This is a genomic window from Trichococcus sp. TS_SC_9 (assembly GCF_056156325.1).
On the sequence record NZ_CM149591.1, the window covers coordinates 2,118,510 to 2,176,180 of the forward strand.

Below are 57,671 nucleotides of genomic sequence, written 5' to 3' on the forward strand. Positions count from 1 at the left end.
AAGCATTTCCATATCAAAATGTTCGAAATGACTCCTGAGGGACCGGAATACTCGATGGATTACAAAGGCTTATTGGAATATCTCCATGAGCATCAGTACGATGGCTATGTAGCGACTGAATACGAAGGAAACCGCTTCATCTTACCTGGTGAGCCGATGCAGGAAATCCAGCAAGTCATCGCCAACCAGCAATATCTGCAAGCTTGTTTGAAAGAAATCCAAGGGTAGGGGGAAGAAGAGATGTTTGATAATAATGTATTCAAAAAAGATACCTGCAAAAATATCGTAGAAAACGGCACGACGATCGGTTACGGACTGCAGACACTGATCACTTACTACCGTGGAATTCCTTTGTCGATGGTAGAATTCGTAAAAGTCGCTGTCGATGGCGTAGAGGAAGAACCAACCGCAATCCAGATTTCGATTGATGAGGAAGATTGGTTCACTCTGAAGGAAGCTGCGACAGTCTCTTACTACAAATGGGAATACGGCGAACCCCTGCATATCCGCGTGATGAAAGAGGGCGGATTGGCGAAAGGTAACCATGATGTTGCTTTGACGATCGCCACAAGAACGGCCTATATCCCGGTGCCGTTGGTCGGAATGAAAGAGCGCACAGTCACGATATAAGCAAAATACAGGATCGTTGAAGATCATGAAAGATAGGGGCAATACATATGTTGAAATTTGGCATCATCGGTTTCGGGTTCATGGGTCAAACCCATGCCGAAACCATCAATAAATTGGATTTCGCGGAATTGGTCGCGGTCTGCGACATCAACAAGGATCAACTCGGACACGCAGCGGAAGGTGTCGAAACGCACCTGATGGCGGATGAGCTGTTGGCGAATGACGAAGTCAACACAGTCATCATCGCGGTACCGAACCATCTGCACCTGGAAATGGTCAAAAAAGCTGCGCAAGCAGGAAAAGACATCATCGTGGAGAAACCGGCCGCGATGAATGCGGAAGAATTCAAGGAAATGATGACCGTAACGGAAGCCGCCAAAGTCCGCTTCACGGTCCATCACCAGCGCCGTTGGGACAAAGACTATCGCCTGATCAAGAAAGTGGTCGACAGCGGTACGCTCGGAGATGTCTATACGATCAAGAATGCTTTGTACGGCTTCAACGGCAATATGCACGATTGGCATATTTATCCGGAGTTCGGTGGCGGCATGCTCTATGATTGGGGCGTGCATCTGCTGGATCAGATGCTCTGGATGATTCCCGGGAAGTTGACGACTGTATATGCAGATGTCCGCAATGTGATCAACAAAGAAGTTGATGATTACTTCAATATCCAGCTGCATTTTGACAGCGGCATCAGCGGGCAAGTCGAGCTGGGCACTTATTTCCTGACCGATAAGGACACTTGGTTCGAACGCCATTGGTTTGTCGGAGGCAACAAAGGCAGCGCCTATGTTGATGGATTCCATCCAGAAGGGAAAATCGTCCGGACATCAGAGTTGCTGAAGAACGTTCCCGGAAAAATCACGATGACCGCTGCCGGCCCGACCCGCTCATTCGGTCCTGCCCCGGAAGGACGCCTGGCTTCGGAGCCGCTTCCGGAAGTCACTGTCAATCATGACATGTTTTTCGAGCACTACAACAAACATGTGAACGGTGAAGAAGCCTTGGTTGTGCAACCGGCGCAAATTCTGCGCTTGATGAGCCTGCTTGATGCTATCCGCGTATCCGCGAAAGAGCACAGATCCGTATCATTCGAATAAACATTGATAAATCGTCGAAAGAAGGAAAAAGCATGAAACTAGGACTGGTTACCTCGATCCTTGATCAAAGTGATTTCAAGGAAATGATCGATATTGTTGCTGAAAACGGGCTGGATTGCGTGGAAGTCGCTTGCTGGCCCGCAGGCAAAGCGGAGCGCCGCTATGCTGGGGTATCCCATATCGATACCGAAAACCTTACGCAAGAAAAAGCCGATGAATTGAACGCTTATGCTTCCAGCAAAGGTGTGGAGATTTCAGCCTTGGCCTATTATCCGAATCCGTTGGACGAAGATCCCGAAAAACGCCGAATTGCCATCGATCATCTCTATTCGGTCATCGACGCGGCTGCGTTGATGGATGTAAACTTGGTCACGACCTTCATCGGGCGCATGCCTTCGAAGACCGTCAGCGAAAATCTGTCGGAAGTCGCAAAAGTCTGGACACCGATCGTGAAGTATGCGGAGCAAAAGAACGTCAAAATCGCGATCGAGAATTGCCCGATGCTGTTCACGGAAGACGAGTGGCCGGGCGGACAGAATCTCATGACAACTCCAGCATTGTTCCGGAAAGTATTCGAGCTGCTTGACAGCGATCATATCGGCTTGAACTTCGATCCTTCCCACTTTGTCTGGCAGCAGATGGATTACATCAAACCGCTCTACGAATTCAAGGATAAATTATTCCATGTCCACTACAAAGACATCAAGGTTTATCCGGAAAAATTGGCGGATGTCGGCATCATGGCAACGCCTTTGCAGTACATGAGCCCGAAACTGCCAGGCTTAGGCGACGTTGATTGGGGGAAATACGTTTCTGCCTTAACGGATATCGGCTATGAAGGGCATACCTGCATCGAGGTGGAGGACAAGGCATATGAAAAAGATTATGCTGCAGTGAAGACATCCGTACGGCAAAGTACTCTTTATTTGAGGAATTTTGTCCAGTAAGCAAGTTTGCTTGATTTGAATCCCAAAAACAGACAACAACTAAACATAAAGATGTGATGTGGAATACTCGGCTTCAGGGATATTTCGCATCCTTTTTTTAAAAGGAGAGCATAAAATGGCTAAAAAAATGATCGGGATCGATATAGGCGGGACGGAAATCAAGTTCGCCTTGATCGATGTGTACGGAAACATCTCAAAAAAATGGAAAATCAAAACGGATGCGGCTGACAACGGCAACCATATCCCGAATGCCATCATCCGTGCAATCAACGAAGAGATTTTGAACGGAATGAACGGCTCGGAAGACATCATCGGTATCGGCATCGGCGTTCCGGGTCCTATTTCCCAGAATGGGGAATTGGTAGTGAAGGCCGTCAATCTGGGATGGTCGGACATGCCACTGAAATTGGTGATCGAAAAGGAATTGCAGCTGCCGGTCATACTGCTCAATGATGCCAATGCGGCAGCTTTGGGTGAAATGTGGAAGGGAGCGGCCAGAGGGAAAGCCAATCTGGTGTTTGTGACTTTGGGCACCGGTGTCGGAGGCGGCATCATCCTGAATGGGGAAGTCCTGAACGGAACCCACTCATCCGGTGGGGAAATCGGGCATATCCCTGTCCAATCGGAAGAACAGCGGGTTTGCGGATGCGGCAACATCAACTGCCTGGAGACCTATTCATCCGCAACCGGACTGCTGAAGACGATGAGCCTGCTCGATGATAAGAAGCAGCTGACGAAGAACGGCTTCACAACCATCGATGTTTTCGACTGGCTCAATGAAGGCAATGCATTGGCTGAACAGGCTGTCCAAAAAACAGTCATGCATCTGGGCTTTGCCTTGGCGGGGATCATGAACACCATCGATGTGGAAGAGATTGTGGTAGGCGGAGGGCTTTCCGAAGCTGGCGACTTGTTGCTGGAGCCATTGAAAACAGTCATCGATCGGCATGTGTTTCCGGAAATCAGAGGCAATTACTCCGTGAAAAAAGCGGAACTCGGCAATGATGCCGGCATTTATGGCGCTGTCTACGCCTACTTAACGGCACAACAGCATCCAAACGAGCGTTAAGAAGGATCAGGTGAACAACATGATAAAATTGATCGCATTGGACCTGGATGGCACTCCATTTAAATACGCAGATAAGAAGGGAGGTCGAAGGAAGCCCGCGACTTGAGACGTGGGTGGTTCACAAAGTGGTCGACGTGAAGGGAATCGGTTGATTCAAATCATGGCGCGAATCGACGCCTATGTTCTTTCAGAGTCCTTCCTCTTGCAAAAGTTCCGGATTAGGCATACAATGATAGCGATTACACCATAAACGAAAGGGCGGATTGTATGAGTCAAACAGTGTATACCAACTATTGGCAGAATCGCATCGGCAACATTCGGAAGGAACACGGCAGCTATAAAACTGAGGAAGAGGCGATTGCGGGGATCAAAGCCTGGTGGGAACTGCATAAGGAAAATCACAAGCATGTGCAGTATAATCGCACCAATAGCGGAGCACTCGAAATCGTTTACGACGACAACAGCTATGTCTATCGGATAGAGAAACGTACACTCGAAGGTGCCTTACCCAAACGAACGTACCGACTGAAGAAAGCCGGAGAAGTGGAATCGCTGCGTGGGAAATACAATCTCAACAAAGAATCGTTCCTGTTCGATGAATTGCCCGAACCGCTGCGCGACAGACTCATTCTTGCGATGGCTGACATCAATAAAGCCAGAGCCCATGTCTATGACAAAGAGGGCCGCCTGATCCGCGGACTTGAAGACAAAATCGTGGTTGGCAGTAGCGTTTCGTTCAAAAACAAAATCTTAATTTGAATATCTAAAAATAAACCAGCATAAACGCCTAAAAACGTTTGTGCTGGTTTTTAATCATTTGAAATACTTAAATAAGCTTGATAATACTTACAAACGCTTATATAATTAAATCAAAGGTGGTGGGGTGATGTACCAAGAAGAGCGTATTCAGCAGATGCAACAGCTGTTGGAGGAGCGAAAAAGACTTTCCAAAAAAGAAATAATGGAAGCATTCGATATTTCGTCTGATACTGCTCGCCGTGATATCCTGGAATTTTTGAAAACCGGAAATGCTGTCCGTACGCATGGAGGCATTATGTTATCTGAAGACAGCTCCAAGATATTCAATTTTGGGGAGCGGGCAAGTATATTAAAACCCGAGAAGGAAAAGATGGCTGATAGAGTTTTAGAAGAAATAGCAGTAGACAGCACGTTATTTTTGGATGTATCGACCACATTATTATTTGCAGCGCAGAAATTAAACAAAAAGTGTACGGTTTATACCCATTCTTTGGACAATGCATTTGCATTGGGAATGAATCCAAAAATAAAGGTTCATCTTTTGGGTGGAGAGTTCAACTATGAAGACAGGTTCTTCTTTTCGGTCCGGAGTCTGGAAGAAATGGATTCGATAAAATTTGATATTTGTTTTATTGGAGCGGCAAGTTTGGAGAAAGAGGGCATCTTTTTCAAAGAACCAAACAATGCCTTGATCAAGCAGAAAGTAGTTAATCAAAGCCGGCAAGTGATCTTGGTTGCTGAAAATCAGAAATTCAGCAAAGAAGCGCAGTTTAAAGGCGCAAATTACCAGGACATTGATTGCTTCATTACAGATAAAGTTCTGACATCAAAACAGCAGGCTTATTTCGGAGATCAAACCGAAATCATCTTTGAGGAGGAAACGATATGACAAAGATTGAGTTGGTATTCAGCGATATAGATGGTACGTTGTTAAATTCGAAGCATGAAGTTACAGCCGAAGCAAGCCAAATCATTCAGGACTTGGTGAAGCAAGGTACGAAAATCATTCTGGCATCCGCCAGACCGCCGGGAGCAATGATTTCAATCGCCGATGAAGTCCGGTTGTCTTCACCACTGGTTTGCTTCAACGGAGCACTGATCACACAATATACAGAAGGGTCATTTGATGATCTGTATAGTCTGACTTTAGAGCGACTGGACGCATTACGACTCTATCAAGCAGTATCCACAAAGTTTCCGGAAATAAGCTTCAATATCTATTCCGGCGAGCGGTGGTACGTTGAACAAGAAGATGAGTGGGTCAAGCAGGAAGCGGCAATCACCAAAATGGATCCAGAATCCATCTCAATGAAAGATTTCCTGAACGAGCATTTTCCTGTCCACAAGATATTGTGTATGGGAAGTCCGGATGATATCCAAAAACTGGAGGATGAGTTGGAAGGGTCAAAACTATCAAATGTTTCCTACTATCGATCAAAAGACACCTATCTGGAAATCGTGAATAATCAAGTATCAAAATTAGGAGCACTCGATTTTTTATGCGAAAAATATGGTGTTGAATTAGCAAATACTTTAGCAATCGGTGACAATTTCAATGATATGCCTATGATCATACACGCTGGTAAAGGAATTGCGATGGGCAATGCTCCTGATGAAGTAAAACAAGCAGCTGATTATGTAACGGGTACGAATGATGAGAATGGTTTTTATAAGGCATTGGCAAAGAGTTTCGGATAAATGAACCGGATTCAACTATGCCCGGAAAAAGTTGGTTTCAGTGTATCTTAAAACAATCCTCGCAAATGTTTATCATGTACGATCATATCTTACTCGTCGCTGATGAAAATAGTTCAATTAAGAAAACGGGAGAGGCGATTGCGGGAATCAAGGCATAGTAGGAATTGCGTAAGGAAAATCACAAGCATGGGCAACATAACCGCACCAACAGCGGAGCTCTCGAAATCGTTTACGATGACAAAAAATATGTCTATCGGATAGAGAAACGCACAATAGAAGGCGCTTTGCCCAAGCGAGCGTACAGGTTTAAAAAGCCAGAGTATTTTGAATATCTAAAAATTTTTACCAGCACAAACGCCTAAAAACTTTTGTGCTGGTTTTTCGTTCTTCAACGAACCTTGACATTAAACCCCTTCAGAATCTCCAAAGCTTCGTCCATTTGTTTTCTTCCTGCTGTCAAGTCGGATTGGTCCAGGATACGGCTTCCGGGAAAGCGCTCTGTAACTTCAGTGTGTTGGTCAGCACGTAGAAACTTATTTCCACTCAGATGACTTCGATGTGCTTGCGAGCATTCGCGTATTTTTCCAAATCACCCTAGATCTCCATCAGAGCTTCAGGTGCAAGCTTGAAATAATACTTCTTAAGACATGCTCGTCCTCGATCGGCTTCTGCGCATCAATGATTTATAGACCGTATTGTTCTTCGCCCTGGGTGTCCTTGTATGCGATCGGTTTTCCCGGGTGTAGAGGATTTCTTCCCTTGCTTGGCGCGCTTTTCCAATCAGCACAACTATTCTCGAAAACAATGCTTCGATGCCGGGGATGTGAAATTCATTGGCAGGATCCAGAATATGTTTCTGCATATCGATGATCACTAATATTCCCATACCTCCAAACCTAACATCATTGAATTGCGCATCAAATTTATCTATAATTAAAATTATATTAAATATTTTGCGTAAATACGAAATATATACACTGAACCATTTTCCGAAGCTACAAAATTCTTCTGAAGTATCTGGAATATGGAATATGCATACAATGAGTGCGGATAATTTTTGTGAAAAAAATATCAACGGCGTTAAAAAAAATGGATGATTCCAAATTTTTTCGAGGAACCATGGGACCAAAGAAATAATTAGGAGGGATAATGAAATGGAGACAAAAAGTACATACGAATTATTACCTGATGCAAAGATGTTATTGGCATCTTTGCGTTCTGTTGGATACGTAGAAGAAACCGCTATTGCTGATATAGTTGATAATAGTATTTCGAGTGGGGCAACAAAGATCCAGTTGTATTTTGATTGGGAAGAAAAAAGGATATTACTAGCAGATAATGGTAAAGGTATGGATAATACAGACTTGCTTGAGTCGATGAAAATAGGTTCTGCCGATCCTGCAGAGATTCGCAACCAAAATGATTTAGGTAGGTTTGGTATGGGCATGAAAACTGCTTCCTTCTCAATTGGGAAAAAGTTATTGGTAGTAAGTAAAAAAAATGGGAATATTGTAAATGCAGAGTGGAATTTGGAGCATGTTGAGAACTCAGATAAATGGGAAATACTAATTAATTCCGATGATGAAATAGTAAATTTTTTGGATTCTGCCAAGACACTGATTGATTTTGAAAAATGGGAACATGGAACAGTTATCTCCTTATCTACTCTAGATAGACTTATCGATGAAAATAATATTCAGAAGTCCAAAAAGAAATTCTACAAAACAATAAACAATATTCGTTTACATTTATCAATGATTTTCCATAGATTTATCGAAGAAGATGACTTGAAATTATTTATTAATGGAAATTTGCTATGTGCTTGGAATCCATTTGTAAGACAAAATCCTGCTACCATGGAGTTATCACTCGAAGAATTGAATGATGGCAAAGCAGATGTATTTATAGAGCCATTTATACTTCCTCATAAAAATAAATTTGAAAATGAAGATGAGTACAAAAAGGCAGGTGGTCGCAAGGATTGGTTAGGTCAGCAGGGCTTTTATGTATATAGAAATCGCAGGTTAATTGTGTATGGAACATGGTTTGGGAAATTCAAGAAGGAACCTGCTTATAACTTGGCAAGAATTCAGTTAGACATGAATTCTGAGAGCGATTTTGAATGGGGGATAGATATAAAAAAATCAAAGGCTACGTTGCCAGTAGCTATTGAGGAAAGTATTACGCAAATTGCTTATTTAGCAATTGAGAAGTCTGTTGCAGTATACAACTCCAGAGGTGTTTATAATCGCAGAAATACTGCAAACAATACGAGTTTGAAATATGCATGGGAGCAACGAAAAAGTGCAACTGGAAATTATATGTTTTATTTAAATAAAAAGCACCCAATGCTTATGAAATTAATGCAGAATTTAGATGACGAAAACAAGAAGGTATTGAAGACATATCTTTCATTGATCGAGAATTATTCCCCTTCGATGTTAAGTGGAGTCATTGCGAATAGTGGAAATACAGATGTGGCTGAAGACATGAAGGCTCGAGATATATTGAATCTTAAGGAAAAAATATCGATATTAAAAGAGTTGCAGTACGAAAATGAAGAGATATATGAAGTATATTCCGAATCGCCGGAATACGCGTATTTACATGAAGAACTAAAAACGATCATTGAGGAGGATTAATGGAATGGGACTTCAAGAGGAACGTGTATTATATGAAATTGCATATATGTATTGCGATGAAATAATCAATAAATCGAAGGGACAAGATTTGAATAGTGTTATTGATTTTGCTATTCAAGATACAGTTTCAATGTTTTCAGCGAGAGTAAGTGAACCAGAAGATTTAAAGACGTATTTATATAGTCGTGTTAGTAGAGAACGAGAAGAAGATGAACCATCGGTTTTACTGGGAGAAGAAGTAGAAAATGAGTCATGGTGGCTGGAGTATAGAAGAGATAATGATGCAAATTTGAATTTTTGGAATAGATATTATAAATATTTGTATGAAGAAAAAAAATGGGAAAGAAGTGCAATAAAAAAAAGTATTGATAACACAACAGACACATTACTAAATTCTATTGCTGATCCAAAAAGCAATATTGCCCAGGAAAAAAGAGCAATGGTTGTTGGTTATGTACAATCAGGTAAAACAGCCAACTATATTGGGTTAATAAATAAAGCACTGGATGCGGGATACAAATATATTATTGTACTTGCAGGTATTCATAACAATTTAAGAAGTCAAACGCAGTCTAGAATTGATGAAGAGGTGTTAGGGTACGAGACAGACTCAGCAGCAAAACAAAAACAAAGAGAACGAGCCGAGAAGAATAAAATAGGAGTAGGTAAGTTGTATAATGCAGGGTTTGTGCAGACGCTAACTTTCCGTGATGAGAAAGGTGATTTCACAAAGAAACGTTCAGGAATCTTAACATCTCCTGATAATGCAACAATTATTGTAACAAAGAAAATAAAATCAACATTAGAAAATCTCATAGACAATATTCAGAGCAATAGCGAAGCTGCAATTGATAGTGAAGGAAACTTTTTCATGAAAGCTAAGTATCCACTTCTACTTATTGATGATGAAGCTGATCAAGCTTCAGTTAATACGGGATATGATTATGATGATGACGGAAATATAGTTGATGAATATGATGTTAAAACAATTAATAAATTGATCCGTTCATTGTTTAATCACTTTGAAAGTAGATCATATGTTGGATATACTGCAACACCTTATGCGAATATATTTATACCAAATAGTATAAGTGTTGCAAGTGAAGATTTAGGAAATGATTTATTTCCAGCTGATTGTATTATCAGTCTTCCAAAACCATATAAATATATTGGTGCGAATGAGTTTTTTGGATATGGTACCGAGAATGAAGAGATTGAGCCTATGCAACTTGTAAGGAAGATCAAAGAAACAAATTTCGTTGACGTAAAGAAAAAAACAGTTGGAGAATTACCGGATAGCCTAAAAATTGCGATAAAGTGTTTTTTAATATCTATTGCTGTTCGTAATTGTAGAGGTGGAAAAAATAAAGCCAACACCATGCTGATTCATGTTGCACGAATAAAAAATATGCAAGAAATTCTTGCAAGAAAAGTTAATGAATATTTTTTTGATGAATTACAAGCAATGATAATTGATGGGGATGTTGAAACTAAAAAAGAATTTTACAAATTAATGGATGAAGACTATCTACCAACTACTAACCACATGCTGAACAAATTTAGCAAATATATGGAAGGTGCTGATGTTTTTGAGCCTGATGATATATTTTCAGAAATTGTTCGTTTAATGAATGATGAAAAGATTAAAATTAATGTTATTAACGGAAGTAGTAAAGACTCATTAGCTTACAAGGAGCATGAGAATGAAGAATATAATGTAATTGCTATTGGTGGTGACAAGTTTTCGCGGGGATTAACATTAGAAGGCTTATCGATAAGCTACTTTACAAGAGAATCCAAGCATTATGATACATTAATGCAGATGGGGCGTTGGTTCGGTTTTAGACCTCAATATGCTGACTTATGCAGGGTTTTTATTACAGAAGAAATTTATCGGTGGTTTGCAAGAATTGCTTTTGCCACGGACAATTTAAGAGATCAGATTGCATATATGTGTCAAGAAAAAGCGAAGCCAAAGGATTTTGGATTAAGAGTTGCCACTCATCCTGAATTAAAAATTTCGAGTCCTCAAAAAGTAAAATCAGGATCAGTCCGGAAGTTGGATTTTAGCAATACTTTAACAGTTATGAGAGATATAGATAAAGATGCACATCAATATAATAATAATTTCGATGTTGTGGAGAGGTTACTCAAGATGGCCCCAAAAATATATACATCACAGGAGCATTTTGAAAATTTAGATCGTGAAACGAGGAATGATCATTATTTCATTGAACATGTTGCTGGAGTGCATATGGTGGAATTTTTTGGAAAATTTCAAACATCAAAGTACGCTAGCAAGGTGAATGGTCATAATATAGCTACATATATTAAGGAACAGAATAAAGACGGATATTTAGTTGATTGGACAGTCTGCTTGATAAATGTGGGAGATAGGGACCCAGGCATAAATATTTGTGGAATAAATATTGGAAATGGGATTACAAGATCAGGAGAGAATAGCGTAGTGTTATCACCTGATGATAAGGTCTGCTCAGTGCAAATGCTTAAATCAAAGGGGCATGAATATTTTGCTTTGAATCAAAATGAATATGATACAGCAATTAGTATGGAAAGAAATTCGGATAAAGGTAATGAAAAAACTGTTGCTGCAAGTATAAGGGCACAGATGGATAAGAAAAAGGGGCTACTGTTATTGTATCCAATCGATTATCATTGCTCTGAAACTAGTAAACTCAAGATAGACGGTACAGAACATAAAACCCCATTTGGATTTGCTGTTGTATTTCCCAAAGGAAATGGAAAGTCAATCTCTTATCAAGTGAATCCAATTGCGATGAAGGGCGAAGATTATGATATTTTTGACTGATGTTTATAAAGAAATGGTAGATGATTTTAAAAAAAGCAAGTACGTTGAATCAAGTGCGCTATTCAGAATTTTTAGACTTAATGGGAAAAGTACAGTACTTATTAGTGTCGAAAAAAGCAATATGGCTTGTGAAGTGAGTATTTCGATACCGGATTATACTACCGCTGACTCTTTAAAAAATCTTCCTAAATGGAAGGGAATGGAAGGAAAGTTAATTACAAATTGTAACGCCAACACGAGAAAATGGTATTTATCATTTAAGCAAATGGATGGTTATGAAGAAAAAATATTCTTCCTAGTACTGCAAGATGTCATTGAATCGGTTAATGAATTACCAGAAACAGAAGTGATATCAGCAACAAAAGAGATTTTGACAAAGTGGAACACATTTTTTCAATTCGATAAAAATTATGTTTTATCTGATAATGTTCAGCAGGGACTTTATGGAGAATTATATTTACTTGAAAAGGTTGTTACTATAAAGGGCGAAAACGTCATAAATTGTTGGACGGGATGTAATTCAGAAACACATGATTTTTATTTTGGAAAAGATGCTTTAGAGGTAAAAACATCAAGTGCTAAAGGACCCGACAAAGTAAACATCAGCAATGAATACCAATTGGATGATACGGGATTACTAGGAAGACTTTATTTAATATATTTAAAAGTGAAAAAGAGCGAGATTGATGGCGAAAAACTTTCAGATATTGTTGGTAGAATTGCTGATATGTTAAGCGCGAACATTAGACTTAGTTTTTATGATAAATTGCTTAAGGTTGGATATGTGTACCAGATGCCAGAATTATATATGTTATGTTTTAGGACACGTGAGGAAAGTTGCTATGCTGTGAATGATGGATTTCCAAGAATTACAACAAAGACTATTAGTAAAGGTATTGGATCTGTAGATTATGTTGTCAGCCTAAATGCATGTAATTCATTTCAGATTTCAATAGAATCATATTATGAAGGAGTTGAATTATAATTATTACAGATCAGATGAGACAGTTCAATGAAGAGCTGATTGAAGAAGTACGGGAATATAAAGAAAATGATAAATGTAGTACAGAAGATGCATTTACAAATGTATTCTCTGCTTATGTAATTGATGCTGGGGAGTCTTTCATAAATAATTGTAACGTTCTTTGTTACAAAAAAGAATTTGAGAATGCGAAAATAAATGGCTATGTTTTTGATGAGTATTTTCAGACATTAACACTTATCGTGAGTGTTTTTGAAAATAGATCAGAAATAGCAAAAATGAGAAAGACTGATATTGTCAAAAATTCAAAACAGGCTACAAAATTTTATCGTATGTGTAAATCAAGCTATTTCGATAATGTTGAGGAAACAGATCCGGGCTACGTTGTTTCAGAATATATTAATAATTATAAAAATGTGATAGAAAATATTCGTGTGATTCTATTAACAAATCTAGAAACCACACCTGATATCCCAGCGAGTATCAAAATCGATAATGTTGTGGTAAAATTTGATGTTTGGGACCTGGAGAGAGTATGCCAATCAGTATTTCAAAAGAAGTCACATGAAGATTTAACTGTAAGATTTCAAAACAAATACAAAAGCCCTCTAAAAATGATAAAAGTAAATCAGAAAAATAATATCTATGATTGCTACATTGGCGTAATATCTGGGCAGTGCCTAGCGGAAGTTTATAGAGATGAAGGACAGCGCTTAATTGAAAAAAATGTTAGATCATTTTTGCAAGCTACAGGAAAAATTAATCAGAGAATTAAAACAACTTTACAGAATGAACCAGACATGTTTTTAACTTATAATAATGGTATATCTACAACAGCAAAAGGAATCACTATTAATGAAGAAAATAGTAATGCTTCTTTTGTGGTGATAGAGGAAGTCAAAGATTGGCAGATTGTGAATGGTGGTCAAACCACCGCATCTATTTATAATGCATTCCAGTCTGGCATTGACATTTCAGCAGTAAACGTCCAGATGAAACTTACTGTTATTCGGGATCTCAATAAAATCGAAGAAATGGTTGGATATATTTCTAAATATGCTAACAGTCAGAACAAAATAAACATGTCTGATTTTAGTGCGAATGATTCTTATCATATTGAGATGGAGAGATTGTCCAGAAAAATTTATGTTCCAGTTGATAATGGAAAATCTATATTTCGTTGGTACTACGAGCGAGCTCGTGGTCAATATATGGTGGATGTCAATAGGCAGCCAACACCAGCAACAAAGAAGAAATTTAAAGAACTAAATCCAAAATCAATGTGTATTTCAAAAACTGTAGCAGCTAAATGTATGATGGCATGGATGAAATACCCATATGTAGTTAGTAAAGGATTAGAAACAAATTTCATTGAATATTCTATAATGGTAAGAAATGGGGATTTATTAGCACCATCCGATGATACATATATAAGTATGATTGCTAAGGTAATACTATTCAAAGAATGTGACAAGTTGGTTGCTAAACAAAATTTTGGTGGATTTAAAGCACAAATAAATTATTACACAATAGCGTTGCTTTCGGAGTTTCATCCAGATCAGGTATCTGATATGCTCATATGGAAGCGACAGACAATTTCACCTGAATTGTCAGTTTTTATTGAGGATTTGATTTTGCGTGTATGGAACCATTTAATGACTCCAGATGTTCAAGGAATCAACATCACCCAATGGTGTAAGAAGGAAGATTGCTGGAAATTGCTTAAGGAAAGATATAAAAATAAATTGATTTAGAGGTAACTTATGTATAAAATGTTGGATTTATTTGCGGGAGCGGGCGGTCTCAGTTTAGGGTTTGAAATGACAGGTCAATTTGAGACTGTAGCAATCGTTGAAAATAATAAAAATGCAGCTAAGACATATATAAAAAATCATCCAGGTTTAAAAAACTACGAAGATATTTTAAATGTAGATTATGAAAATATAATAGCTGAGAATGGCAATATTGATGTGGTTATTGGTGGACCACCATGTCAAGGATTTTCTAATGCTAATCGGCAACGAAGACAGTTGATCAATGGAAGTAATGAACTTGTTAAAAGATATGTTAAGGCAATAGAAGAAATAAATCCAAAGGCATTTGTGATGGAAAACGTTAAGACTATTGCTTCGGATAAACATTCATTCGCTTTGACCCATGATGATTATGACTATATTACAAATACATTACAATTACAGATCCATGATAGAGATGTCATTTTGTATGAAGGAAATTTTGTAAATGATATAAATGAATTATGCGATAATTTTGTTGCAAATGAACTGGCCCTGCTTAGTGAAGAGGAACTTTATATAATCTATAACCTTTACAAAAAGAGAAATCAATTACAAAAGTATTTCAAAAAGATAGCTAATGTAAAGAAAGTAGAAAATATCATAGAACATATGAAAATAAGACTAGACATGCCTAATTGGTATAATAATTCGACAATGAAAGCTAGAAATGTTCTTCAGAGTATGGTTGATACATTGGGAAACATAGATAATAATGGTATTGACTCAGTAAAGAGCTTTTGGGATATTCAGAGATTTTTTCAAGGAATATTTGAACTGGATAGTAAAGATGCAATTTTTGAAAGAATTGTTTCAAATAGATCAATTACAGTAAGAATGCAAACATATATAATTATTGATTTCTTGAGAAGTGCTTTTAAGCATTTAGGATATGAAATTAATGGGAAAGTATTAAATGCATCGTCGTTTGGAGTACCACAATCTCGAGAACGGTTTATTTTAATTGGAGTAAGAAAAGAAGATGTTAGCGGAGAAGTAAATCTTCCGGAGAATTTGATCGATAATCCCGAAGACTATGTTACTGTTGGGCACGCTATTGGAGATTTGGTTACATATACGCCTACTACTGAAAGCATGGATGAAATACAGAAAAAAGTCAGCGTACCAGTGATTAATTCATATTATAGACAACTTGTAATAGACAGCTCGAGTAAAGAAATTTTTAATCATGTATGTACAGAAACTAGAGAAACTGCTCTTAAAAGGTTTGAAATTATTCAACAGGGGGAAAACTTTCACTCATTGCCGGATGAATTAAAAAGTACCTATGAGAATCCAGAAAGAACACAGAACACGATTTATAAGCGATTGACGTATGACCAGCCATCAGATACTGTCGTAAATGTAAGAAAATCTATGTGGATTCACCCGGAACTAAATAGAGCAGTAAGCGCAAGAGAAGCTGCAAGACTTCAAAGCTTTCCGGATAGTTATATATTTTTTGGAACAAAGGATTCTGTCTATCAGCAGATTGGAAATGCGGTACCACCGTTATTAGGACGTGCAGTTGCTGAAAGAGTATTGGAACTAATTGGATGTGGACAGAAATTCGAAACCCTTAAGAGTATTTATGATCAGTATAAAAATGAAGAAGAAAAGAGCAAATATGGCAAAAATATACTACCATAATTCGATTAAAAAGTTTATTTGTAAATCGAATGAGTCAATATTAGGTAAGTTGTTAACAAATGATATTTTTAATACTACAGATTTACAGAAAAATGCGTGGGAAGAAGAAATTATCATTTTAAAAGAGCAACTAGCTGTATTTGTTTCTGGAGATATTATTCTTGAATACACGATACCTCGTTTAGGAAGTCGTATCGATGCAGTTTTGCTTATTAATGGGGTTCTTTTTTTATTAGAATTCAAAGTTGGTGCAAGAGAATATTCAAAGGCGGCAATAGATCAGGTAATGGACTATGCACTCGACTTGAAATATTTTCATGAAGAGAGTCTAAACAGGATTCTGGTTCCAATTCTTATTGCAACCGAAGCAAATAGTATATTAAACTCAACCGCAATAATGAGTGATAAAATATATAATGTCATTAATTGTAATAAAAAAAATATCAACGATTTCATTTCTGAAATTTTAGAAAAGACAGCAGAAGACGAAATACAAGCACAAAAATGGTTGAATTCACGATATGTACCTACACCGACGATTATTGAAGCTGCACAAGCACTTTATCGAAATCATTCAGTTGAAGGTATTTCGAGAAATGACGCAGGAGCGAGTAATTTAAATAAGACATCCATTGCGATAGGTAAGGTAATTGATCAGTGTAAACAAAGAGGAGAAAAAGCAATTTGTTTTGTTACAGGTGTGCCAGGGGCTGGGAAAACACTAGCTGGGTTAAACATTGCAAATGAAAGACACCAATTTGAAGAGAATGAGCATGCAGTTTTTCTATCAGGAAATGGACCACTTGTTGATGTTTTACAAACTGCTTTGGCTAGAGATAAAGCAAAACAGAAGGGTGTCACTATAAAAGAGGCAGAGCGAGAAACAAAATCTTTTATACAAATAATTCATAAATTTAGAGACGAAGCTTTGAGTAGTCCTAGAGCACCAATAGAAAAAGTTGCAATATTTGATGAGGCACAAAGAGCATGGCACAAAGATGCGTTATCAGATTTTATGAAAAGAAAAAAAGGGATTCCAAACTTCAATAAATCTGAACCGGATTTTCTGATTGGTATTATGGATAGACATAACGACTGGTCTACTATTGTTTGTTTGATAGGTGGTGGGCAGGAAATATATAAAGGTGAGGCTGGAATAGCTGACTGGTTCGAGGCTCTTAAATCAGGATATCCGAGTTGGAAAATATATTTATCTGATAAAATGACTGATTCGGAGTATATAGGAAATGAAACTCTTGAAAATATGCTCGGTGATAGAACGTATAATGTCATTAGTGAGTTGCATCTTGGAGTGTCTCTTCGTTCTTTTAGAAGTGAAAAAATGTCTTTATTTACTAAAACATTATTGGATAACAATTTAACAGAAGCAAAGGGAATATATTCTGAATTAAAAGAGACATATCCAATTGTTATGACCAGAGATTATATTAAGGCAAAGAAGTGGGTTATGGACAAGGCTAGAGGAACAGAACGTTATGGATTACTAGCAAGTTCCGAAGGTAAGCGCCTTCGAGCAAATGGAATATGGGTTCCTTCAAAAATAAATCATGTTGGCTGGTTTTTAAATGAAAAAGATAATGTTGATTCATCATTCTATCTTGAGGTTGCAGCATCGGAGTTTAAAGTGCAGGGATTAGAAATTGATTACGGATTACTTGCATGGGATGCTGATTATAGGTATCACAATGGTGCGTTTGCCTGCTATAAATTTAGGGGTAATAAATGGCAACATGTCAATAATTTACAAAACCAGAAATATTTAAAAAATGCCTATAGAGTTCTTTTGACGAGAGCAAGACAAGGGGTTGTTATTTATGTTCCTCAAGGAAGTGAAATTGATCGAACAGCCTCAAAGGAATATTATGATGGAACATATGAATATTTCAAACAAATTGGAATAGAGGAAATTTAAAGAAAGGTGATTGAATGGATAATTTGACAAAAGAACAACGTCAAAAAAATATGAGCAATATTCACTCATCGGATACCAAAATTGAATTGATTTTTAGAAAGGCACTTTGGAATAAAGGTTATCGATACAGGAAAAATTATAAAAAACTCCCAGGGGCCCCAGATATCGTGCTTACAAAATTTAAAATTGCTATATTCTGTGATAGTGAATTTTTTCATGGTAAGGATTGGGAATCCCTTAAACCAAGGTTAGAAAAAAGCAAAAATAGTAAATATTGGGTCAATAAAATTTCTAAGAATCGGGAACGTGACAATGAAATTAATGAGCAACTTAGATTTCTCGGTTGGACAGTAATCCGATTTTGGGGAAATGACATAAGAAGAAATCCTGATGAATGTGTACAAGTTGTTGAAAAAATGATTCACGATCAAAGGGTACATGATAATGTTCATGGTAACAGTATTCAATGATTGCTGATTCGAAATGTCTTTTTTAGGAATCCGAAAATTCAAGAATTGTGTTTTAAGACTTGGACAAAGGTGTGTACTGTATTAAGTTATTAGAAATAATTTCATCGAAATTGTAGAATATTTGTTATAGCAGAACTTTCAAGGAGGTGCTGGTATGGGAGACATTTCCGCCCCGATAATTTATGAGCTGGATTACAGCAGCGAGGGCATGAAGGATTTTGATTCAAAAGTCCAAGAAAATATCGGTAAGGATGCGAAGTACCTTTTGCATTATCCGACAGTGTATATCGTCAATGACAAGAATAAAGAGAAACAGTTCTCGGTTTATATCGGGGAAACGTCCGACATTAAGAAAAGGACCATGCAGCATCTGACGGTCGATCCAAAATCGAGGAGCGATTGGGAGAACCTGGCTATTTCGGATTCATCGAAAATGTATGTGATCGGGCATGATCATTTCAATAAATCACTTACGTTGGATATCGAAAACAAGCTGATGCTGTACATGTCCAGCATTGAAAATGTTGATGCGGTCTATAACCGTCGGACCAACCAGCAGAACGATTATTTTACATCCCATGAGCTGGACAATATCTTCTCCAAGATCTGGAGAGGGTTGCAGAAGAAAAATAAGGAGCTTTTTCCGGTTGAACAGATCATCCGGGATTCCGCTATTTTCAAGGCTTCTCCGTTTCATAAACTGACGGATGAGCAGGTCCGCACGAAGGACTTTATCACTTTGCGCATCATGCAAGCTTTGACGACAGGTAAAACGGGCCAGCTGATTCTTGTAACCGGCGAAGCGGGATCCGGGAAGACTGTTCTGATGAGCAGTCTGTTTTATGAATTGAACCAATTATCCAAGGAGGATCCGGAAAATCTGATCTTCAAGGATACAAAGAATTTCCTCTTGGTGAACCATGAGCAGCAGCTCAAAGTGTATCAGCAAATCGCAGCCAAATTGGGCATCTACAGCAAAAAGCAGCCAGACCTCGTTTCTAAACCGACTCCGTTCATCAATAATCACGGGCCTGAGGATAAAGTGGATGTCGTGATTGTTGATGAGGCGCATTTGCTGTGGACGCAGGGGAAACAGTCCTATCGAGGAAAGAACCAACTGCAGGATTTGTTGGAACGCGCCAAGGTGGTTGTGGCGATTTTCGACCAAAATCAGGTACTTTCGACACAGCAGTATTGGGAATACGAGGAACTGATGAGCCTCCAGCACGAGGCCCAGCTCAATTGCAATCTGATGTATCTGTCGAATCAGATGCGCATCAATTCCGACAAAGCGACGGTGGACTGGATCCGTTCCCTGATCGATGAACAGGAAGTCGGGAAAATCCCTGCCGATTCAAAAAACTACGATATCCAGATTTTCGATAGCCCGGAAGAACTGCATGCAGCCATCAAAGCAAAGGCGGAGAGCCAGGATTCGGGCATTTCCAGGCTGACCGCAACCTTCGATTGGGATTACGTAGACAAGCGCAAACCTGAAGGTGAGGATTATTGGTACGTCCGGGTAGGTGAATGGAAATTGCCGTGGAATCTGCAGCTGCCTGTCGCTTCGAAAAAGCAATCGATCAAAAACAAGCACCTTTCGTGGGCCGAGCAGGAGCAGACGGTCGACGAAGTCGGCTCCACCTTCACGGTCCAAGGTTTCGACCTGAATTATGCCGGAGTCATCATCGGACCGTCCGTGAAATACCGGAACGGGAAGGTCATCTTTGACCGGCAGGAGAGCAAAAACAAGAAGGCCACCCAAAAGAGAAGCCTGAAGGACGGCAGCAAGGAATATTTCTCCGATACGTTGCTGAAGAACGAACTGAACGTATTGCTGACTCGGGGCGTTAACGGCTTGTACCTCTATGCGGTGGATGAAGAACTGCAGCAAGCACTAATGGATGCCAGAAAGGGATGACACAAATGAACTCAATGGATAAAATCAACAAATTCCGCGATGAGCGCGACTGGCGCCAATTCCATAACGAGAAAGACCTCTCCATCTCGATTTCGTTGGAGGCAGCTGAATTGCTGGAGCTGTTCCAATGGAAATCCCCTGAGGAAGTCAGAGAGACCAGCATAGAACGCATCAAGGAGGAACTTGCCGATGTGCTGATCTATTCCCACATGTTGGCGAGCAACCTCAATTTGGACATCGATTAGATCATTGAGGCGAAGCTGGAGATGAACAACATCAAGTATCCGGTTGATAAAAGTAGAGGGAATAAAGAGAAGTATACGGAGCTGCAATGATAATAAATAAGATTAATAGGATTAGAAATTATGGTTTCGATCACAAGAAAAATCTATTATTAATCCAAAAAACAGTGGAGTTTCTATGCGGTCAAGTTGAGGTCATATTAAATTTCCCTTCAATTATAAAAATTTAGAATATGGAAGAGGCTCTCAAATATGGAACTAATCCTAAAAAAGAATAAACAATTATTGGCAAATTATGAAGACTTAAAAAATAGGGAATTATTGAAATTTGTCATTAACGGCAATGAATATTCGGACGAAAATACCAAACGATTTTCTTGGAAGCGCATATTGGACGAGACAGCGCTTCTTTATTGGACTGAGGAGGTAATTCCTTCTGTTATAACCGCTAATGATGTTTATCCAAATGTATCAGAAGTAAAACAAGATAGTGATATAAAAAATGCGATCGGTTTTTATCAGAGCCGCGAGGATGTTAATAGTGAGATAAGAAGAAGACACGCTTCTCCCCGTACAGGTATTAAAATGGTCGAAAAGTATGGAGAATCTGTTTATTACGGTAGCTTTTCAGGCATTGATGCGGTTATGCTGACACAAGGATTATTGAATAAGTTCGGTAGCGAAGATGATGAAATAAGAATTGAATATTCTGATAAGCAAAAAACAAAAGTCAGGAAGAAACATTCCAAAGACCATCCGCCAAAAGTGGAATCTAAACTAGAAGAAATTGAAAAAATCGGTCTAAATACGATACTATACGGCCCTCCGGGAACCGGAAAAACATACCGCGTCAACGAATATAATGAAACCTTACTCTCAGAACAAACATTGACTGATCAGCAGTATAATTTTGAAGGCTTATCCTGGAAAGACGCCATATACCTAGCCTACAAAGAAAGAAATTCCAAAGCATTGACTGTCAAAGATATTAAGAACACTGAAGTAGTTCGAGCATACTCCAAAAATAAAAAAAGTAAATCAATTGTTGGAACGCTCAGGTCGACTATCATTGAGAATGCAACTAAGGAATCAATCACAAGCAATTATTGCAAAGGAACAGATCTTTTTGAGAAAATTGATGATAAATGGGCATTGACTGAGGTTGGATGCATGGAAGCGGAGGAAATATATTCAATCGCAATGGAAACAGGACAAGCAAAGGATTATTATTATCAGTTTGTGACCTTCCATCAATCGTATAGTTATGAAGATTTCATTGAAGGAATCCGTGCAGAAACAGTTGACGGGAACATCCAATATGAGGTAAAAAAGGGTGTATTTCGTGCCTTCTGCGAAAGAGCGGAAGAGGATTTGGAAAATGGGACAGGCAATAATTTCCTGTTTGTGATTGATGAAATCAACCGCGGCAATATCAGCAAAATTTTCGGAGAATTGATCACCTTGATCGAACCCGAGAAACGGATTGGTGCAACTGAAGAAATAAGGGTAACATTACCTTATTCGGGTGATCAGTTCGGGATTCCGATGAATGTATATATTTTAGGGACCATGAATACGGCAGACCGATCGATTGCGATGATGGATACTGCTTTACGTCGCCGCTTTGAGTTTGTTGAAATGATGCCTGAAAGCGACTTGATCCGTAATAAAGTAGGAAAATCAGGGGAAATCGGTGAGTATAATTTGGCTGATATTTTGGATGCATTAAATGAACGGATTGCATACCTTTATGACCGAGAGCATACGTTGGGGCACGCTTTCTTCATGAACAACAATACACTCGCTGATGTGAAAAGGACCTTTGAAAATAAGATCATTCCATTGCTTCAAGAATATTTTTACGATGATTTTCGAAAAATTAGAGCAATACTAAATGACAAGAATGGCATTTACATTACTGAGAAGGAAACGTCAGTGCATAGATTGTTCGATAAAAATCTATCTGAGGGCTTCTTCAGTGATAATGAAAATCGTTACGTTCTGAAAACTATGGCAAGTGATGTAGAGTTTAAAAAGTTCATGTCAGGAGTCCTGATCGATAAAGAAGCAGATGAATCATGAAGAACAGAGTAGTTACGATCACTGAATTTGGCCGCCTGTATGCAGACACTATCTATGAAGGTGTAAAGGTGACAAAAAAAGATATCGAAGAGCTGAAGGCTTTCATTGATGAGGGCAACACAGTTTATGACGACGGGGCTGATTCCTCAATCGATAATTTTCTCAGACCTATCCGTTTAGGTGTACAAGCGAATAATTATGTCGGTGTCCTGCAAACGAAATCGGGCTTGACGATTGAAATTCTACCCAAGATCCATGGGAAGAATGAGGCTAGCAAAAAGGATAACGATGTCCGGAAGCTTTTTTTGAAGATGTTGGGTGCAGTCAAAAATATTGACGGCAGAACATTTTCCATGGCACATCTGGACACAGCTAATACCAACCTTTTTGAGGTATTTATCCGGATGTTTTTGGGCGAAGTAGATAGCATCATCAAGCAAGGTCTGAAGTCTGCTTACTTAGGTTTGGAAGAGAACGAGGCTTTCTTAAAAGGGAAATTGCTGATGAAGCAGCAGATACAACATAACCTGGTAAACAAAGCGCGCTTTTACAATAATCACGATGAATTTATGATTAACTGCCTGGAAAATCGATTGATCCGTACAGCGTTGGAATATCTACTCCATATTTCGTCAGATTTCAATAATCAGCGTCTGATCCGGGAGCAGCTCATTCACTTCAATCAAGTAACGATTCTACATAACGTTGAACAAGGTTTTCAGCGAATCAAACTTGGCAGAAACTTTCAATACTACACTCATGCTTTACAATGGTGTGAAATTATCTTAGCAAAACAATCCTTTACTTCTTTTAAAGGAAATACAATGGCTTTTGCTGTACTGTTTCCTATGGACAAAATTTTTGAAGCCTACGTGTCTGAGTTGGTAAGCAAAACGTTGAGTGACTATAATGTTTCGCTTCAGGATAGGGGAATTTGGTTATTTGATGAGCATGGGAAACAGAGTAGCTCCTATCGTTTGCGACCTGATATCGTTATTCGATCAGATGAAACAACTGTGATTGCAGATACGAAATGGAAAGTACTAAAGGCAGACGGTCCAGCCCAAGCAGACTTGTATCAGATGTATGCGTATCATACAAGGTACAGCCATAAAGGGGAGAAGGTTCAAAAGGTAATTTTGATTTATCCGTACAGTAAAGAATTTCTGCCGACTGAATTTCATAGTTTAACGGAAATTTCTACTTCTAATGGTGTGCAGATTGATGTGCGGTATCTTGATCTGTACGGGGATGTTGAGGAACAAATTCAGGATTTGTTTATTAAAGAACTTACTGATTAGAGAACTAATTAATCAAAGTACCTGTTTTTTTAGTATGAAACTGGCGTTCAGGAAAGTGTATTTAGATGATATGATATCGAGATATAAAAACAATATGTAAATTTGTGGGTTAAAACAGTTGCATCAAAATAAAAAGAAATATAATGATGTTTTATAAAAAAAGTGATATAATAAGTAAGCCTACTAGTACCATGTTAGTAGAATTATATGTTTGTAGCAGTCAAGTAGTAACTCACTGAACAGCTCAGTAAAGTTCTGCTTTGAGTTAATTTCAAGGAATATTAATATTAATAATCCTCGAATTAACAAGATTGTGACGCAGGTTGACGTAGGTAGAGTTATATTCATTTGACTTTGACCTCCTAAGATCTCCTCAATAACATTATAAATGATTAGTTGAATCACTCTGGTGAGCTACAGGTAAAAAAGGGTCAATACTGTAGTTCTATGACTCAATGCTGCAGAAGGAATATTTGCCAGAAACCAGATCTGCAATTCCTTCCGCTCCAAAAAAAGAGGTGTAATATGTTAGATTCTACAAAATACAGATCGAAACGTTATCTACACTTTGATCATAGAGTTAAAATTGAAAAGGTTGAAAGCTATGTAACAGATCCAAAAAGGATTGCGGTGCATAGCTTTTTACCATTTATTCACTATGTTACTTCATTCGATAAAAATATTGGATGTAAAAATTCTGAAATGAACAATCGCCCAATAAAAACAAAAAATAGGGACATTATGTATGCCGGGCATCTTGATAATTATATTTATAAATATTATGCAGAGACCTTAAATGATAAATATAATGAATGGGTCCTCGTTCATGAAGTGGATGAATGTTCAACTGCCTATCGGAACAATATAAAGAGAAAATCAAATATTGATTTTGCGGCTGAAATCATCAATAGAATTTCTTATTTAGAAGAAGCCTATATTCTGGTTGGAGATTTTACTAACTTTTTTGATAAAATTGACCATAAAATAATGAAAAAGAATCTACTTAAGATACTTCAAAAACAAAAGCTGAGTAGGGATTGGTTTAACGTATATAAATCTGTAACTAAGTACGGGTATTATGAAAAAGACTCATTAGTCAAAATATTTGGCACTGATAAAGAGATAAGAAATGACAAAAAAGCAAGTTATTTTCCTCAAATGAAAGATTTTCGAAATTTTCAGAGAATTCACTCAATCAGCAAAAATGAACATAAATATGGGATTCCACAGGGTACTGCTATCAGTGCTGTGTTTGCAAATGTCTATTCGATTGGATTTGATGTTTGTATGAAAAATTTGGCAGATCAACACTTGGGAATGTATCGAAGATATTCCGATGATTTTATATTAGTCATTCCAAAAAAACAAATCAGCGGTGTAGTCTCTCTAACTCAAATTGAAGCAATTGAAAAAAGAGTTAGAGCCTTAGCCGAGGAAAATAAAATTGAGATACAAGAGACTAAGACTGGGTTATTTGAGTACAGTGACAATAGGATAACCAATATAAAAGAGAAAAAAGCTTCTCATATTGATTATTTGGGTTTTGTATTCGACGGAAAAAAAGTTCAAATGCGAGGGAAAAGTCCATATAAATTTTATCGCAAGGCATATAAGCTGATAGATAGCTCTAAAAAGGTGAGGGCAAGAAAAAACCTACAAGAATTACCTTATCGAAAAATGATATATAGTTTATACACTGATCTTGGTATAAATAGAGGAGATTTTGGGAATTTTATAGCTTATGCCCAAAGAGCGCAAAATACTTTTGATCAATTATCTCCAAATACTGAAAATTTAATGATGCGAAAAATAAAGAATAGGAAAAAGAAACTTGAAAAAAGACTTGGAATTAAGATTCATACTCAAGTCTAAACATCTTTGTCCATTAAGGAATATACAACAAGGGCATCACTCAATAGAAAATCTTGAAGGTCAGCAACAAGCACTAGTGGATGTCAGAAAGGGATGATACACATGAACACAATGGACAAAATCAATCAATTCCGCGATGACCGGGACTGGCGCCAATTCCATAACGAGAAAGATCTTGCCATCTCGATTTCGTTGGAGGCCGCTGAACTGCTGGAGCTTTTCCAATGGAAATCTCCCGAGGAAGTCAGGGATACCAGCATTGAAAGGATTAAAGAGGAACTTGCCGATGTGCTGATCTATTCCCACATGCTGGCAAGCAACCTCAATTTGGACATCGATGAGATCATCGAGGCAAAGCTTGAGAAGAACAACATCAAGTATCCGGTGGACAAAAGCAAAGGGAACAAAGGGAAGTATACGGAGCTGTGACAGCAGCGCGAATCATGAAGATAAGAGGTACTAAATGGACAACCTAACAATCAAACAAGCAGCAGAAAGATCAAAAAAAATCCGCGACCATTACCGCGCATTGGAAATGAAGCACCACGGCAGCGAATGGTCCGTGGAAGAGGATGCGCTGGCGTTTTTGACTGATGCGGGGCTTGTGGGTCGTTTGACCATGGCGAAGCAAGGACGTTGGCCGGCAGGCGAGTCGAATGAAGCCGGTTTGGAGCACAAAATCGGCGAAAGCATCTGGTGGCTGATGGTGCTGGCCGACCGGATGGGCATCGACAGCGAAGAAGCACTGGATAATTTCCTGAGCACAACAGAGAAGAGATTTGGCCTCTAGAGGCAATCATTTTTTGCGTGCATGAATATTTGAATAGGGACTCAAAAACAGCAGCATGGAAACCACGACGATGGTTCCCGTGCTGCTGTTTTTGGTGTGTTCTTTTTTTGATGCATGCAAGATTCGTTAAAAAAAGGCGTTGCGGGATAAATAGAAATGGGTTATCATGTTGTTTGTAAACCATAATTATATTAAGGGTAACAATCAAAATGATGGATACAGGAGGGGTATAGTGATGAAGACAAAAGTTTTGACTAGGGTAACAATGATGGTGGCTTTGATGATTGTGTCGGGGGTATTGACGATTCCGCTTCCCGGTCTGCCGGTTCCGATCGTTCTGCAAAATATGATGATGATGCTCGCGGGCGGGCTGCTCGGCAAGAAATACGGCCCTCTGGCTGTAAGTATTTTTCTGCTGATGGTAGCGGTAGGTTTTCCGGTCTTATCAGGCGGACGGGGCGGCATTGCCATATTCGCCAGCGCAAGCGGCGGCTTTTTGCTTGGATACGTATTAGCACCGCTTGTGATCGGTTACTTACTTGAAAAAAATTGGGAAAACCTTACTTTTGCCAAAGCCGTGCTCATTTTTATCGTCGGTGGGACCTTGCTGGTTGATTTCTGCGGCAGTTTTTCGATGGCTTATTACATGGGCAATTCTTGGTTAAACGGATTGAAGATGACGTTGGCCTTTGTTCCTCTGGATACGGTAAAAGCAATTTTAGCTGCTTGGATCACCTTGCGCCTCAAGAAACGCTACAGTCTGATTTCGTTAAAGTTAGCATAAATAAATTAGGCGGGTGCGACGATGAAGCGTATAGATGATTGGCATGCAAAAAATGCTATGCAGACAGCGATAAGTGATGGGCAAGAATCGCTGTCCTACCAGCAATTGGAGGAGCGCGTTCAGGAACGGGCGAAGGTTTTAGCAGCGATTCCTCAAAAGGTTATCCTAGCCCCGATGTCAAATGCGATCGATCAGCTGATTAATTTCTTGGCATTGATCAGGGCGGACAAAGTGGCAGTGCCTGTTAATGCATGCCTTTCCGGGCAGGGGCTGCAGGACATATTGTCTCAGTTCGAGGCTCCGTTGCTGCTGACGGATATCCGTACCATTTCCCAAAAAGCTGCTTGCCCGTTTGAGTCTTATGAATATGCGTCAGCGAGTGATTTGGCCTTTATCGGCTTTACCTCAGGGACGACGGGGCAGCCGAAGGGTTACCGCAGAACCCATCAATCCTGGGTCAAGAGTTTTGAGGGGACCAATGAATTGATTCGCCAGTCCTGTAATCAATGCGCCACGGTTTTTGGCTCGATGCACTATTCGTTGAGCCTGTACACGCTGATGCAGACGCTCTATTTTGGGCAGACCTTCATCCTGAATCAGTATTTTTCCACAAAACGCCTGATCGGCCTGGTCAAGCAAACGGAGGCGTTGACCTGTTACCTTGTGCCGACCATGATCCACGCGCTCGTTTCCAAGCTGGAGGCTCAAACCGAGGTGTTGACGGAAAACTATACGATCATTTCATCAGGAGCAAAGCTGAATGTGGACATCCGCAGGAAGCTGTACCGCTATTGCCCAAATGTGCTGTTATATGAATTCTACGGGTCATCGGAAACAAGTTACATCTCGATGGAAACCGTGCAGGGCATCCCTGCAGATGATAGTGTCGGCCAACTGTTCCCCGGCGTTGAGATAGTCATTGATCAGCCCAATGCTGAAGGCGTTGGCGAAATACAGGTCCGCAGTCCCCTGAATTTTGCGGGTTACCACCGCAAAGGCGAGGATCGCGTAGCTACTGTCGCATGCGTTTCGACCGGTGATCTGGGCAAATTGGCAGGGAACACGCTCGAATACTATGGCCGAAAGGATGATTGCATCAATCGCGGCGGGGAGAAATTCTACCCGCTGGAATTTGAGCGTCATCTATTACCGCTGGCGGCTGTTGCTGAAATAGTCGTCCTTGGGATTCCGGATGCGCATTACAATGAAAAAATCGGAGCTGTCATTGTTTGGTCCGACCAAAATCAAGTGATGAGCTTGACCGAATTCAATGCTTATTTATCATCCCGGATGTCCCGGCCCGCAAAAATCGATCATCTTTTCGCTGTCGAAGAGATACCGAAACAAAGCAACGGCAAAATATCCAGGAAACAACTATTGCATGATTTAGCAAAGGAGCGCGAGCCAAGTGTCATCTAAGGTATATATTGTGGAGGCTGCACGTTTGCCCATCGGAAAGTACGGTGGGATGTACAGCGATGTCGGTCCGGAAGAGCTGGGCGGATTTTTGATGAAAACAATGCTGGCCAAACATCCGGGATTGAACGGGCACATTGATGAAGTCATTGTCGGGAATGTAATCGGCGGGGGCGGCAATGTCGCCAGACGCGTCGCCTTAAAAGCGGGTTTGCCGGTTGAGACGCCTGCGGTCACGGTTGACCGGCAATGCGCATCCGGTCTTGAAGCCATCGCAATCGGACACATGAAAATAATGTCCGGCTTCGGTGAAGTCATGATTTGCGGTGGCGTGGAAAGCAGCAGCCGCGCACCGTGGCAGATTGAGCGTCCTAAATCCCTGTACGGCATGCAAGCGCCGCGCATCTTGAACCGCCAACCGTTGTCCACCAGCGAATATGGCGATCCGGATATGGGCGCAGCAGCCGAGGAACTCGCCGACAAGTATGGCATCTCCCGCCAGCAGCAAGATGAATTCGCGCTTCAGAGTCAACTGAAGTATCAGGCCGCCAAACAGGCTGGCGTCTTTGATTCGGAGATTACACCTTTTCGGGTCAATGACGAGCTCCTTCTGAGCGAGGATGAGTGCCCAAGAAGCCGCAGCAACATGGAAAGCCTGAATCGGTTGAAGCCGGTCTTTAAGGCAGACGGCACCATAACGGCCGGGAATTGTTGTCCTGTCAATGATGGGGCAAGCTTTACGATTCTGGCATCGGAACGCGCCTGCCGGCTTTATCATTTGACGCCGATTGCGCAATTGGTCGATGCGGTTGCGGTAGGGGTTGATCCCAATGACTCTGGGTTAGGTCCCGTTCCTGCGGTTGAAAAGCTTTTGGCACGCCAGAGCTTAACGCTCGAGGACATTGATGTGATTGAGCTGAATGAAGCTTTTGCGGTGCAGGCATTGGCTTGCATCAAGCTGGGCAAATTTCCGATCGAAAAAATCAACCCTTCCGGCGGTGCGACTGCGTTCGGTCATCCGTATGGTGCGACAGGGGCTATCCTGGTGACCAGGCTGCTGACCGAATTGAACAGGAATGAAAAGAATCGATTGGGCATCGTCACGATGTGCGTAGGCGGAGGCCAAGGTGCGGCCATGCTCATCAGAAAGGCAGGACCAATTGATGGCGAACAGTAGAATCATGCGCTTTTCCGAAGCGGATATCCGCGCGTACAATCAGCTCGTCAATCCAGCTTTGGGCAGCAAAATAAGCCTCAGCTATTTGGCGACCTTATGGCAGGAATTCGACTTGCCTGAATTGGTCGACCAAACGCCGATACTGATGAAGCAAGCCTTCAGCAGTTGCCGCGAACCTGGCTTCGATCAAACGTATGCCATTTCATTGAGCCTTACCGATCAAGCGCCTTTTAAACCCGGGAAGGCTTGCTGGACGTACACGTTGGACATCAAGGAAGAAAACGAAGTGGTTGCGACATGCGCGACCACTTTGCTGGTGGAGGACCGAATATGACATCAGAAGCGAACATCTTGTTTTTCTCTCGAACGGAACTGCAGGCTTACAAAACAATTTCAAGGGATGCCAATCCGATCCATGACACAGGCTTGGTGTTCGGCATTTTGATAATGGCCAAAGTCGAGGCGATTTTATCAGCCCATTGGGATTATCAGGCCATCACCAAATATGAGTACAAGTTCCTGAGGCCTTTATTTGTGGGCGAACGTGCCCAAGTAAAATTTCTTCAGGAAGGTGAATTTGAGGTTTGGCGGGAGAATGAATGCATCGGGAAGGGTGTTTGTGTTGGCAGATAGAATCGTATTGATAACGGGCGGGACAAGAGGCATTGGTTTTGCCTTGGCAAAAGCTTTTTTGAGCGTGGGCGACCAAGTCGTCATCACTTCCAAGACGATGGAAAGCATCGAACAAGCGGAGGCGGATTCGGTCCAATACAAAGATCAGCTTTGGGCGAAGCGCTGTGATGTCCGCGACCGCAAGAACTTCCGAGAGCTGGTCCAGGACATTGTCCAGAAATTCGGCAGGATCGATATTCTGATCAACAATGCAGGCATTTGTGCCGACGGGCAATTTTACAAGATGAGCGAGGACAATTGGAATCAAGTCACGGACACCAACATCAACAGCTTGTACAACGTTACCCAACCGGTGGTGCAGCAGATGATGAAGCAGCCGGAACCCGGTTTTATCTATTCCATGACTTCAACCGCCGGCATGTTCGGCGTCTTTGGGCAAACGAATTACAGCGCCAGCAAAGCGGCTGTGATCGGATTCACCTATGCTTTGGCGGAAGAAGTCAAACGCTTTGACATCCAGGTCAATGCCATTTCGCCAGCCGCCAAAACCGACATGACGATTCCGGCCATCAAGCGGGTTGAGGAAGCTTGTGCCAGGAAGGGAGAACCTTTCCCTGATTATTGGCGGATTGGTTCGAGCGAGCAAGTTGCATCTCGGATAATCCAATTGATTGATTCGCCAAAGACGCCCACGGGAACTGTGTTCGGGATCAACGGCGATCAAGTCTGGAACTATCACCGGCCGGTCAGGTCCGAATATGTTATTTGAAGCATTGGTTATATATGGGAACCGGAGAGGGAATGCTATCCGGTTCTCTTTGCAGTGGCAGTAAAGGGTAGGTAGGGAAATGATGCAAAAAATGGAGGGGTTATGAATAATGACAACAGTGGCGCAACTATTAGGCATCGAATATCCCATTCTGCAGGGGGCAATGGCAAACATCTCAACGCATAAACTTGTGGGCCCCGTTTCGGAAGCAGGGGGCTTAGGCATCATCGCATCGTGCGGCATGTCCGCAGAACAGCTCCGCGAAGAAATACGTCTGACGCGCGCAATCACAAACAAACCGTTCGGAGTAAATCTGATGCTGCAGATGCCAAACTGTGATGAACTTGTGCAAGTCCTCGTCGAAGAAGGGGTTGCGGTTGTGACGACGGGAGCCGGTTCGCCAAAGAAATACATGCCGCTTTTCAAAGCAACGGGCATCAAGGTGATCCCTGTCATCGCCTCGGTCAAACATGCCATAAAAATGGAGGCGGCAGGGGCGGATGCAGTCATTGCCGAAGGACAGGAAGCCGGCGGGCACATCGGCCAGACAGCCTCCCTATCCTTGTTGCCGCAAGTTGTCGATGCCGTCGCTATCCCCGTTTTGGGGGCAGGCGGAGTCGGGGACGGCCGCTCGGTTGTCGCGATGTACGCCTTAGGTGCGCAAGGCATACAAGTCGGCACCTTATTCCTTTCCGCGGAAGAAAGCCCGATTTCGGGCAAGTACAAACAATTTCTGCTTGAGGCAAATGACACAGCGACAATCGTGACCGGCCGCAAAGCCAAAGAACCGGTGCGTTCACTCCGCAATCCGATGCTGGAGCAATATGCCGCCTTGGAAGCAGCGAACGCTTCCCATGAACAGTTGGAGAAACTGACGGTCGGATCACTGGCCCGGGCAGTCCATGATGGGGATATCGAGACGGGTTCCTGCATGGCCGGCGAAATCGCCGGGATGATCGCAAACATCCGTCCTGCCAAACAAATCATCCAGGAGCTGTTTGCCGAAGCTGAGGCTGTATTGGCAAAACTGAGAATTGCAAATTGAATTGGGACTGGATATCGACAAATAGAGCTGAAAGCCTCCCGTTAGAGGTTTTGGCTCTATTTTGTTTGGAACAATTTAATCCCTTATTTGTATGATTTTTTGGTAAGATAATAGCCAGAAGACTTCTCTCGCCGGTTATGCTGAGTGGAAATGTTTTGGAGGTAAAATCATATGTACAATCATCAATTGGATACATTTGTAAAAGTTGCCGATTCAGGCAGTTTCAATAAAGCATCCGAAGAACTATTTGTATCACCAAATGCTGTCATGAAGCAAATCAATCTTCTGGAAAACAATTTGGGATTTGACTTGTTTGTCAGAACTCCTCGAGGCGTCCAATTGACTCCGGCAGGTGAATCGATCTATCGGGATGCAAAATATATCATTCAGTACGCAAAAGATTCAATCGCCAGAGCGGAAAAAATGATGGCTGAGCCCAAACAAGTACTGAGGATCGGGACTTCATTGACGACGCCGGTCCAGTTTTTGGTAAGTCTATGGCCGCAAATCCTCCAACAGAATCCAAATTTGAAATTTGAACTGGTTTCGTTTGAGAACAATCCTGAGAACGCGCGGGAAATCATGAATCATTTCGGAAGAAATATTGATTTGGTTGTCGGCATATACAGCGGTAACCTCCTGGCCGAAAGGAATTGCGCGGCTTTGAAATTATATGATACACCCTTATGCGCAGCCGTCTCGTTCAATCATCGGTTGGCTTCAAAAAATGAAATCATGATCGAAGATTTATTTGATGAAACAGTCATGCTCGTTAGACAAGGCTACATGAGTGCTTTTGATCAAGTGAGGGCCGATTTATCGGAAAACTACCCAACTGTCAAAATTGAGGATTTCCCATTTTTCAATGTAGATGTATTCAATAAATGTGAAAACAACAATTCGGTCATGATCGTTGTGGATGAATGGAAAAATGTCCATCCCTTGCTGAAAATCATTCCGATTAAATGGAACCATAGCATTCCGATGGGCATCCTGCATTCAAACAATCCATCCAGTGATGTCAAAGAATTTTTGCAGATCATCAGCAAAATAGATACGAATCAGTTATAACCTTTGGGTTGCAACTTATGAGCCAAGAGAGACTTCTTAATAGTCTCTTTTTTACTATACTTAAGTTGTAATAGAACGAAGGGGGAAACGGAAATGAAAACAAGAGTATTGGGACAAGGATTGGAAGTATCGGCAATCGGGCTTGGCTGCATGGGGATGGATCATGCCTACGGTGCGCCGGCCGACAGGGAAGAAATGATCAAGTTGATCAGACGCGCAGTCGAATTGGGCTGCAATTTCTTCGATACCGCAGTTGTGTACGGTGAAGCGAATGAAGTGTTGTTGGGCAAAGCATTAGAAATCTTCAACAGGGAAGATGTGATCATCGCCACGAAGTTCGGTATCTACGGACAGAAAATGGTCGATGGCAAGCCTGAGAATCAGCTGAACAGCAAACCGGATTCGATCAGGGAACAATTGGAAGGGTCTTTGAAACGCTTGGGCGTTGATTACATCGACCTGTACTATCAACACCGTGTCGATCCCGAGGTTGAACCGGAAGTGGTTGCCGGGGTAATGAAGGAATTGATGGCTGAAGGGAAAATCAAACATTGGGGCTTATCCAATGCGCTTTTGGATTACTTAAGAAGAGCCCACGCTGTCTGTCCGGTAACCTGCATCGAGAACCAATATTCCATGGTCTTCAGAGAGCCGGAAAAGGAAATCTTTAAGGTATGCGAAGAATTGGGCATCGGTTTTGTCGCGTATTCACCACTCGGAAATGGTTTCCTGAGCGGGAAATATGATGTGAACACTAAATATTCTGAAGGGGACTTCCGAAACAAGATGGGCAGATTCAGCCCTGAAGTCATGCAAAAAAACCAAACGCTGTTGGACTTATTGAAAGAAATCGCTGACAGTAAGAACGCAACGAGTGCCCAAATCGTTTTGGCTTGGGAACTCGCACAAAAACCATGGATTGTCCCAATCCCCGGAACAACGAAAATGCACCGTTTGGAAGAAAATTTGGGCGGAGCCGATGTTGAGTTGAGCCCAGAGGAATTGAAGGACATCAACGCAGCCTTGGATGCTCTGGATATCGATGAAACGCATTTTTAGACCAGTTCTGTGTATTTCCGAATCATAATCAATCCTATTGCAATAAAAGAAGCAGACGTATAAAACAAAAACCCACTAGAAAACTGGACGCTCTTATTTTTGAGTGTCCAGTTTTTGGGTGGATTTTTTACGTTCGTTGAAATGTTCAAGATAAGGTATAATAAACGGGAAAATATGAGAATGTTCCTGTTATGCGATGTTTACTTTCGATACTGATATTCAGGATTAATTTACCCTACACTTATGCCATCCCAGGGTCGAGAAAGCGCAGCTTAAGAGGTAAGCTTACTGATAGCGATATGAAATTTTATGAAGTATTCAACCTTATAAATATATCTAAAATAATACAAATGAAAAAGATTGGAGGTTATCTATTTGAAGTGTCAATGGGAAAATGTTTTGTCCACGATCCACAAAATACACCATATCCGCACTACTGTCGTTGATCACAAGGATAGGATAACGTATACAGATCACAAAAATGCAGAGGAACAATTATTGAATGATGCTGCAATCAACACAATCGTCAGTCAATGCAGAAAGAAAAAACAACCTCAAGTCATCATCAACAATTATTTTCTGACAATTGCTGGTATCTATGTGGGAAAAACGAAAGAAGTTGTCCTTTTAGGGCATGTTTTTTTAGGCAGCAGGTCTGAGCAGTTCATTCAAACGGAGTTGATGAGAGCTTTTAATGATGAAGCTATCGTAAAAGAAAAAATGGGATATATTATGCCTTTAGTGACTACCAGCAAATCAAATTTCTTTTCGATCCTTGAATTTTTGAACTTTTATTTGAATGGGAAAAAAATCAACATTTCCCAAAAAGAAATGATCATTGCGGAAGTTTCTTTTTTTGACCCTGCTGAATTGAACAGCGTTAACAGAGAACGTATTTATGAAGAAAATGTTTATGATGAGATTGATGTGTACGAAGGCTTCCTTTATGAAAAAAGGATAATGGACAGTGTACGAACCGGTGATAAAGAAAAGTTGATCAGCATTTTAAAATATGAAACGAATGTCCAAGCAGGGGGCTTAAGCAGAAAAGAAGCCGTGCTCCGCCAAAGAAAGAATGAATTCATTTGTTTATGCACACTTGCTACCAGAGCTGCGATTCAGGGCGGTCTGAATGTAGAAAAAGCTTTTTCCTTAGGGGATTATTACATAAGAAAGATCGAAAGCATGGATCAAGCTAATCAAGTAGAAATGTTTGTCAATAAGATGCTGTTGGATTTTGCAATCAGAGTAAAAAACACCGTTGACATTAAAGGATATTCGCATGTCACGAATTTTTGCATGCAATACATCAATGATCATGTTCGTGATGCCATCGTAATCCAAGATATAGCTGATCAGATGGGAGTCAGTAAAAATCACCTGTTGTTGAAGTTTAAGGAAGAAACCGATGTGTCCATCGTTGATTATATAAAGAATGTAAAGGTTGCTGAGGCAAAAATATTATTGAAATACGGACACATGAATATTACTGAAGTAAGCGACCATCTTTCTTTTTCTTCACAGAGTTACTTTACCTCAGTATTTAAAAGTATCACAGGCTTCACTCCGAAGCAGTATAGAGAGAGAAATGAAGAGATCTAACAATTATTGCTGATATAAACTCCGGTTACTAGATTTTAGTGATCGGAGTTTTTAAATTATCCGGCTGATGATAATGGGTTATGGATTTTATTTCAGGGAACTGAATTTTACAGTTTCCGTGTTCCTGAGAATGACATTTTGATATAAAGGAATAGATTTTGATATCCTAGTCAGGGTAATTGATATAAAATGTAAGCAGTTGCAAGGGGATGGGCCTTCTCAATAACTATAGTTTGTGACTGGTCTACAGAGTATTTGGAGGTGTTCGACTTTTTTGGATTTTTGGATGAATGAAGCTATATGGGAGAAAAAAACTATGGCAAGAGAAAGGAAATAATGAACATGAAAATATTTAAAAAAGTACAAAATTTTTTGACTGAAAAAGTGGAGCCGATGTCTTATAAGCTGACTCAAAATAAAACATTATCCACTATTATGGAATCGATGATGGCGACCTTACCGATTATGATCGGCGGAGCAGTTTTTTCTTTATTGGCCAACTTTCCAATTCCGGCTGTAACAACTTTTCTTACAAATATAGGTATCAAGGGATTTTTGGATTCATTTGTGACAACGCAAAATAACTTAACGCCTGTATTTATATCGTTTCTTATCGGCTACACGTATGCGAAAAAAGAAGGTATCAATCCGATACCGTCCGGAATTTTTTCACTTTTGACCTACTTCATGCTCATCCCGGAAAATATTCCAATGGGAGAAGGAAATTTAGTTGCATACTCAGCACAATATTTAGGGGGTAATGGGATATTTGTATCGATCATCTTTGGTATCCTAGTCGCTAAAATTTATGTGTTCATCACAAAGAAAAAAATTATTTTGAAGCTTCCTGATAGTGTGCCGCCTATGGTTGCTCAATCATTTGAACCACTATTTTCTGGCTTCATCATCATTGGGCTGGTCATTGTCCTTAAAGCGGTTGTTTCCATATCCCCATTTGAAAATGTCTTCAATGTCATTACCGTCCTCATTCAGGGGCCTATCATGAAACTTGGCGCTAACGTTCCTGCCTTGATCATTTTGCAAACGGCAGCTAGTGTGTTGTGGTATTTTGGAATTCATCCATTGGCCATCACTTCTCTCTATATTCCAGTGTTCACTACTATTTTAACTGACAATATCACGGCGTATATGAGTGGACAACCACTTCCATATTTGGAAGAAGGCGTAGTGTATCTCTTCACAAACCTTGGGGGAGCAGGCAGTTTAATGGGTTTGGCAATCTGTATGGTAGTGTTTGGCAAATCTCAACGATATAAAGTCATGGGGAAAATAAGCATCATTCCAAGTATCTTTAATATCCAAGAACCAATTATGTTCGGTTTTCCGATCATTTTGAATCCTATGTTCTTCTTACACTTGGTCTTGACACCTTCCCTTTCGATGGGGATTGGTTATCTTGCAATCAAGCTAGGATTATTTAACCTTAACCCAGTAGTTGCAGTGATGACACCATGGACTATGCCGTTTCCGATTACCGGGTTCTTAGTTGGCGGCTTGCCACTGATGTTGATATTCCTGGCGATCATTTTATTGAATGTATTCCTGTATCTGCCTTTGTTTATGGTTTTGGATAAAAAAGAACTTCAGGAAGAGCAAAAATTGGAAGCCGCTTTAGAAGCTGAGAAGATGTTGCAGACAGACATATAGAGAAGTATTTTGGGGGAAATGTATGATTAGACAAAAATGGAATGAAGATTGGATCTTTAAGGCAGGTGCGGACAATCCGTTGATGGAAGCCGTGATGAACAGTGAACACGCTGCAAAGCTAATTCAATTGCCGCATGATGCAATGATTCATGAAACCAGAAGCAAAGAAGTAGCGAATGGCTCCCAAACGGGCTTTTATCCGGGCGGGAATTATACATACATTAAAAAGATAGCGGTTCCTGAAGAATGGGAAAACCAGTCAATCACTTTCGAATTTGAAGGCGTCTATTCAAATTCGAAAGTGTTCATCAATGATGTTTACGCTGGCGGATGCAACAACGGGTACCGAAACTTCTATATCAATGCCAATATGTATTTGAAATATGGGGAAGAAAATGAGCTGAAAGTAGCCGTAAACAATACGGCTCTTCCGAATAGCCGGTGGTACTCAGGAAGCGGAATTTATCGGGACGTGAACATTCTGCGCAGTGATTTGCTGCATATCGCTATTGACGGCGTTAAAATTACTACTCCAGAAATTGATGCGGATTTCGCGGTGGTCGTCGTTGAAACAACCTTGGAGAACGAACAACGTTTACCAAAAACCGTAAGAGTCACGACTGATATCCTTGATGCCGATAATCATGTTGTTGCCAGCGAAACGAAAAAGGTAACCGTTTTTGAAGAAGATACGACTGTTATACAAAGAATTGCCCTTAAAAAGCCAATTCTATGGGATATAGATACCCCTTATCTGTATAAGACACGCATTCGAATCGAGCAAGACGGATCTTTACTGGACGAAGAATTGGTTTCATTGGGCATTCGTGATCTGAAACTGGATGCGGCAAATGGTCTTCGTTTAAATGGGAAAACAATAAAACTGCAGGGTTGCTGCATTCACCATGATAATGGCGTTATCGGCGCAGCCACCTTTTACCGAGCTGAAGAACGGCGCTGTGTGCTTCTCAAAGAGGCAGGGTTCAATTGCATCCGTAGTGCCCATCAACCCATCAGCAAAGCAATGTTGGATGCATGTGATAAGCATGGCATGTTAGTGATTGATGAATTATCTGATGTATGGAATGTCTGCAAAAATCACAATGACTACTCAACCTTCTTTTCTGATAACTGGGAAGAGGACGTAGACAGCATGGTTGCGAAAGACATAAATCATCCCTCTGTCATTATGTATTGTTTAGGAAATGAACTTTCCGAAGCAGGAACAGCGAAGGGGGCTGAATTGAATCGGAAGATCAACAGGAGAATAAAAGACCTGGACGGTGCCCAATTTACTGTCAATGCAATAAATGGCCTCACGGCTGCTTCAAAAAAACTGCCGTTGATTTTCCAGGACATCGCTCAAAGTGCATTGCATAGCGATATTTCTTCCCAAGAAGACAGTTCAGATACGGACGCTGCCGGAAGCAATCAAGTGAACAATATGATGGCTATGCTGGTGGGACCGTTAGCGGATAGCGTCGCCAGCCATCCGATCATGAGCGATACAATCGAAGAATTTCTTGAAGGCACAGATGTAGCGGGATTAAATTATATGACTTCACGTCATACGCTGGATCCCAATTGCATCGTGCTGGGAACGGAAACCTTTCCGAGTGAAATTCCCCGTTTGTGGGATATTGTGAAGGAGAACAATAATGTGCTCGGCGATTTGACGTGGACTGGGTTTGATTATCTCGGTGAGGCTGGTATAGGAAACTTTTACTACGATGACAGTCGGCCTTTTTCGAATCATTGGCCGGATCTGACCGCATATTGTGGGGATATAGACATCATAGGGACGCGTCGGGTAATCAGTTATTACCGAGAAGTGATCTTTGGGCTAAGAAAGAAGCCATTCATCTCAGTCGCCCGTTTGAATAGATTTGGAATGCCATGCATAAAAACGCCATGGGCATTTAAAGACAATATTGAAAGTTGGACCTGGAGCGGTTACGAAGGAAAACCAACCATCATAGATGTATATAGTGATGCCAATGAGGTTGAACTATTTCTGAATGGTGAATCGCTTGGAAGGAAGAATGTAGGAGAGCGTGAGCCTTTCACGGCTTCATTTGAAACGCTCTACCAACCTGGCTGTTTGAAAGCAGTCTGCTACCGTGACGGGAAAGCTTCAGAAACAGAAGAATTATGTACAGCGAATCCCGAAGTGGAGCTGTTCGTTGAGCCTGATAGGAATGAGCTTGAAGCAACCGGAGCGGATTTGGCTTATGTAAAGATTTCTGTTGTTGATGAATCCGGAACCCTTAACCACCAAGCAGAGGCCGAAGTGACGATCGAGATAGACGGGCCTGGGGTAATCCAGGGCTTCGGATCTGGAAATCCTCAAACAGAAAACTTCTTTGGCAACAATACTTGGAAAACCTATGATGGGCATTTGCTTGCTGTTGTAAGGTCAACAAATGAACCAGGAACAATTGATATCGTTGTGAAGTCCGGAAAAGATGAAAAGAAAGTATCTATAGTGACAAGTAAGAAAGGAATTTAATATGGCATTTCGAAATGATTTTTTATGGGGTGGCGCAACAGCGGCAAATCAATGTGAGGGCGCCTATACTGAAGGCGGCAGAGGCCTTTCTAATGTGGATCTTATACCGCACGGCAAGGACCGTTTCCCCGTCTTTGTTGCAGGGGAAGGTTCGCTGGAAACGGATCAGGACCATTATTATCCTTCCCACCAAGCCATTGATTTTTATCACCACTTTAAGGAAGATATCGCATTATTCCATCAGATGGGTTTTAAAACCTTTCGGCTGTCGATATCGTGGAGCAGAATTTTCCCGCTTGGGGATGAGGAACTGCCGAATGAGGAAGGCTTATTGTTTTACGAGGAGATATTCAAAGAATGTCAGAAATACGGTATCGAACCGCTCGTCACCATTACTCATTTTGATTGTCCCATGGGCTTGGTCAAACGGTATGGAGGATGGGAAAACCGAAAGTTAATCTATTTTTACAAGAATTTAGTAAGCACACTATTTACAAGATATAAAGGCTTAGTAAAATACTGGCTCACGTTTAATGAGATCAACATGATCCTTCATGCTCCGTTTTTGGCTGGGGGAGTTGTGCTGAAGGGGACGGATAACACAGAAGCTGTCAGATACACTGCGGCACACCATCAGTTGGTTGCGAGCGCTTGGGCGACAAAAATTGCCCATGAAATCGATCCTGAAATGAAAGTGGGCTGCATGTTGGCTGCTGGAAATGCCTATGCCAATACGTGCAATCCGAAAGATGTGTGGTTGGCCTTGGAAAAAGATCGGTCAGAATATTTCTTTACAGACATTCAAGTCCGCGGCTATTATCCTTCATACGCACTAAAGGAACTCAACAGAAAAGGAATAACCGTTCCATTTAAAGAGGATGATGAAGAAGTCCTTCGGGAAAATAACGCCGACTTTATTTCTTTGTCCTATTATTCATCCAGATTGGTGAGTACAGATCCCGAAGTAAATAATGCGACAGATGCTAATGTATTTGCGACTTTAAAAAATCCGTATCTGGATGTCAGTGAATGGGGCTGGCAGATCGATCCATTAGGGCTTCGGATTACGTTAAATGCGCTCTATGATCGCTATCAAAAACCTTTATTTATTGTAGAAAACGGGTTGGGGGCTAAAGACGAGCTCGTTGACGGAAAAGTGGAGGATGATTATCGGATCTCATATCTCCGTGAACATATCAAAGCGATGAGGGATGCCGTGGTATTGGATGGCGTTGATTTACTTGGCTACACAACCTGGGGCTGTATCGACTTGGTGAGTGCCACTACGGGAGAAATGAGCAAACGCTACGGGTTCATTTATGTCGATAGGGACGATGAAGGAAATGGAACCTATAAACGCTACAAGAAAAAATCATTTGATTGGTATAAAAAAGTGATTGAAACGAATGGAGAGATCCTGGATTGATAGAATCAACAATAAATTTTGGGAGGGAAACTGATAATGAATTATTATTGTAATCCCATCAATGTGGATTATTTATACCAATTTTATCAAAATCGAAAACATAATAACAGAATCGAGATTGCAAGAGAAGCAGCTGATCCTTCCATGATTGAGTTTGATGGAAAATATTATATTTTTGCATCAATGACCTTGGGCGTCTGGGTGTCTGACAATTTGGCTGATTGGGAAAACCACAGATTGCCGGATAATTTGCCCCTTTACGATTATGCACCAGACGTTCGGGTGATTGATGATTATGTTTATTTCAGCGCTTCAAAATCAGATGAAATTTGTAATTTTTATCGCACAAAAGATATTTTGAACGGCCCATATGAAGAAATTGTTGGGAGTTTCGATTTTTGGGATCCGAATTTATTCGAAGATGAAGATAAAAAAGTCTATCTTTACTGGGGATGTTCCAACAGTGCGCCTGTATGGGGCGTTGAGTTAGATAAGGAAACCATGCATCCGATAGTGGATCAAGTGGAGGTAATCTCCCAGGATACCCAAGTAAAGGGATTTGAAAGAAAAGGCGAGAACCATTCTATACAAGCACTCGGAGATACAGAATTAGAGGAACGTTTTCAAGGATTTCTGAAAGAACAAAACGTAGTTGAAGACTCCTTGCCAATCCAAACACAAGGTATAATCAAAAGCATGCTCAGCAATCGGCCTTACATAGAGGGCGCCTGGATGACGAAGCACAATGGGAAATATTATCTTCAGTATGCTTGCCCGGGAACACAATATAATGTGTATGCAGACGGAACATACATCTCAGACAGTCCTCTGGGGCCTTTCACTCTGGCAAAGAATAATCCTTATTCTTATAAACCCGGTGGATTTATTACCGGTGCAGGGCATGGTTCCACTATGCAAGATCTGAACGGAAATTTCTGGCATACATCCACAATGCGCATCAGCATGAATCATCAATTTGAGCGCCGTGTTGGCATTTGGCCAGCAGGTTTTGATAAAGATGATGAATTGTTCTGTAATCAGAACTATGGCGATTGGCCAAGAAGTGTAGAAAAGACGCAAACGAATCCTTGGGCAGATCCTGAATGGTATTTACTCAGTTACAAAAAACGGGTTTCTGCTTCTTCTTTTGAAGACTCAAACGTGCCTGATAAAGCAGTCGATGAAGATGTTCAAACGTGGTGGAAATCTTCAAGTGCCAAATCAGGGGAATGGTTACTGATGGATTTAGGGAAAGTATTTGATGTAAGGGCAGTCCAGCTTAATTTTGCGGATGATCAAGTAGATACGCCTGTTCCCGGAACAATCATAGGCGAGTCGATGCCGAGATATATCGAGGAGTCTCCTTTAGTAACGCGTTGGATTTTGGAAGGCTCAATGGATGGTAAAGAATTTTTTGTGATAGAGGACAAATCCTCAGCAAAAACGAGTTTACCTCATGATCTTATCGTGAAAGATGCTGGGATTGAGGCGCGTTTCTTAAAATTGACATTAATAGAAGTACCCTATAATCAAAAGTTTTGTGTTTCAGGATTTAGGGTTTTCGGAATTGGAAACGGCGAAAAGCCGAGTGTGCCGAATTTCCAGGCATTGCGGATCGGTGATGTCGATATGGAAATCACAATTGAGAAAAATGATGCTGTCGGCTACAACATTTTATGGGGACATAGCCCTGAAAAAATGTACCACAGTTATCAAACTTTTGATCACAAACAAGGAATCGGCGCATTAGTTAAAGGACAAGAAGTTTATGTGCGTGTGGACAGTTTTAACGAGAATGGGATCACTGTCGGCACGGTATCGCAGCTTGACTCCTGAACGAGGGGATACTGGAGGGAATGAAATCAGATGAGTGAAGTATTTTTGTTGGGGGCTGCCACTGCAGCGCACCAAGTAGAGGGGAATAATATTTACAGTGATTGCTGGGCTTTAGAACAAATGGAAGGCTCCATGTATAAAGAACCTTCATTGGATGCGGTAGATCACTACAATCGTTATGAGGAAGATATTCAGCTGATGGCTGATGCCGGGCTGAATGCTTACCGTTTTTCGATTGAATGGGCAAGGATCGAACCGGAACAGGGGAGTTATGATGAAAAGGAAATCACGCACTATCAAAATGTTTTAAAATACTGCCTGGAGCACGGCATAACCCCGATCGTCACGATGCACCACTTCTCTTCCCCTAAGTGGCTGATTCAAAAAGGTGGTTGGGAGAATAAAGATACGATCAAATATTTCACAGCATATTGCCAATTCGTCGTCCAAAAATTAGGCGATTTAATGGAATATGTCTGCACGATAAATGAAGCAAATATGGGATTGCAGATTGCTGCAATTGCGCGCGACATGATGCTGCAAATGGGAATTAAGCCACAAGTTGGCATAAATTTTGAGCTTCCGGAAGAATTTCAGAAAATCAGAAACCAAGAAGCAGCAGTTTTTGGGCTTAATCAGGGAGATGCGGTTAATACTTTTTTGTCACTCCGAACAGAACAAGGCGACTTGTTAATTATGCAAGCCCACGAATCTGCTCGTGATGCGATGAAAAAGATTTGCCCCCATTTAAAAATAGGGGTGACATTATCCCTGTATGATTTGCAGGTAGAGCCTGGTGGAGAGAAAGCTGCTGAGACAGAATGGGCAGAGCAATTTACCCATTATCTTCCGTATATGCAAAAAGATGATTTTATCGGCGTACAGAACTACACCCGGAAAATAATCGGAAAAGATGGCAGTATGCCAGTGCCCGCAGGTGCAGAAACTACGCAAATGGGCTATGAATTCTATCCTGAGGCGATCTCAAATGTCATCCGGGAAGTATGGAAATCAATTCAGCTTCCGATCATCGTTACAGAAAACGGCGTAGCGACTGAGGATGACAGCAGACGTGTGGTATTCATTGAAAAAGCGTTAAAAGGACTGAAGGAATGCATAAATGATGGGATTCCAGTATACGGATACTTGTATTGGTCTTTATTGGATAACTTTGAGTGGCAAGAAGGGTTTTCTAAGCAGTTTGGTCTCATTGCGGTAGATAGAAGCGATCAGAAAAGGATTCCTAAAGAAAGTTTAGGATCCTTAGGCACGATCAGTAAACAATGGGAAAACTAAATAATTTTAGCACACAATGAATCAATCATCCTAAATTTTCATCAACAAAGCTGTGTAATCAGCTAAGAGAAAGACAGGATAAAGGAGGAAACACTATTGAAGGATTATTTTAATTATAGCGGGAAAATTTGTGTCGTTACCGGTGCTGCCAGTGGTATGGGAAAAGCTGCTGCAGAAGCTTTAGTAGACATGGGTGCGAAAGTATATGCATTGGATTGGGCAGAAACAACTGTTCCTGGCACCATGAAGAATATTCATGTCAATTTGGGGGATAAAAATTCTATTGATGCTGCATTTGAAGAATTGCCACAAAAAATTGACTGTTTTTTTGGTATTGCTGGTGTTTCAGGCATTAAGACTGACTTTCAGTCTACAATTATCATCAACTTTTTGTCGAATAAGTATATGACGGAAGCCTATTTATCAAAAAGAATGCAGAAGGGCGGGGCTGTTGCATTCGTCACTTCCGAAGCTGGATTGAGATGGGAAAAGAAAGAAAATGTACAAGTTTATCTGCCGATGATCGAAGCGGACAATTGGGAGGATACACTTGCCGAAATTACGAAATTGGATAAAGGCTACCCTGGGAACTTAGGGTATGTTGTTTCCAAAAAGGCGATGAACTATTATGTGCCTCATACCCTGAAACAATTTGGACCAAAAGGCATCAGGGTCAACGCGGTTCTGCCGGGAACAACGGACACGGGCATGAAAGACGAGTTTGCTGAGTCTGCGGGCGGCATTGATAACCTGAAGAGTTTTACAGGATTCAATGGAAGATTAGCGGAAAGCGAAGAAATGGGTCTACCCATCGTCTTTTTGAATAGCGGAATGGCAAGTTATATGAATGGGGTTATGCTCGTTGTGGATGATGGACTGGAAAGCCAAATTCAAGCTGGTTTCATCAGCGACATGTATGGATTTGAGATGATTGGTAAGCATTGAATCTAAACATGAGTGCAGCTGTTTTGTTCATTATTACTTCAGCGGTGCCGGATGACCGGTTTGAGATGCGTCTTCCGCATGGTAGTATTTTTAGCGTCAGATGACAGTCATTGGATTACAGGCCAAAACATTCATGCTGACGGAGGGGCTTTGATTACAGGATAGATTTATATTATGGATCTTTTATGAAGGGCTAAGATATAGATTTCTTATGAAAATCGAAAGAATACGCGCTTTCCATTTCTCCTTTACGTCTTCCTTGCTGTATCTGCCGTAAAAAAGTAGTATATTGATTAGGTAGATTTTATTGCGAACTATATCATGTAAAGTGAGGGGATCCATTTATGTCGACACCTGAATTAAGAGCACAAATCATCGAAGCGCACCAAAGCCGCTACGCCACGAAATCCTTCGATCCGTCGAAAAAGATTTCCAAGGAAGATTGGGAAACAATCATTGAATCGGCGCGCTTATCGCCAAGTTCCTTCGGGTATGAACCCTGGAAATTCTTGTTGCTGAACAACCAAGAAATCAAGGATGACTTGAAGGGAATCGCTGCGGGAGCAGTCAACAGCCTTAATGGCGCTAGCCATTTCATCATAGCGCTGGCCAGAAAAAATGTGACGATCGAAAGCAATCATGTCAGACACATCGTGGAGGACGTGCTCGGCGTGGATTTTGCGATTGACTCACCGCGCAGCCAGTACTTCGACAACTTTCAAAAGAACAATCAGCAATTGACGAATGAACGCGCTCTGTATGACTGGGCCTCCAAACAGACCTACATCGCAATGGCCAACATGATGACCACTGCAGCCTTGCTGGGCATCGATAGCTGCCCAATCGAAGGCTTCAACAAAGCCAATGTTGAGAAATACCTGTCGGAAAAAGGTCTGGTCGCCCTGAACGGGTTCGGCGTTTCCTATATGTTGGGTTTTGGATACCGCAATGAACCGATCACGCCGAAGAAAAGACAGTCCTTGGATGAGATTCTTGAAGTAATCGACTGAATACTTCAAGTGTTAAACGTCTCCCGAATTGACGGGGACTGCTTCAAGATACACCAGAAAAACAGCAAGTACAACAGGAAGACAATCCTACCAGGTGTAGGGCTGTCTTCCTGTTTTTTGCGGTATATAGACTGAAAAGAGATGTTTGGAACAATATTGGCTGAGCAGTATTCTTGACTTGGAGTCCACATCAGGGTATATATTATATACATCTCATCAGAAATCTGCCTGTTGGAGTTGCCTCGGCCAATCAGCCCGTTACATTACACAAGCTACTTACAAGGAGGAAACCAATATGAAAAATTATACAAATGTGAACGACATGACTTTACAAGAATGCGAACATTTCAAAGTTGAAATGGAAATGAAGAAAAACTATTACGGTGCTTTTGTAAGCAACGTATTATCGGATGAAATGACCGAAAAAATGGAAGATATCTGTGGTTGTGAATCGAACCAATAGTTATCGGTCGGCGAAGCGTTCTGCAGCTGATCAAACAATGGCCGATACGCGAGTAGACCAATTGGTACTGATGAGATGCAGAAATAAACTAAGTGAGTTACTGTAGTGGAGCACTTAGGAAATAGAATACTGAATTGAGAACAGCCGGATAAACGTCAAATGATGTTTATCCGGCTGTTTTTGTGTTGCATCTTGGCATACTGGTTGGCTTAAAATGAGGGGAAGGGGACATTGACAGGTTTTGTTCAGCATGATAACCTTTAGTGAGTTTACAGGTGTCAAGACACAAGGAAAATTAAGCCGTGGAGGTAATGGGATAGATGGATAAGGTGAACACACAGTTGGGCGATATAGAATTAGTTGCGGGGATACAGAGGTTGAAGCAAGAGAAGGATATCATTGTTCTGGCGCATTTCTATGTCCAGGACGAGATTCAGGACGTGGCAGACTACATTGGAGATAGCTATCAGTTGGCGAAATTGGCGAAGACTACGCCGCAGCAGACAATCTGTTTCTGTGGGGTAAACTTTATGGGGGAGAGCGCGAAGATTTTGAGTCCAGGCAAGCGGGTCATTATGCCGGATATCAAAGCCGGTTGTCCGATGGCTGATATGATAACGACCGATGAAATCGAGCGCGTCAAAGCACTGCACGATGATTTGGCGGTTGTCGCGTATGTAAATACGACGGCGGAAACAAAAGCGCATAGCGATGTCTGCGTGACGTCGTCCAACTGTCTGGAAATCGTGCGCAGCCTGCCGCAGAAAAACATCTATTTTATTCCTGATATCAATCTGGGGTCGTACATTAAGAGCCAGGTGCCGGAGAAAAACGTCATTCTCCACGACGGGTTTTGTTGCGTACACCACAAGATCCGCGTCGCCGCAGTACAGGAGATGATTGAGGCCAATCCGGATTACAAAGTACTGGTGCATCCGGAGGCGCAGGCGGAAGTTGTTGCTCTCGGTGATGTAGTCGGCAGTACAAAAGTGCTGTTGGATGAGGTGAAGAAGAATGATGCACCTGGATATATCGTCTGTACCGAAGTGGGCATTTTGCATCAGATGAGGAAGGCGGGTCCGGGTAAGGAGTTTCTGGTGCCGACACGTACCCAAACATGCCGCAGCATGAAACGTAATACATTGCAGAAATTGTATGATGCGATGGACACTATGACACCGGAAGTTAAGATGGATGAGGAATTGATGCAGCGGGCCCTCCGCCCATTGGAAAAGATGATGGAACTTTCGTTGAAATTGGTTAGATGATTAGCAAATAACTACGCAAGTCATCGCTAACCTACCCGTCTATTGTCGCAGTAGACGTAAAAACCACTCCCTTTTTTCGTCAGGGAGTGGTTTTTGTGCTGTTTGAACTGAGTTCATTTCATATCGCAAAGCCATTACAAAATGGAATATTATAGTCATTAATTCTCCAACCCAATCGCTACGTCTTTTCCCAACCGGTGTCCTCTTGCATGATATCCGAACTCGTCTTCCTTTTATCAGCTATTTTGCCCAGGCGTATGACGTGGGCCAGATTTTCCTCGTAATTTTCGGCAAAGACTACTGAATACAGCACATCCAGCAAATAGATGATGGACAAGTTGATCGTGAAGTTGCCGATTTTGGAATACAGTTTCTCGCGGGTCGTGATCGGCAGGTAGCAGTCCACCACCCGCGAAAGGTAGTTGTCGCCAATGCCCGTGATTCCGATCGTCGGAACACCTTCCGCTTTCAAAATATTTGCGATCTGTTTCATCGCATAGCTCTCGCCGGTATAGGAAATCAAAATGGCGCAGGTGCCTTCTGGACTGGTATAAGCTGTGTAGACGTCTTCGCCTTTGATGGTAGAGACGGCAGTGTGGTGCTTGATCCGGTTCATCTTCAGGGCAAAGTCCTGCGGAATGAGCATGTTGGCGTTGTTGGCAAAGATTTGGATGTGCTTTGCTTTCAGCAGCATCTGTTTCGCCTGTTGCAGCGTGTCATGGTGGATGAGCGAGAGCGTATCCTCGATCGTCGATTGTCCGAGCGAGGCCATCTTGTTGCTGATTGTCATGATCGAATCGTTCGCCTCGAAGGGGAGATTGGCATCGATATTGACGAAGTTGCGGGTCAGATAGTCGTGCTCTTCTTGGTAGGCTTTTTTGCATTCCACCCATCCGTCGAAGCCCAATTTTTTGGCGATGCGGATCAGTGTGGAAGGCTGCGTATAGGTTTCAGCTGCGATTTCCTGCATCGTTTTTTCGTCCAGCACTTCTGGATAACGCAGCAGGTAGTTCACGACCTCCCTTTCGGCCGGAGAAAACTTGATGGTTTCCATTTTTTCGCGTATCAACATAGGTGGCGCGTCTCCTTTTCTCAAGTCCAGCGATTCCTATCAGGCTCGAATCGCGTTTCTTCCATTTACAAAAATTATAAATTAATGTAAATGTTATGTAAACGATATTTTGCAAAAAAAAGGCCAAAAAGCAAAAAAAATTTGAATTTTTAGGCGGATTTTGCACGATTTTTGTAAAAAGGTTTTGAAGTGTACCAAGAACCCTTGTTATCGTTATTTACATGATAGATAATAACCTTGTAAACGAAACGAGGAGGAATATACAAATGACTAAAGGCGTTAAAATTGTAACAATCGGCGGAGGAAGCAGCTACACACCTGAATTAATGGAAGGTTTCATCAAACGTTATGATGAACTGCCTATCCGCGAAATCTGGTTAGTGGATATCGAAGCAGGGAAAGAAAAATTAGAAATCGTTGGCACAATGGCGCAACGGATGTGGGATGCATCCCCTTATGATGTGAAAATCCATATGACTTTGGACCGCAGAGAAGCTTTGAAAGATGCAGATTTCGTAACGACGCAATTCCGTGTCGGTTTATTGAACGCACGTGTCAAAGATGAGCGTATTCCTTTCTACTATGGCATGTTGGGCCAAGAAACCAATGGTGCCGGCGGTATGTTCAAAGCATTCCGTACAATCCCTATCATTTTGCAAATCGTCGAAGACATGAAAGAGTTATGCCCGAATGCCTGGTTGGTCAACTTCACGAATCCAAGCGGCATGGTAACGGAAGCAGTTGTCCGCTACGGTAAATGGGACAGAGTAATGGGCTTGTGCAACGTACCGGTTATGGCTACCATGACTGAGCCGAAAGCATTAGGCGTTGAAAAAGAAAATCTGATCTACAAATTTGCCGGTTTGAACCACTTCCACTGGCATAAAGTCGCTGACGACAAAGGCAACGACATCACTCATAAAGTGATCGACGCTATGTTCGATAAAGATGCAGGCTTACCGAAAAATATCCACGACATTCCGTTCTACAGAGAACAACTGGATCAAATGGGTATGATCCCATGCGGCTACCACCGTTACTACTACCGTGAAGAAGAAATGCTGACACACGGCTTGGAAGAGTACAATGGCATAGGCACGCGTGCACAACAAGTGAAAGAGACAGAAGCTGAATTGTTCGAATTATATAAAGATCCTAACCTGGATCACAAACCGGAGCAATTGCAAAAACGTGGTGGAGCTTATTACTCAGACGCTGCTTGCGAAACAATCGCTGCCATCTACGGCAACAAAGACACCCAAATCGTTGTATCGACTAAAAATAATGGCGCTGTTCCTGACCTGCCAGCTGACTGTGTAGTCGAAGTTACAGCTTACGTAGGCGCACAAGGCGCTCGTAACGTAGCTTTCGGTGAATTGCCGACTGCTGAAAAAGGCTGGTTGCAAGTGATGAAAGCCATGGAATTGTTGACTATCGAAGCGGCTGTAACAGGCGACTACGGTACAGCTTTGCAAGCATTCACAGTCAACCCATTGATCCGTTCAGGCGACACTGCAATCAAAATCATGAATGAATTGTTCATCGCACACAAAAAACACTTGCCGCAATTCGCTGAAACAATCGCACGCTTGGAAGCTGAAGGCGTGACTGTTCAGGACGAAATCGCAAAAGATCTGGACTAATCTGTCAAGAAAACCCTATCATTCACTTTTTTTCAAAAAACCATTTGACATTTGCTTGGAAAATGAGTATATTCTGAGAAACAACATAAAAAGTGATGATAAGAAGTAGTAAGTTATTGAGCTGACCAGAAAGGTGCCGGTCGATGCGAGGCACACATGCGAGATATCCGAATTCATCTTTGAACTTCGCACTGAATCAAGTAGGCTGCGACGGGTGATAGCGTTCGTTATTTCGCTAGGGTATTATAATGTACCTATCGAGGTAGACCTGCGCGAGTAGTCTATGAACAAAGGTGGTAACACGAGTCTATACAGGCTTCGTCCTTTCCAATGAAAATTGGAATGGATGAAGCTTTTTTTGTTGAAGAAAATGGAGGGGTTAATATGAGTTTCAAAGCATTGAGTGAAAAAATCGATTTCGAATTAGTCAAAGAATTATCCAAGCTGACACCTGAGCAAGCAGCGATGAAGGCAGCCCGCGACAAAGAGTTGCACGATATCATCGAAGGCAAGGATGATCGCATCCTTTTGGTCATCGGACCTTGTTCCGCCCATGATGAAGAAGCGGTAATGGAATACGTGCGTCGTTTGGCGAAATTGCAGGAAAAAGTCAAAGACAAAGTATTCATGGTTCCCCGTATTTACACAAACAAACCGCGTACGACCGGCGACGGCTACAAAGGCTTGTTGCATAAACAAGATCCTACCGGCAAGAGCAACCTGATCCAAGGAATCGCTGCTGTGCGCAGCCTGCACAACCGTGTCATCACAGAAACAGGCTTGACGACAGCCGATGAAATGCTGTACCCGGAAAACCTGGATTTTGTTGATGATCTTGTCAGCTACCATGCAATCGGCGCGCGTTCCGTGGAAGACCAACAGCACCGTTTCGTTGCCAGCGGAATCGATCACCCAGCCGGGATGAAGAACCCGACAAGCGGGAACCTGAAAGTGTTGTTCAATTCCGTTTACGCTGCTCAACAAGTTCAAAAATTCATCCATAATGGGGTCGAAGTGCAGTCCAGCTCCAATCCGTTGGCGCACGTTGTCTTGCGCGGCGGAACGAACGACTACGGCGATAACATCCCGAACTACCACTACGAAGACCTTGTCAAAGTCGTGAAAGCCTACGAAGGCGGGGACTACAAAAACCCGTTCATCATGATCGACACGAACCACGACAACTCAGGCAAAAAGCATCTGGAACAAATCCGCATCGTCAAAGAAACGATGTTCAACCGTTCTTGGAACGATGACATCAAGAAATTGGCGCGCGGCTTCATGATCGAGAGCTTCCTTGAAGGCGGCCGTCAAGAAGACGACGGAACAGTCTTCGGCCAATCCATCACCGACCCATGCCTAGGCTGGGAAGATACAGAAGCATTGGTTAACTACATCGCAGAAAACGCATAAGAGCATAAATATATGAGGCCAGGAGAAATCCTGGCCTTTTTGTGTTGCTGAATGATGCGAGGGATAGGGGTGCGTGTAATCTACTTCAAGAGAATTACAGGAACAAGAAGCGATCGTCCTAGGTGCTGGAAACTGCTTCTTGAGCTAAATACACTTCTTAAACAATAATTTTATTTTCAATATATTTAACCGATTCTTTAATTCGATGAAGACCTTTAAATAATCTTTCGTGAGAAGTAGCAATATTCAGACGCATAAACATTTTTCCCTCATCGCCATAGGCACACCCTGCATTTAGAGCTACCTTTCCTTTATTTACGAGTAGACGCATTAATTGATCGTCATCAAGTCCCAGATCTGAAAAGTCCAACCAAGCTAAATAAGTCCCTTCAGGTTTTTTAAACTTCACGTTAGGAATTTCATTTTTAATAAATTCCTCTATAAAATTAAATTGTTCGTCAAAATGTTGAAGCAGTTGTTGCAGCCATACTTCTCCCTCATTTAATGCAACTTCTGTAGCAGTCAAACCAATTGAATTCATTTCCAAATGTAAATTAGGGCCACTATTTCTTGCTTGAGAGAGAACAAATCGCTCCCGTAATGACTGATTAGGGATAAACGCATAAGAGCATTTCAATCCTGCCAAATTAAATGTTTTTGTTGGTGCAGTTAAAGCAATGGTAAACGCGTCTGAACCATCCAGTGCCAACATACTGGTGAATTTGTTAGGTTTAAAAACGATGTCTTGGTGTATTTCATCGCTAATGAGGATAACCTCATACTTTTTACACAAATCTACGACTTTTTTAAGTTCGACGTGTTTCCAAACACGGCCTCCAGGATTGTGAGGGTTACAGAAAATATACATTTTTACTTGTCGGGTCTTCATTTTTTCCTCAACGTCGGTGAAGTCAATGGTATATTCACCATCATTGCTAATTAATTTACTTGTAACTAACGCTCTCTTATTGAGCAAGACAGCGCTGGCGAACGGAGAATACACTGGATCATGAATTAATATAGCATCTTCTTCCCGGGAAAAAGCTTGAATCGCAGTGCAAATAGAGGAAACTACTGCTGGCGAGAATACGATAGATGATTTAGTCAATTGATAATTATGTTGAGTGGACTGCCAATTGATTATTGCCTGTATGAGAGAGTCCGATGGCGTTTTGTACCCAAAGATCCCATTAGAGACCTCATTTTCTATAGCATCAATAATTTTTGAGGATGAGACAAAGTCCATATCAGCAATCCAAAGAGGCAATAAATCTTTACTCCCAAAAACCGTTTCCGCCATATCCCATTTAACACTACCTGTATCTATTCTGTTGACTGATTGATTAAAATCCATTACATATCCTCTCTCCTTCGGTAAAATACTTTTATATCAGCTACCTTCTATGTAATAATATAGGTGTATCAAAAAGAAATCCAATAGATACAAAAATCGTTAAAATCAACTTTCCGTATAAAAAAGTATTCTGGATACACTGAAAACGATTTCATTTTCGGTTTATTGAGAATCTATTCATCTTTTCACCTAATTTCATCAAAAAGAATATTTATAATACTTTTCATATAACCTAATTTAAAAATACAAACTTTAGGAGAATGAACTATGTCAGACATATCGTCAGAATTGGGAAGAACCATCAGATACTTTCGAAAAAGCAAAGGAATAACTTTGGAAGAGTTAGGCGAGCAAATAAATAGAAGTAAATCTACTATGCAAAAGTATGAGGCAGGAAAAATTATAATTGATATTGAAACTTTTTATGAAATTGCTTTTGCCCTTAATGTACATCCTGAACAACTTTTATATAGTAAATCCAACCTTTTGATGGAAAACGAATCTTCTAATCCAAAAACGTTATTTAAGGAGTCAACGACTTTATATTCATATATGTATGATGGACGAATTAATAAATTGCTTCGTTGTCTTTTTATAATCTCTAACCACCCGGAACATGGAAGGTTTCCAACCGCTTTCTATATGAATATACCGACATTTGATAAATACATGTTTGCTGAGAATACTTATTTTGGATATTCTCAACATCACGACACATTCACATCTATGTTCCTTACACATAGTTCTACTGAAGTTGAAAATGTATCGATAACCATTTTGTCGACATTTCAAGAAACAACGGAGCGTTTGGGAATGATGAGTGGAATCTCGTTTCGTCCCTTCATGCCAGTGTCATTTAAGATGCTTTTTTCTAAAACTCCTCTTAAAGAGGACGAAGAGCTCATTAAACGTTTAAAAATCAATCAAAATGACATACGCATGATGAAATTATTTAATATGTTTAATATTATGTGATTTTAGGCATAAAAAAGGAACATAAAAAAATAGAAAAGTTAATTCCACTGTTAAGAGATTTACTCGTAAAAGTTAATAATTAGAAGAGGAGGTTATACTATGTTTGGTCCAGATCCGGATGCTATCTACCCTAATCCAGCTATCCCAAGTGTTTGTTTCATTAAAAATGTAATCACTCGTCCAACTATTAAAGTGGGTGATTATACTTATTATGATGATAATGAAAGCCCAGCAGATTTTGAAAAACATGTAACGCATCATTATGATTTCATTGGGGACGATTTAATTATAGGCAAATTCTGCGCTTTGGGTAAAAGTATTGAATTTATTATGAATGGTGCAAACCATCGAATGAATAGTGTAACGACATACCCTTTCAACATATTCGGAAATGGTTGGGAAAAAGCTACTCCTAACCTCGATGAATTACCTTTAAAAGGAGATACCATCATTGGAAATGATGTATGGTTTGGGCAAAATGTAACTGTTATGCCAGGTGTTCATATTGGTGATGGCTCTATAATTGCAGCGAATTCTACAGTAACTAGTGATATTCCTCCTTACTCAGTTGCAGGAGGAAACCCTTGTAGACTAATCAAAAAACGATTTGATGACGACTTAATTGAGTATCTTCTTTATTTGGAATGGTGGAATTGGGATTCAGAAAAAATATTCAATAATCTCGAGATATTGTGTAGTGGAGATTTATCAAAAATAAAATCGATAAGTAAATAAAAAATTATTCGCAATTTAAACTTATCGAATTTCTTAAATACGTAGAAATAGTGAACGATATCATCAATGAATTATCAGCGAAACAATATTTTTTCGGTGAAACCTCACCAGTATTTAGAAATGTTTGCATCAAAGAATAATTATACGTTCGCTCTCTTGTTTCTTAAATATTAGTCAAAAAAGTCGCGCAGTTAGCCAGTGGGGAATCCTGGCTGATTGCGCGATTTATTTTGCATAGTTCAATGTGTGAGGTTGAATTATGCAAGAGGTTATTTGGGAATTACAATGACATCTCTTAATTTTGAGAGGCGTATTTGTTTATATTAGCTAGGAATTTATCAGTTCAGCTCTTCCCGAAGCGCATTTTGTACTCGCTCGGGGCGTAGCCGGAAAAGTTCTTAAACACTTTTCCAAAGTAGCTTTGGGAGCTGTAGCCGAGGCTGGAGGAGATTTCGCTGATCGGTCTTTCGGAATACAGCAACAATTGCTCCGCGTATTTCATCTTTTCTTCCGTCATGTAGGCTTGGATTGTTTTGCCGGTATTCTTTCTGAACAGCGCGGAAAGATAGTTCGGCGTGACGGAAAGTAACTCCGCTATTTCGCCGATCTGCAGGTCTTTGTGCAGGTTCTTCAGGATGAATTCCTGGATTTTGTTCACGTACGGATGTGTATAAACCGCAGACGACTGGATCCTGGATTTCTTTGACAATTCATGGACCAACAAAGTGTACTCCATTTCCGCATTGCGAATCAATCTTGTGATGTCCTCTACAGTATTCAAGCGCTCGATTTCGAGCGAGAAGGCGTCGCTCAATGAATAGCCGATTTCGGGATGCAAGCCGCCTCGCATCGCGGCCCGACTTGCCAAAGTTAAGACGACGATCCCCAGATTCTTCATATTCCGAAGTTCATCGCTGGCGAGTCGGCCAACTTCCCCGCCGTAGTCCTCGGCCCAGCTTTCCTTCAATTTGAGGATGTCCCCGTTCATGATGCTGTCGAATTCGCGTACCTCTTGCTGATAGGAGTTATGCCAAACATCCGTTTCTCTGTCTTGAAAGAACTTGTCGACGTAATTTTTCTTCGCGGATTGCATGTGATCTTTGAAGTTATGCGCCAACAGTTCTTCAATAATCAATTCATGCTCGTGCGCCAGATTATGCATCAACAGCAGCACTTCAACAAGTTCGCTCACAATCATCGACGGAACGCGGTAGGTGCTGATATTTCCCCAATCCTCCATGCAGATTTTTCGCGTGATTTTGTAGTCTTCGTTCATTTCCAGCGGACCGACGAGAAATATGTGGTCTTCATGTTCCACCAAACCAAAAACATAGTGGTCGTTCAGACTGACGATCGTGGGCACGGCTTTGTTGGAATACCGCAATAATTTTTGTGAACATTCTTCATTCAACTCAAATTGTTCCGCCAGTTCCAGATTTTTGCAGACGGATTGCGTTTCCGTTCCATTCTTATAAAGACTGATTTTTGTGTGCAGTTTTCTGGATGCAAAAGCCATCAAGTAGTTCAGATTCATATGATTCACCTCTTTTGACAATTATAATAGAAAATTACCAATCAGCATAGATAATTTATATACGATTATCTGGAAACGCTTTATTATACGGGTATAAAGAAAAAAGGATGTGTCGCGAATGAAAAAACAAGTCTTTAATCCTTATTTGCCGAATGATGAATATGTCCCGGACGGGGAGCCAAAAGTCTTCGGGGACCGGGTATATGTGTACGGAAGCCATGACCGGTTTAACGGAGAATTTTATTGCGTCAATG

50 protein-coding genes, 1 pseudogene and 1 other annotated feature (2 of these 52 cut by a window edge) are annotated in these 57,671 nt (G+C 41.1%); of the genes and pseudogenes, 47 read left to right on the forward strand and 4 right to left on the reverse strand.

Annotated features, from left to right (window positions below):
• From AC0J5I_RS10180 to AC0J5I_RS10215, 8 genes are all read left to right on the forward strand, one after another.
• Positions 1-228: the 3' portion of a sugar phosphate isomerase/epimerase family protein gene (locus AC0J5I_RS10180; protein ID WP_475299702.1), read on the forward strand. Its footprint begins 783 nt before the window's first position; the window shows 228 of its 1,011 coding nt (coding positions 784-1,011); its start codon lies beyond the left edge, outside the window; its stop codon occupies positions 226-228.
• A 12-nt stretch (positions 229-240) separates the two neighbouring features.
• On the forward strand, positions 241-630 hold the full coding sequence (locus tag AC0J5I_RS10185; protein ID WP_475299703.1) for a C-glycoside deglycosidase beta subunit domain-containing protein: 390 nt from the start codon (positions 241-243) through the stop codon (positions 628-630).
• 47 nt (positions 631-677) lie between these two features.
• Complete coding sequence (locus AC0J5I_RS10190; RefSeq protein WP_475299704.1) at positions 678-1,733, forward strand: Gfo/Idh/MocA family protein; 1,056 nt, start codon at positions 678-680, stop codon at positions 1,731-1,733.
• A 32-nt stretch (positions 1,734-1,765) separates the two neighbouring features.
• Positions 1,766-2,680, forward strand: a complete 915-nt coding sequence (locus AC0J5I_RS10195) for a sugar phosphate isomerase/epimerase family protein (protein ID WP_475299705.1) — start codon at positions 1,766-1,768, stop codon at positions 2,678-2,680.
• 115 nt (positions 2,681-2,795) lie between these two features.
• Positions 2,796-3,749 carry an ROK family glucokinase gene (locus AC0J5I_RS10200; protein WP_475299706.1) on the forward strand — a complete coding sequence of 318 codons (954 nt, stop codon included), beginning with the start codon at positions 2,796-2,798 and terminating at the stop codon, positions 3,747-3,749.
• Positions 3,750-4,016: 267 nt separating this feature from the next.
• Complete coding sequence (locus tag AC0J5I_RS10205; protein WP_475299707.1) at positions 4,017-4,508, forward strand: hypothetical protein; 492 nt, start codon at positions 4,017-4,019, stop codon at positions 4,506-4,508.
• A 127-nt stretch (positions 4,509-4,635) separates the two neighbouring features.
• Positions 4,636-5,397, forward strand: a complete 762-nt coding sequence (locus AC0J5I_RS10210; RefSeq protein WP_475299708.1) for a DeoR/GlpR family DNA-binding transcription regulator — start codon at positions 4,636-4,638, stop codon at positions 5,395-5,397.
• Positions 5,394-6,206, forward strand: coding sequence for a Cof-type HAD-IIB family hydrolase (locus AC0J5I_RS10215; RefSeq protein WP_475299709.1), 813 nt, complete (start codon positions 5,394-5,396; stop codon positions 6,204-6,206). Before AC0J5I_RS10210 ends, AC0J5I_RS10215 begins: the two co-directional genes overlap by 4 nt.
• A gap of 640 nt (positions 6,207-6,846) precedes the next feature.
• Here the strand turns inward: AC0J5I_RS10215 and AC0J5I_RS10220 are convergent.
• Entirely contained in the window at positions 6,847-7,092 is a 246-nt protein-coding gene (locus tag AC0J5I_RS10220) for a hypothetical protein (RefSeq protein WP_475299710.1), read from the reverse strand.
• Positions 7,093-7,360: 268 nt separating this feature from the next.
• Here AC0J5I_RS10220 and AC0J5I_RS10225 point away from each other — a divergent pair, with 268 nt between their 5' ends.
• The 34 genes and pseudogenes from AC0J5I_RS10225 to nadA all read left to right on the forward strand — a co-directional run bounded on the left by AC0J5I_RS10225 (position 7,361) and on the right by nadA (position 48,691).
• Positions 7,361-8,848, forward strand: a complete 1,488-nt coding sequence (locus tag AC0J5I_RS10225) for an ATP-binding protein (RefSeq protein ID WP_475299711.1) — start codon at positions 7,361-7,363, stop codon at positions 8,846-8,848.
• Positions 8,849-8,852: 4 nt separating this feature from the next.
• Positions 8,853-11,678, forward strand: coding sequence for a Z1 domain-containing protein (locus AC0J5I_RS10230; protein WP_475299712.1), 2,826 nt, complete (start codon positions 8,853-8,855; stop codon positions 11,676-11,678).
• Positions 11,662-12,663 (forward strand): PD-(D/E)XK motif protein, encoded by a 1,002-nt coding sequence (locus AC0J5I_RS10235; protein ID WP_475299713.1) that lies wholly within the window; start codon positions 11,662-11,664, stop codon positions 12,661-12,663. The genes AC0J5I_RS10230 and AC0J5I_RS10235 overlap by 17 nt, the downstream gene beginning before the upstream one ends.
• 14 nt (positions 12,664-12,677) lie before the next feature.
• The gene (locus tag AC0J5I_RS10240) at positions 12,678-14,414 is read left to right on the forward strand and encodes an AIPR family protein (RefSeq protein ID WP_475299714.1); all 1,737 of its coding nucleotides are present in this window, start codon (positions 12,678-12,680) and stop codon (positions 14,412-14,414) included.
• A gap of 9 nt (positions 14,415-14,423) precedes the next feature.
• Entirely contained in the window at positions 14,424-16,103 is a 1,680-nt protein-coding gene (locus tag AC0J5I_RS10245; RefSeq protein WP_475299715.1) for a DNA cytosine methyltransferase, read from the forward strand.
• Positions 16,060-18,036, forward strand: coding sequence for a DUF2075 domain-containing protein (locus AC0J5I_RS10250; protein WP_475299716.1), 1,977 nt, complete (start codon positions 16,060-16,062; stop codon positions 18,034-18,036). The genes AC0J5I_RS10245 and AC0J5I_RS10250 overlap by 44 nt, the downstream gene beginning before the upstream one ends.
• A 14-nt stretch (positions 18,037-18,050) precedes the next feature.
• Entirely contained in the window at positions 18,051-18,506 is a 456-nt protein-coding gene (locus AC0J5I_RS10255) for a very short patch repair endonuclease (protein WP_475299717.1), read from the forward strand.
• Positions 18,507-18,660: 154 nt separating this feature from the next.
• Positions 18,661-20,427, forward strand: a complete 1,767-nt coding sequence (locus AC0J5I_RS10260) for a DUF2075 domain-containing protein (RefSeq protein ID WP_475299718.1) — start codon at positions 18,661-18,663, stop codon at positions 20,425-20,427.
• A 5-nt stretch (positions 20,428-20,432) separates the two neighbouring features.
• Positions 20,433-20,762, forward strand: a pseudogene (locus AC0J5I_RS10265) (nucleotide pyrophosphohydrolase).
• A gap of 159 nt (positions 20,763-20,921) precedes the next feature.
• Positions 20,922-22,751, forward strand: coding sequence for an McrB family protein (locus tag AC0J5I_RS10270; protein ID WP_475299719.1), 1,830 nt, complete (start codon positions 20,922-20,924; stop codon positions 22,749-22,751).
• Complete coding sequence (locus AC0J5I_RS10275; RefSeq protein WP_475299720.1) at positions 22,748-24,052, forward strand: McrC family protein; 1,305 nt, start codon at positions 22,748-22,750, stop codon at positions 24,050-24,052. The genes AC0J5I_RS10270 and AC0J5I_RS10275 overlap by 4 nt, the downstream gene beginning before the upstream one ends.
• A 525-nt stretch (positions 24,053-24,577) precedes the next feature.
• The gene (locus AC0J5I_RS10280; RefSeq protein ID WP_475299721.1) at positions 24,578-25,924 is read left to right on the forward strand and encodes an RNA-dependent RNA polymerase family protein; all 1,347 of its coding nucleotides are present in this window, start codon (positions 24,578-24,580) and stop codon (positions 25,922-25,924) included.
• A gap of 102 nt (positions 25,925-26,026) precedes the next feature.
• Entirely contained in the window at positions 26,027-26,353 is a 327-nt protein-coding gene (locus AC0J5I_RS10285) for a nucleotide pyrophosphohydrolase (protein ID WP_475299722.1), read from the forward strand.
• Positions 26,354-26,387: 34 nt separating this feature from the next.
• Positions 26,388-26,714, forward strand: coding sequence for a MazG-like protein (locus tag AC0J5I_RS10290; protein ID WP_475299723.1), 327 nt, complete (start codon positions 26,388-26,390; stop codon positions 26,712-26,714).
• Positions 26,715-26,949: 235 nt separating this feature from the next.
• Complete coding sequence (locus AC0J5I_RS10295) at positions 26,950-27,498, forward strand: biotin transporter BioY (RefSeq protein WP_475299724.1); 549 nt, start codon at positions 26,950-26,952, stop codon at positions 27,496-27,498.
• A 21-nt stretch (positions 27,499-27,519) separates the two neighbouring features.
• Entirely contained in the window at positions 27,520-28,917 is a 1,398-nt protein-coding gene (locus tag AC0J5I_RS10300) for a class I adenylate-forming enzyme family protein (protein ID WP_475299725.1), read from the forward strand.
• Entirely contained in the window at positions 28,907-30,091 is a 1,185-nt protein-coding gene (locus tag AC0J5I_RS10305) for a thiolase family protein (protein WP_475299726.1), read from the forward strand. The genes AC0J5I_RS10300 and AC0J5I_RS10305 overlap by 11 nt, the downstream gene beginning before the upstream one ends.
• Positions 30,078-30,425, forward strand: a complete 348-nt coding sequence (locus tag AC0J5I_RS10310) for a hypothetical protein (RefSeq protein ID WP_475299727.1) — start codon at positions 30,078-30,080, stop codon at positions 30,423-30,425. Before AC0J5I_RS10305 ends, AC0J5I_RS10310 begins: the two co-directional genes overlap by 14 nt.
• The gene (locus AC0J5I_RS10315; protein ID WP_475299728.1) at positions 30,422-30,724 is read left to right on the forward strand and encodes a hotdog family protein; all 303 of its coding nucleotides are present in this window, start codon (positions 30,422-30,424) and stop codon (positions 30,722-30,724) included. Before AC0J5I_RS10310 ends, AC0J5I_RS10315 begins: the two co-directional genes overlap by 4 nt.
• Complete coding sequence (locus AC0J5I_RS10320; RefSeq protein ID WP_475299729.1) at positions 30,711-31,493, forward strand: SDR family NAD(P)-dependent oxidoreductase; 783 nt, start codon at positions 30,711-30,713, stop codon at positions 31,491-31,493. Before AC0J5I_RS10315 ends, AC0J5I_RS10320 begins: the two co-directional genes overlap by 14 nt.
• 109 nt (positions 31,494-31,602) lie before the next feature.
• Positions 31,603-32,538, forward strand: coding sequence for a nitronate monooxygenase (locus tag AC0J5I_RS10325; RefSeq protein WP_475299730.1), 936 nt, complete (start codon positions 31,603-31,605; stop codon positions 32,536-32,538).
• A gap of 171 nt (positions 32,539-32,709) precedes the next feature.
• The gene (locus tag AC0J5I_RS10330; RefSeq protein ID WP_475299731.1) at positions 32,710-33,609 is read left to right on the forward strand and encodes a LysR family transcriptional regulator; all 900 of its coding nucleotides are present in this window, start codon (positions 32,710-32,712) and stop codon (positions 33,607-33,609) included.
• Positions 33,610-33,702: 93 nt separating this feature from the next.
• Entirely contained in the window at positions 33,703-34,668 is a 966-nt protein-coding gene (locus tag AC0J5I_RS10335; protein ID WP_475299732.1) for an aldo/keto reductase, read from the forward strand.
• A gap of 498 nt (positions 34,669-35,166) precedes the next feature.
• Positions 35,167-36,270, forward strand: coding sequence for a helix-turn-helix domain-containing protein (locus AC0J5I_RS10340; RefSeq protein ID WP_475299733.1), 1,104 nt, complete (start codon positions 35,167-35,169; stop codon positions 36,268-36,270).
• Between the two features lie 300 nt (positions 36,271-36,570).
• The gene (locus tag AC0J5I_RS10345) at positions 36,571-37,938 is read left to right on the forward strand and encodes a PTS sugar transporter subunit IIC (protein ID WP_475299734.1); all 1,368 of its coding nucleotides are present in this window, start codon (positions 36,571-36,573) and stop codon (positions 37,936-37,938) included.
• An 82-nt stretch (positions 37,939-38,020) separates the two neighbouring features.
• Entirely contained in the window at positions 38,021-40,447 is a 2,427-nt protein-coding gene (locus AC0J5I_RS10350) for a glycoside hydrolase family 2 TIM barrel-domain containing protein (protein ID WP_475305680.1), read from the forward strand.
• 1 nt (position 40,448) lies between these two features.
• Positions 40,449-41,873 (forward strand): 6-phospho-beta-glucosidase, encoded by a 1,425-nt coding sequence (locus AC0J5I_RS10355; protein WP_475299735.1) that lies wholly within the window; start codon positions 40,449-40,451, stop codon positions 41,871-41,873.
• Positions 41,874-41,909: 36 nt separating this feature from the next.
• Positions 41,910-43,709, forward strand: coding sequence for a family 43 glycosylhydrolase (locus AC0J5I_RS10360; protein WP_475299736.1), 1,800 nt, complete (start codon positions 41,910-41,912; stop codon positions 43,707-43,709).
• Between the two features lie 30 nt (positions 43,710-43,739).
• Complete coding sequence (locus tag AC0J5I_RS10365) at positions 43,740-45,005, forward strand: glycoside hydrolase family 1 protein (protein ID WP_475299737.1); 1,266 nt, start codon at positions 43,740-43,742, stop codon at positions 45,003-45,005.
• 96 nt (positions 45,006-45,101) lie between these two features.
• Positions 45,102-45,950 (forward strand): SDR family oxidoreductase, encoded by an 849-nt coding sequence (locus AC0J5I_RS10370; protein ID WP_475299738.1) that lies wholly within the window; start codon positions 45,102-45,104, stop codon positions 45,948-45,950.
• Between the two features lie 51 nt (positions 45,951-46,001).
• Complete coding sequence (locus tag AC0J5I_RS10375) at positions 46,002-46,115, forward strand: SDR family oxidoreductase (protein WP_475299739.1); 114 nt, start codon at positions 46,002-46,004, stop codon at positions 46,113-46,115.
• Positions 46,116-46,294: 179 nt separating this feature from the next.
• Entirely contained in the window at positions 46,295-46,960 is a 666-nt protein-coding gene (locus tag AC0J5I_RS10380) for an NAD(P)H-dependent oxidoreductase (protein ID WP_475299740.1), read from the forward strand.
• A 295-nt stretch (positions 46,961-47,255) separates the two neighbouring features.
• Positions 47,256-47,423 carry a hypothetical protein gene (locus AC0J5I_RS10385; protein WP_475299741.1) on the forward strand — a complete coding sequence of 56 codons (168 nt, stop codon included), beginning with the start codon at positions 47,256-47,258 and terminating at the stop codon, positions 47,421-47,423.
• Between the two features lie 320 nt (positions 47,424-47,743).
• Positions 47,744-48,691 carry a quinolinate synthase NadA gene (gene nadA / locus AC0J5I_RS10390; RefSeq protein WP_475299742.1) on the forward strand — a complete coding sequence of 316 codons (948 nt, stop codon included), beginning with the start codon at positions 47,744-47,746 and terminating at the stop codon, positions 48,689-48,691.
• 178 nt (positions 48,692-48,869) lie between these two features.
• Here nadA and AC0J5I_RS10395 read toward each other — a convergent pair whose 3' ends face one another.
• Positions 48,870-49,763 (reverse strand): MurR/RpiR family transcriptional regulator, encoded by an 894-nt coding sequence (locus AC0J5I_RS10395; RefSeq protein WP_475299743.1) that lies wholly within the window; start codon positions 49,761-49,763, stop codon positions 48,870-48,872.
• Positions 49,764-50,029: 266 nt separating this feature from the next.
• Between AC0J5I_RS10395 and AC0J5I_RS10400 the strand changes: the two genes are divergently transcribed.
• Entirely contained in the window at positions 50,030-51,406 is a 1,377-nt protein-coding gene (locus tag AC0J5I_RS10400; protein WP_475299744.1) for a 6-phospho-beta-glucosidase, read from the forward strand.
• 86 nt (positions 51,407-51,492) lie between these two features.
• Positions 51,493-51,735: a binding site (T-box leader), on the forward strand.
• Between the two features lie 55 nt (positions 51,736-51,790).
• Entirely contained in the window at positions 51,791-52,819 is a 1,029-nt protein-coding gene (locus AC0J5I_RS10405; protein ID WP_475299745.1) for a 3-deoxy-7-phosphoheptulonate synthase, read from the forward strand.
• Positions 52,820-52,976: 157 nt separating this feature from the next.
• Here AC0J5I_RS10405 and AC0J5I_RS10410 read toward each other — a convergent pair whose 3' ends face one another.
• Positions 52,977-54,173 carry a MalY/PatB family protein gene (locus AC0J5I_RS10410; RefSeq protein WP_475299746.1) on the reverse strand — a complete coding sequence of 399 codons (1,197 nt, stop codon included), beginning with the start codon at positions 54,171-54,173 and terminating at the stop codon, positions 52,977-52,979.
• 267 nt (positions 54,174-54,440) lie between these two features.
• On the opposite strand from AC0J5I_RS10410, the gene AC0J5I_RS10415 reads away from it, so the two are divergent.
• Together AC0J5I_RS10415 and AC0J5I_RS10420 are read left to right on the forward strand one after the other, a co-directional pair.
• A complete protein-coding gene (locus AC0J5I_RS10415) occupies positions 54,441-55,148 on the forward strand; it encodes a helix-turn-helix domain-containing protein (protein ID WP_475299747.1) in 708 nt (235 codons plus the stop codon).
• Positions 55,149-55,247: 99 nt separating this feature from the next.
• Positions 55,248-55,883, forward strand: a complete 636-nt coding sequence (locus AC0J5I_RS10420) for a Vat family streptogramin A O-acetyltransferase (RefSeq protein ID WP_475299748.1) — start codon at positions 55,248-55,250, stop codon at positions 55,881-55,883.
• 343 nt (positions 55,884-56,226) lie between these two features.
• Here the strand turns inward: AC0J5I_RS10420 and AC0J5I_RS10425 are convergent, their stop codons facing one another.
• Positions 56,227-57,417, reverse strand: coding sequence for a helix-turn-helix transcriptional regulator (locus tag AC0J5I_RS10425; RefSeq protein ID WP_475299749.1), 1,191 nt, complete (start codon positions 57,415-57,417; stop codon positions 56,227-56,229).
• A gap of 118 nt (positions 57,418-57,535) precedes the next feature.
• On the opposite strand from AC0J5I_RS10425, the gene AC0J5I_RS10430 reads away from it, so the two are divergent.
• Positions 57,536-57,671, forward strand: partial view of a family 43 glycosylhydrolase gene (locus tag AC0J5I_RS10430; protein WP_475299750.1) — the beginning only. The gene runs 1,310 nt beyond the window's last position; the window shows 136 of its 1,446 coding nt (coding positions 1-136); it begins with the start codon at positions 57,536-57,538; its stop codon lies beyond the right edge, outside the window.

Coding starts and splice junctions, on each gene's coding strand:
- AC0J5I_RS10185 (WP_475299703.1), top strand. CDS start 241: ATGTTTGATAATAATGTATTCAAAAAAGATACCTGCAAAAATATCGTA.
- AC0J5I_RS10190 (WP_475299704.1), top strand. CDS start 678: ATGTTGAAATTTGGCATCATCGGTTTCGGGTTCATGGGTCAAACCCAT.
- AC0J5I_RS10195 (WP_475299705.1), top strand. CDS start 1,766: ATGAAACTAGGACTGGTTACCTCGATCCTTGATCAAAGTGATTTCAAG.
- AC0J5I_RS10200 (WP_475299706.1), top strand. CDS start 2,796: ATGGCTAAAAAAATGATCGGGATCGATATAGGCGGGACGGAAATCAAG.
- AC0J5I_RS10205 (WP_475299707.1), top strand. CDS start 4,017: ATGAGTCAAACAGTGTATACCAACTATTGGCAGAATCGCATCGGCAAC.
- AC0J5I_RS10210 (WP_475299708.1), top strand. CDS start 4,636: ATGTACCAAGAAGAGCGTATTCAGCAGATGCAACAGCTGTTGGAGGAG.
- AC0J5I_RS10215 (WP_475299709.1), top strand. CDS start 5,394: ATGACAAAGATTGAGTTGGTATTCAGCGATATAGATGGTACGTTGTTA.
- AC0J5I_RS10220 (WP_475299710.1), bottom strand. CDS start 7,092: ATGGGAATATTAGTGATCATCGATATGCAGAAACATATTCTGGATCCT.
- AC0J5I_RS10225 (WP_475299711.1), top strand. CDS start 7,361: ATGGAGACAAAAAGTACATACGAATTATTACCTGATGCAAAGATGTTA.
- AC0J5I_RS10230 (WP_475299712.1), top strand. CDS start 8,853: ATGGGACTTCAAGAGGAACGTGTATTATATGAAATTGCATATATGTAT.
- AC0J5I_RS10235 (WP_475299713.1), top strand. CDS start 11,662: ATGATATTTTTGACTGATGTTTATAAAGAAATGGTAGATGATTTTAAA.
- AC0J5I_RS10240 (WP_475299714.1), top strand. CDS start 12,678: ATGAGACAGTTCAATGAAGAGCTGATTGAAGAAGTACGGGAATATAAA.
- AC0J5I_RS10245 (WP_475299715.1), top strand. CDS start 14,424: ATGTATAAAATGTTGGATTTATTTGCGGGAGCGGGCGGTCTCAGTTTA.
- AC0J5I_RS10250 (WP_475299716.1), top strand. CDS start 16,060: ATGAAGAAGAAAAGAGCAAATATGGCAAAAATATACTACCATAATTCG.
- AC0J5I_RS10255 (WP_475299717.1), top strand. CDS start 18,051: ATGGATAATTTGACAAAAGAACAACGTCAAAAAAATATGAGCAATATT.
- AC0J5I_RS10260 (WP_475299718.1), top strand. CDS start 18,661: ATGGGAGACATTTCCGCCCCGATAATTTATGAGCTGGATTACAGCAGC.
- AC0J5I_RS10270 (WP_475299719.1), top strand. CDS start 20,922: ATGGAACTAATCCTAAAAAAGAATAAACAATTATTGGCAAATTATGAA.
- AC0J5I_RS10275 (WP_475299720.1), top strand. CDS start 22,748: ATGAAGAACAGAGTAGTTACGATCACTGAATTTGGCCGCCTGTATGCA.
- AC0J5I_RS10280 (WP_475299721.1), top strand. CDS start 24,578: ATGTTAGATTCTACAAAATACAGATCGAAACGTTATCTACACTTTGAT.
- AC0J5I_RS10285 (WP_475299722.1), top strand. CDS start 26,027: ATGAACACAATGGACAAAATCAATCAATTCCGCGATGACCGGGACTGG.
- AC0J5I_RS10290 (WP_475299723.1), top strand. CDS start 26,388: ATGGACAACCTAACAATCAAACAAGCAGCAGAAAGATCAAAAAAAATC.
- AC0J5I_RS10295 (WP_475299724.1), top strand. CDS start 26,950: ATGAAGACAAAAGTTTTGACTAGGGTAACAATGATGGTGGCTTTGATG.
- AC0J5I_RS10300 (WP_475299725.1), top strand. CDS start 27,520: ATGAAGCGTATAGATGATTGGCATGCAAAAAATGCTATGCAGACAGCG.
- AC0J5I_RS10310 (WP_475299727.1), top strand. CDS start 30,078: ATGGCGAACAGTAGAATCATGCGCTTTTCCGAAGCGGATATCCGCGCG.
- AC0J5I_RS10315 (WP_475299728.1), top strand. CDS start 30,422: ATGACATCAGAAGCGAACATCTTGTTTTTCTCTCGAACGGAACTGCAG.
- AC0J5I_RS10325 (WP_475299730.1), top strand. CDS start 31,603: ATGACAACAGTGGCGCAACTATTAGGCATCGAATATCCCATTCTGCAG.
- AC0J5I_RS10330 (WP_475299731.1), top strand. CDS start 32,710: ATGTACAATCATCAATTGGATACATTTGTAAAAGTTGCCGATTCAGGC.
- AC0J5I_RS10335 (WP_475299732.1), top strand. CDS start 33,703: ATGAAAACAAGAGTATTGGGACAAGGATTGGAAGTATCGGCAATCGGG.
- AC0J5I_RS10345 (WP_475299734.1), top strand. CDS start 36,571: ATGGGAGAAAAAAACTATGGCAAGAGAAAGGAAATAATGAACATGAAA.
- AC0J5I_RS10350 (WP_475305680.1), top strand. CDS start 38,021: ATGGAAGCCGTGATGAACAGTGAACACGCTGCAAAGCTAATTCAATTG.
- AC0J5I_RS10355 (WP_475299735.1), top strand. CDS start 40,449: ATGGCATTTCGAAATGATTTTTTATGGGGTGGCGCAACAGCGGCAAAT.
- AC0J5I_RS10360 (WP_475299736.1), top strand. CDS start 41,910: ATGAATTATTATTGTAATCCCATCAATGTGGATTATTTATACCAATTT.
- AC0J5I_RS10365 (WP_475299737.1), top strand. CDS start 43,740: ATGAGTGAAGTATTTTTGTTGGGGGCTGCCACTGCAGCGCACCAAGTA.
- AC0J5I_RS10375 (WP_475299739.1), top strand. CDS start 46,002: ATGACCGGTTTGAGATGCGTCTTCCGCATGGTAGTATTTTTAGCGTCA.
- AC0J5I_RS10380 (WP_475299740.1), top strand. CDS start 46,295: ATGTCGACACCTGAATTAAGAGCACAAATCATCGAAGCGCACCAAAGC.
- AC0J5I_RS10385 (WP_475299741.1), top strand. CDS start 47,256: ATGAAAAATTATACAAATGTGAACGACATGACTTTACAAGAATGCGAA.
- nadA (WP_475299742.1), top strand. CDS start 47,744: ATGGATAAGGTGAACACACAGTTGGGCGATATAGAATTAGTTGCGGGG.
- AC0J5I_RS10395 (WP_475299743.1), bottom strand. CDS start 49,763: ATGTTGATACGCGAAAAAATGGAAACCATCAAGTTTTCTCCGGCCGAA.
- AC0J5I_RS10400 (WP_475299744.1), top strand. CDS start 50,030: ATGACTAAAGGCGTTAAAATTGTAACAATCGGCGGAGGAAGCAGCTAC.
- AC0J5I_RS10405 (WP_475299745.1), top strand. CDS start 51,791: ATGAGTTTCAAAGCATTGAGTGAAAAAATCGATTTCGAATTAGTCAAA.
- AC0J5I_RS10410 (WP_475299746.1), bottom strand. CDS start 54,173: ATGGATTTTAATCAATCAGTCAACAGAATAGATACAGGTAGTGTTAAA.
- AC0J5I_RS10415 (WP_475299747.1), top strand. CDS start 54,441: ATGTCAGACATATCGTCAGAATTGGGAAGAACCATCAGATACTTTCGA.
- AC0J5I_RS10420 (WP_475299748.1), top strand. CDS start 55,248: ATGTTTGGTCCAGATCCGGATGCTATCTACCCTAATCCAGCTATCCCA.
- AC0J5I_RS10425 (WP_475299749.1), bottom strand. CDS start 57,417: ATGAATCTGAACTACTTGATGGCTTTTGCATCCAGAAAACTGCACACA.